The sequence below is a fragment of the Marinobacter algicola DG893 genome, assembly GCF_000170835.1.
Lineage (GTDB): Bacteria > Pseudomonadota > Gammaproteobacteria > Pseudomonadales > Oleiphilaceae > Marinobacter > Marinobacter algicola.
This window is the reverse complement of the sequence record NZ_ABCP01000001.1, coordinates 1-57,671: the sequence shown is the minus strand read 5'-3', so window position 1 is coordinate 57,671 and position 57,671 is coordinate 1. Positions and strand designations below refer to the sequence as shown.

Sequence of the window (57,671 nt, the reverse complement as noted above, 5' to 3'; positions counted from 1 at the left end):
ACTCTGTCGCGGTTAGCCTGAATTCTTTATGATCGGGAGTCGTCAGCGTTCTGTAGGTTGAATTTAGAAGAAACCCATCAACTGCTATTTTATCAGTTGTTCGCCCGTCTTTTCTTCTTATGATGGCGCTAAGTCGAGCTTTCAGTTCATCAAATTCGAACGGCTTGGGAAGATAATCGTCAGCGCCGGCATTCAGGCCTTCAACTCTCTCTGTCCAGTTGGACCTGGCAGTTAGAATCAGGATGGCTTCATCTTTGCCGTTGCTTCTCCATTTTTGCATCAAAGAAAGCCCGTTCTCGTCGGGCAGTCCTATATCCAGGATGATCGCCTGATAACTGCTTGTCTCTACGAAGAAATTTGCCTCTTTTCCGTTTTGGGCAACATCTACAGTAAAGTTTTCTTTCGCGAGCCAAACGGAAATTTTTTCTGCGAGTACCGCGTTATCTTCGACAATAAGAACTTTCATCTATAAGCGCCGTCTCTGGATGTTGGAAAATTGTGGCTGTCACCCTTCTCGAGAGCAAATCAAAAATAGCTCAGAAATCGGGCTTCAAGCGACCCGCTATCAAAACAGACGAAGCTGAATCTAGCTTGAAAAAGGCATTACTGTGAGGAAAGTTTTCTAAACAAACACTATCCACATGTGATCGCTTAACCGCATACTAAAAATCTCAGCCGAGCCCTCCCAGTACTGGGAACGTGGATAGCATCCAGGTAGCAAATCGGGTCATCTGGCCGGTTAATACCATTACGCCCATTACAATTAATACCAAACCAGCCAGCGCTCTCAACGGTCTGCTCCAGCGGCTTAGCCCGCGTACCCGCTTGCGAAAATGTTCAATGAATACTGCTGTTCCAAGGAATGGCAGCGCCAGCCCTAACGAATACAGGGCCAGATACAGCATCCCTGTTTCGGCACTGGCGTGCGTAGAGCTCAGGGCCAGAATGGCCCCAAGTATGGGGCCGATACAGGGCGTCCAGCCGACGGCAAAGGCCACGCCCAGCACAAAGGCTGCCGTCGGCCGTCCACCTTCGAGTGTCTGCCCCAGTCGCCAGTCGCGTTGCAGCGCGGGCATACTCCACCAACCCAGCATAAACAGCCCCATCAGCACAATCAGTGCGCCTGCCACCAGGTTGGCTTCCCGGCGATAGGCCATCAGCCATTGGCCCAGGAGGCTGGCGCTTGCGCCGAGCGCGACGAAAACCAGGCTAAACCCCAGTACAAAACAGAGGCTCAGCCAAAAAGCCTTCAGCCGGTTCGAGGTGTCACTCACCGCCCCGCCGGTAACCACGGACAAATAGCCGGGCACCAGGGGAAGAGTGCAGGGGGAAAAGAAAGACACAAGGCCGCCGATAAAAGCGGCCAGAGTGCCCCAGGTTGCGAGGTCCGGCATATCAGAACTCGTATCGTTTGACGCTTTGAGCCTTGCCGTCGGCGGTAAATGCCATCACGTCATAGTTGTCCTGTCTGCCTGTTTCCATGCCCGGAGAGCCATGGGGCATGCCAGGCACGGCGAGGCCGAGTGTCTTGTTGCCGAATGGGTGAGAATGTGACTCCAGGTAGGCCTTGATGTCATCGGCTGGAACATGACCCTCGATTACCACGCCGTCGATAATGCCGGTATGGCAGGATGCCATGTCTCGAGGGACCTGGTGCTGAATCTTGATTTCGTTAATGTTGCTTGTGTTCTCAATGTTCACTTCAAATCCATTGCGCTCAAGGTGTTCCGCCCAGTCGGCACAGCACGAGCAATTGGGGCTCTTATAAACCGTTATGGCATGAGCGGTTTTACCAGATGCGTCGTTTTCGGTGGTGGGCTCTGAGGCTTGAAGTTCAAATCCAATAGCAAACGCGCTCACAATAAGCGTGATTGAGCCAGCGGCGATAGAAGCTTTCATAATGTGTTCCTGTAAAAAATTGAGTAGGGCTGGTGCCTTATTATTAATTTGGCACCAGTCGTTTTAAACGTGAAGGTTCTCATCGTAATCTCCTGCGGGCAGGTCTGGGCCTCGTTAGGCATTGCCAGAACTGCGCCTGTATAGGAACGGATATTCGGGAGCCGAGCTTTGTTGCCTGACCATAACAACACAGCAAATCAGAAGAGAGTGTCTGGTGGGGGTGTTAGAACGTCGGCGATAGGACTTTGATACACCGCTATGGTTAGTGCGGTATGAGATAGTGCAGTGTGCTTGAAAGGCGGGACCGAGTTTACGGCTACGATTCCGTGCAGCGGCATGAAGGCGCACTGGGCTGCGATTCGCAAACAGCTCATGTTTTTAGGGCTGCTGCAGTTCATCGGTATTTTGGCGTCTCTGGTTTCTGCATCAATTGCAGAGGCATGATTCATTCCGTTGCAATGAATCATGCTGTTGGTCGTGTGCGTGGTGGAACCACTCGTCACGCCAGCATGTCCCTGTGACAGGGAGCCGAGCAAAAGCAAAATACTTAGCAATGCTGCGGTGACGTTGCGGAGGCGCATGGGTTGTTCCACTTCAAACTGTGACGCCAAAGTATAAAACCCCGGAGCAGCTCATACGTCAAGCATTGGGTTTGGTTTTAAGGTTGTAAGTGGAACTTTATGCCAGGGAACAGCGCAAGGGTCGTTATTGTTGAGAGAGTAACTGGTACCCCCGGCAGGACTCGAACCTGCTACCTTCCCCTTAGGAGGGGGACGCTCTATCCAGATGAGCTACGGGGGCTGATCGTCAGAAGGCGGGTATGATAGCGGGCTAAGTGATGTGTCTCAAGGGCTTGCGGGAATACTTCCAGAATAGAAGGAGATCGCTGTGACAGAAATTCGGCTGAAGCGTGCCTATGATGAGCCGGCTCGTTCTGACGGGCCAAGGCTGTTGGTTGATCGGGTATGGCTTAGGGGAGTCACGAGGGAAAAGGCCAATTTGACCGAGTGGCTGAAGGGCTTGGCGCCTTCCAATGAACTTCGGAAGTGGTTCGGTCACGATCCAGCCAAATGGGACAGTTTTCTGGAAAAGTATCGACAGGAACTGACATTGACCGATAATGCGGACCTTAGCACTCTGGCATCCTACGTTGATAACCACGAACGAATCACGCTGGTATTTGCAGCCAAGGATACAGATCATAATAATGCGGTAGCGTTGAAACAGTTTATTGAGGCGAGGCAGCTACCGCTTTGATCGGGCACAGGGGATATCAGACGCATTGAAGACAGCAGCACAGCACACTTCCAGGACACCGCCGCAGCCGTCGCGTTTAAGCGTGATCGTGCCTGTTTGGCAGGAAGCCGCCACCATTCGCGACACCCTGGATCATCTGCAGCCGCTCAGGTCGGCAGGCCATGAAGTCATTGTGGTGGACGGTGGCAGTGATGATGGAACAGCCAGGCTGGCGCAGGGGCAATGTGACCGTGTCATCCAGTGTGGCCGTGGAAGGGCGCCGCAAATGAACGCTGGCGCACAAGCAGCCCATGGCGATGTCCTTCTGTTCCTGCACGCTGATACCCGGTTACCGGATTCTACTCTGGCGGCACTGGAGCAATTTAATGCCAGCCGTAAGGCATGGGGGCGGTTTGATGTGCGTCTCAGCGGCAAGAGAGTGCTATACCGGGTGATCGCCTGGTTCATGAATCAACGCTCCTGGCTGACGGGCATCGCCACTGGCGACCAGGCTCTTTTCGTGCGTCGGCCGGTATTTGAGGCCTTGCGCGGCTTTGAAGAATTGCCATTGATGGAGGACGTGGAACTATCCTCCCGGCTGAGGTTGGTGTCACGACCTTTCCGTATTACCGATCCGGTGGTCACGGACAGCCGACGCTGGGAACAGCACGGTGCCTGGCGTACTATCCTGTTGATGTGGCGACTGCGCTGGCGCTATTGGCGCGGCGACTCGCCAGAAACCCTTGTTGCTCTCTACCAATCGGATGTCCGTAATGCCCGTCAATCCTGATGCTTCAGCACTGGTTATGCAGTTTTCCAAATGGCCGGAAGCGGGCAGGGTGAAAACCCGTCTGATGCCGGAACTGGGCGCAGAAGGGGCTATGGCGGCACACATCAGGCTCAGCCTGGCCGTGCTCGATAATCTGGTGGCCAGTGGTTATACCGTCCGTTTCCTGTGGGACCGGGAACTGAAGAGTACACCGGAAGGGGCTACTCCCGTCCTGGAAAGGCTTGAAGCCCACGGCGTTGCACAAGCCTTGCAGCAGGGCGACGTGCTGGGAGAGCGTATGGTGCAGGCGCTGGAAGCAGGGTTGGGTGGGTTTGGTAAGGCGATGATTGTGGGCAGCGATTGCCCCTCTGTCGATGCGGACTATGTGCGTACGGCGGTGGCAGCGCTGGACGAGGTGGATGTGGTGCTGGGCCCGTCGGAGGACGGCGGCTATGTTCTCATCGGTGCTCGCCGGGTCATCCCGGGTATGCTGGCCGACGTCGCCTGGGGAACGGACAAGGCTTTGTCGCAAACCTGCGACCGCCTTACGCAGGCGAATGTGTCGTTCAGGTTACTTCCGCAACGATGGGACGTGGATGAACCCGAAGACTGGCACCGGTTCACGGGCCAGTCTTCAGGCTGAGCGCTGATCAGGCATCGGGAACAGCACTGCGTTGCAGCAACTGTTCAATCACACTGTCGTTGTTTTTTACCTCGGCTGCGGTGAACACCCGCAATGCCTGTTTACGGTCAATGACCTGCTTCTGCAAAGTATTAACCAAGGCTTTCCGGCTCACGCGTTGTATCGCCTTGGCCAGCTTCTCCCTTGAGTTGAAGTCGGTCGCGCCCCGGTCGATTTCACGCCAGTAACGCTCCGAAATCTCGCCAAGTTGCCGATCCTGTTCCATCAGCTGGCTGATGACAGCCTGTTTCTCGCGCGCCAGATCCTGCTCCGAGAGGTTAGATAGCGTGTCCTTGAACGTTGTGGAAAATTCCCGCACCGCTTGGTTGATCTGGTCGCCACTGGCTTCCGGGGATTGCACCACGAAGCCCAGCGCCGGGGTCTCCAGCATTTCGAACGGGGTAGCGTAAACGATATAGCCAAGCTGGCGATTGGTACGGAGCTCTTCATAGAACGGGCTGCTGATAATCTGCCCCAGCAGGCGGAATACGGCGCGTTCTTTAAAGCCGGTGTTATCGCCCTGTACATAGAGGGTGTAGCCGGTGTCCGGATGATCTACCTCCAGCGGTAACACGGTTTCACCCTCCGGTAAGGCCCGAACGCGGCTGCGCTCGACCGTTGTCAGATCACTGTCGTCCAGCACCATGGCATGGATACGATTGGTGAGGTTAAGGGCGGACGCTTGTGTCATATTGCCGTGTGCCAGCATCACCGGATCAACCTGAGCCAGGAACGCCTCGGCGAAGGATTTGAGCTCATCCAGCGTGACTTCCCGGGCGGCCTTGAGCCTCTCTTCTGTACTCCAGGCGCCCTCGATCAGCAGGCTCTGAATGCGTTCAGAGGTCTGCTGCACAGGCCGTTCCTTGGCCTTGTTCAGTAGCCCATCGATCATGTTTCGCCGGGCTATGCGGAAGCGCTGGTCGGTGAGCGTGGGGTCCGCTACCTGGGTCAGGATGCGGGTCATCAGGGTATGGAGTTTGTCGCTGTAACCGCCGACGCGGACGGTGATGCCCCGAAGGTGGGGGTATATGCTGTAGTCGAGCCCCGCCAGTTGGGCGGGATAGGCCCAGGCGTTCACGTTGGTGTTGATGGCATCCACCAACAGCGACGACAACACATTGCTGCGAGCGGATGCCCGTGTCGCCGGGGTTCGCAGGCTGAGGTACACGTTGGCCTTGGGCGTTTCAAACCGGGTGTCCCGAGCGTACCAGACCTCCATACCACTGACCTTGCCCATTGAGACCGGTTGCTCCATGGTCGCGCCGTCGATCATGTCGAGTTCTTCGGGAATAAAGGGGTTGTCGAGCGGCAGGGCCAGCCTCGACACCATGGGGTTGTCGTCCCGTTGCCGAATGTCCCGGATGGCGAGGGGCTTCAATTTCCAGGCGGCGTCGTACCACTGGGTCAGGTTGGGGCCTTCAAGGTTCGGCTCTGTTTCCAGGACGGACACCAGCACGTTATCCGGGGTAAGACGATCAAGAATGCGCCGGTATTTATCAGGGACGTAGCTCTCCATCATCCACGGTGCCTGGAGCACGTCTTCCGGCGCCACGTGCCGCATTTGCCGAGACAGATGCATGACTTCCTGCACGGGCTGGCTTTTTTCCCGGAAGCGGAAGTCGATCTGCGCCAGTTGTTTCATTTCTTCGAAACGGGTCCGGGAAATGCCTTCCTCACGCACCTCGTCAATGTAGGCAAAGGTCAGTTCCAGAATGGTTTCCTGCTTTTCGAGGCCCTCCGGAGTCAGCGCCATGTTCAGTTCCAGGGTGGCTTCCTGGCCGGTATCCATGCCGCTACCTGCGGACAGGCTTTCCACCAGGCCAGCCTTTTTCAGCACGTCAAACAGGCTGCCCGGGCCTTCGTGGCCGAGCAGGCTGGCGACGTAGTTGGCCGGCTTGTCGCGGTAGTGGTCTTCCTGAGACGGGATGGGGAAGGTGAGCGTCAGGTTGCGGATATCCTTCAGCGCATCGGCGTGAACGCGGGCGGGCAGGGTGTCCGGACTGAACAGCGGCTCATCGTGAACCTTTGCGTTCAGGTTGCGGTTTTCGATGCGGTCGAAGCGGCTTCGTACCATGGCTTCCAGCTGATCCAGCGATTGCGGGCCGTAGACGGCAAGCGTCATCAGATTGGAGGAGTAGTGGGTCTTCCAGAAGTCGATCAGGTCCGGGCGCAGGGGGCGCTTGTCGGTGTTCTCCAGAGTGGTCAGGTTACCGACGGCAAACTGGTGGAACGCGTGGTCGGGATTGCTGACGGCCTTCTTGACGGAGTAGAAGCGGCGGCTATCGTCCTTTTGTTTGGCGCTGAACTCCGAATGTACGGCGCGGCGTTCGCGATCCACCAGTTCCGGAGTGAACAGGGGTGCTGAAAACTGCTCCGCGAAGCGATCGAGAGCATCGTCAAGGTGCTCCGCCTGTACGTCGAAGAAGTAGTTGGTGTCCTGGAAGGCGGTAAATGCGTTGTGGCTGCCGCCATGGCTTTTTATGAACTGCTGGTATTCGCCGGGGTCGGGGTATTTTTCCGTGCCCAGGAACAGCATATGTTCGAGGAAGTGAGAGAGGCCTTCTCGGTTGGCAGGGTCGTCGCCACTGCCGACGGCGACGTTCATGGATGCTGCGGCTTTATCGGAGCCCGGCGCGGAAATCAGTAGCACCCGAAGCTGGTTGTCCAACTGCACATAACGGTACAGGTTGTCGTCATTCGGGCTTTTGAGGGGCGACTGGCTCGCCAGGGTAACCGAACTGAAGGCCAATACCAGCGCCAGTAGAAATCCTTGCTTCAGGCCAAGGAAACCTTGGGCAAATCCATGGATGCCAGGGTGCATACAGTCTCTCTTTGCGTTGAAACGTTAATGAATCAGGGCGTTACGGGTACTTTCCGGTTGTTGGTCCAGGGTTTTCTTCGCCAGGCTGGCGGCTGCGTCCGCATCGAGTTGGCCGGAGGCAATGCGCTCAAGAACCGTCCCCATCACCGCAACGGACTGGCGATAATCCGCGAATTCGGCCTGGAAGGCGTGGTCAATGGCCTGATACACCGCCTGGATTTTCTGTTCCCGGGTGCCGGCGTCGGCGGCGGTGTCGTTGATGGCCTTCAGGCAGGCACGTGCAATGGCAATGTAGCGTTCAGCGTTGGGATCGTCTTTGTGCATGTTCCAGGTTCCGAAATGCGGGAAATGTAGAGAGTATAGAGACAGAAACTGCCGTTGAAGGTTCCGATTATGTCACTGCAACCGTCAGGTTTCATTTCCTTCCGGTAATGCAAGTTTGCCAGACGGGACACTAGGATTTGCGGGCAGCCGGCCCACCTTGTGCTAGTCTCAATTTCAGCATGTCGGTTAACCGAACAGGTTCCGGCGTGTATTGCATGCATGAGCTAGAGTAAATGCTCTAATTAAATCAGGGGCTTACAGAGTAAATGCTCTAAAAAAGTTCGATACATGAGTGTTGCATTTAAGTACAATGCCGGCGTGCATCGGCGGTATAAGACTTTGGTCTAATATTGTCGATGGTAACAAAGGAAAAAGACAACAACTGAGCAACAAGCAGGGTGGACTATCAATGAATTACTTTCTGACGGGTGGCACCGGATTTATCGGCCGTTTTCTCGTTGAAAAACTGCTGGCTCGCGGTGGCACAGTACATGTACTGGTGCGCGAGCAATCACAGGAAAAGCTGGACAAGTTGAGGGAGCGCTGGGGCGCGGATGAGTCCAGGGTGAAAGCAGTGATCGGCGACCTTACCAGCCCGAACCTGGGCATCGATGCCAAGACGATGAAATCGCTCAAGGGTAACATTGACCATTTCTTCCACCTTGCCGCTGTTTACGACATGGGGGCGGACGAAAAGTCCCAGCAGGCGACCAACATCGAGGGCACCCACAGTGCCGTCAATGCGGCAGCAGCCATGGAAGCCGGGTGCTTCCACCACGTGTCCTCCATTGCGGCGGCCGGCCTGTTCAAGGGCACCTTCCGCGAGGACATGTTCGAGGAGGCGGAAAAGCTCGACCATCCCTACCTGCTGACCAAGCACGAATCCGAAAAGGTGGTTCGCGAGAGCTGCAAGGTTCCGTTCCGGATCTACCGTCCGGGTATGGTGGTTGGCCATTCCAAGACGGGTGAAATGGACAAGGTCGACGGGCCTTATTACTTCTTCAAGATGATCCAGAAAATTCGCCACGCACTGCCACAGTGGGTGCCGACGATCGGCATTGAGGGCGGGCGACTGAACATTGTGCCGGTGGATTTCGTGGTGAATGCGATGGATCACATCGCGCACCTGAAAGGCGAGGACGGGAACTGCTTCCACCTGGTGGATTCCGACCCCTACAAAGTGGGTGAGATTCTCAATATTTTCTCCGAAGCCGGTCATGCTCCCCGTATGGCGATGCGTATCGACTCGCGCATGTTCGGGTTTGTGCCGCCGTTCATCCGCCAGAGCCTGAAGAATCTGCCGCCCGTTAAGCGTCTGACCACCGCATTGCTGGACGATATGGGCATTCCGCCTTCGGTGTTGTCGTTCATCAACTATCCCACACGGTTTGACGCCCGAGAGACAGAGCGAGTCCTTAAAGATACCGGTATCGTCGTGCCGCGCCTGGAAAGCTATGCAGCTGTTCTGTGGGACTTCTGGGAGCGTAACCTGGACCCTGACCTGTTCAAGGACCGCACCCTGCGAGGCACGGTGGAAGGAAAGGTCTGTGTGATCACCGGCGGTACTTCTGGTATTGGCCTGGCGACGGCGCAGAAACTGGCGGATGCTGGTGCCATTCTGGTGATTGGCGCGCGCAAGAAAGAACGCCTGATGGAAGTGGCTGCGGAACTGGAAGCTCGTGGAGGCAACGTTCATGCCTACCAGTGCGACTTTGCCGACATGGATGACTGCGATCGGTTCGTAAAAACGGTGCTGGACAATCACGGCCATGTGGACGTGTTGGTCAATAACGCTGGCCGTTCCATTCGTCGCTCATTGGCGCTGTCGTTCGACCGTTTCCACGATTTTGAGCGTACCATGCAGCTGAACTACTTCGGCTCTGTTCGCCTGATCATGGGTTTTGCACCGGCTATGTTGGAGCGTCGTCGCGGCCACGTGGTCAATATTTCGTCCATCGGTGTGTTGACCAACGCGCCCCGTTTCTCGGCGTACGTCGCGTCCAAGTCAGCGCTGGATACCTTTAGCCGTTGTGCGGCGGCGGAATGGTCGGATCGCAACGTGACCTTCACCACCATCAATATGCCGCTGGTGAAAACGCCGATGATCGCGCCCACCAAAATCTACGACTCGGTGCCCACACTGACTCCGGACGAAGCGGCGGAAATGGTGGCAGACGCCATCGTGTACCGTCCCAAGCGCATCGCCACGCGTCTGGGCATTTTTGCCCAGGTCATGCAGGCGCTGGCGCCGAAGATGGGCGAGATCGTGATGAACACCGGTTACCGCATGTTCCCGGACTCTCCGGCCGCTGCCGGCAGCCGTTCCGGTGCAAAGCCGAAGGTGTCCTCCGAGCAGGTGGCCTTTGCGGCGATCATGCGGGGTATTTACTGGTAGTATTGCCCCCTGGAGACCAGAAAACCCCGCTTCGTGCGGGGTTTTTTGTGGCTGTCTATCAAGGCGCCTCTTCTGTGTCGTCGGGTACCGGCGGCGGTGGAAAGCCACCGATTTCGCGCCAGCGATTGACGATGCCACAGAACAGGTCGGCCGTTTTCTCAGCGTCATAGGCGGCCGAGTGCGCGTCCTTGTTGCTGAACGGAATGCCCGCCAGCTTGCAGGCCTGGGCCAATACGGTATGGCCATAGGCCAGGCCGGCTAGCGTTGCCGTGTCGAATGTGGAGAACGGATGAAACGGGTTGCGGCGGATGTCTGAACGTAGGGCGGCGGCGAACACAAAGTTGTGATCGAAGGTGGCGTTGTGGCCAACGAGCACGGCCCGTTTGCAATCGTGGGCTTTGACCGCCTTGCGGATGGGCCCGAAAATCTCGCTCATACCTTCCCGCTCCGGAACCGCTTCCCGCTCCGGGTTCCACGGGTCGATACCGGTGAAGTCCAGCGCAGATTGCTCCAGGTTGGCGCCCTCGAACGGGTCGATCTGCTGCACGTGGGTTTCAGCCCGCTTCAACCAGCCGTCGTCGTCCATTGTCAGTATGACCGCAGCAATTTCCAGCAGGGCATCCTTCTCAGGATTGAAACCACCGGTTTCCACATCCACCACAACCGGCAGGAAACCACGGAAGCGGCGGGACATGGGATGCGGCTCTTTATGTTCTTCAGTCACTTAAACTCCTGGAGTCTCTGGCCAGGGTTGCAGGCCGGGTAAAGGAATGGTTGGTAAGGAACGACTAACCGGGAACGGTTGGTCTGGATGATGTTCAGACAATCTGCCATTTCAGGCTTTCGCCTGCCTTCAAAGGCACGATGGTACCCTCAGCCAGAGGCAGCTCGTCCGGCATGTCCCAGGTTTCTTTCACCAGCGTGATGGTATCGCTGTTTCTGGGCAGGCCATAGAAGTCGGCGCCATTGAAGCTGGCAAAGGCTTCCAGTTGGTCCAGGACGCCCAGGTCTTCGAAAATCTCCGCATACAGGGGCATGGCACTGAACGCCGAGTAGCAGCCAGCGCAGCCACAGGCGGTTTCCTTTTTGTCTTTCGAGTGCGGCGCAGAATCCGTTCCCAGGAAGAAACGACGGTCCCCGCTGACCACTGCATCCCGTAACGCCTGTTGGTGCCGATTGCGTTTGAGGATCGGCAGGCAGTACAGATGAGGACGAATGCCGCCGACCAGCATGTGGTTGCGGTTGTACATCAGGTGTTGCGGCGTGATGGTGGCACCCAGGTTGTCACCGTCATGGTCACGCACGAATTCGGCCGAATCGGCGGTGGTGATGTGCTCCAGAACCACCCGCAAATCCGGAAACGCCTCCATGGTCGGCGCCAGCACGCGCTTGAGGAAGATCTTCTCCCGGTCAAAGATGTCGATGTCTACGTCGGTGACTTCGCCGTGGACCAGCAACAGCATGCCGCAGTCACTCATGGCCTCCAGCACCGGATAGATGTTGCGGATGTCGGTCACACCGGACGCAGAGTTGGTGGTGGCGCCGGCCGGATACAGTTTGGCGGCAACCACGCCCGCAGCCTTGGCATCCCTGATTTGCGCAGGCGTAGTGGTTTCTGTGAGGTACAGCGTCATCAGCGGGTCGAACCCGGTTTCGCCGGCTGCGGCCAGTATCCTGCTACGGTAAGCCATGGCCTGTTCGGCTTCCGTCACCGGTGGCGCCAGGTTTGGCATGATGATGGCGCGGCCAAAGCAACGGGCGGTGGCGGGTACTACGTCCTTGAGAATGTCGCCGTCCCGCACGTGGAGGTGCCAGTCGTCAGGACGGGTGATGATCAGTTGTTCGGTCATTTACGGTTCCGGGATCTGCTGGGGCCCGTCAAACGTGAACCCCTGAAAGAAAAAATCTGGCGAAATTATATCAGAAGCCGACAGCGATTGTTTTGGCGGGCGCCCTAAAGAAAGACTGACTTCGGCCGTTACGAGGATAGTGAATCTTTTCTGACGGATGGATGGTATGGCCCGAATTTCCGCCTTCCTGCGTGGTGCAGTGGTTTCCAGTGCGATTGGTGCACTGACGGCAGGCTCTGTTGCGGTGCAGGCCGCCACCTTTGGCGCGGGTATCGAGAACAGCCAGTGGTACCTGTCGGAGTCCGTATTCGAGTGTACTTTAGTGCATCAGGTTCCGGGCTACGGCCGCGCCGTATTCCGCCACAAGGCGGGTGAGTCGCTGTCCTTCTTTCTGGAGTCGGAAACGCCGCTCATGCGTCCTGGTCAGGCTCAGTTGGTGATGGAAGCGCCGTCATGGCGCCCGGGAACCGCCCCCCGTCCCCTTGGCCGGGTTAACGTAGACGACAGTCGTCGGCCATTGATGCTTGAGTCACGCCTGGCCATGGTGCTTGTCCAGAGCCTGCTGGAGGGGATGGACCCAACGGTTACGCGTGAGTCCTGGTACGACGGCAGCCCGGTTCGTGTGAAAGTGTCCAATATCAACTTTGCGGGCCAGTTCTCCGGTTATCGTAGCTGTACCGCCGGCCTGTTGCCGGTCAACTACGATCAGATCAAGCGGTCCCGCATTTCCTTTGCGTCAGGCAGCACCAGTCTGTCCGACGCTGACCGGCGATTCCTCGACAATATTGTGATGTATATACAGGCGGATTCAACGGTGGAACGGGTGTTCGTGGATGGGCATACCGACAGCAGTGGTAGCCGTATCGACAATCGCGCGTTGTCTGAAGAGCGGGCCAATGCAGTGGCGGATTACCTGATCGGGCAGGGCATCGAGGCTGATCTGGTGACGACCAGGGCTCATGCGGACCAATACCCGGTCTCTCGTCGCCCGGCAGACAATCGGCGCACCACTATTCGCCTCCAGCGGGAAGGCGAACGGCCGGACCTGCAGCAAGCCAATGGCTACGAGACCGCAACGCCAAATACCTGACATTGCATTCGACCATCTCAATGGATGGCGTTGAGTACCTCGAGGTGAGCGTTAACACTCTCGGCCAGTGCCCTCAAGTGATAGCCACCCTCCAGGGTCGAGATGACACGGTCGTTGGCGTGGTCGCTGGCCACGCTGGTGATCATTTCCGTCAACCAGCGGTAATCTTCTACTTCCAGGTTCAACTCCGCCATCGGGTCCAGCCGGTGGCCGTCAAAGCCGGCGGAGACTAGCACCAGTTGCGGCCGGAAGTCCTGTAGACGTTTCAGCCACGCCGCTTCCACGATCTTTCGATACTCGGCCGCCGGTGTGCCTGCCTGAATGGGCGTATTGATGATGTTTTCCGCCTGGCGATGCACATGGGAATGCGGATAGAACGGATGCTGGAAACTGGAACACATCAGGATGCGTTCATCACCGCCCACAATGTCGACCGTGCCGTTGCCCTGGTGAACGTCGAAATCAATAATCGCTACCCGCTCCAACTGGTGAAAGTTCAGGGCCCGCATGGCCGCCAGCGCGATGTTGTTGTAGAAACAGAAACCCATGGATTTACTGCGTTCGGCATGGTGCCCGGGTGGCCTGGCGCAGACAAACGCGTTGGTAAGCTGGCTGCTGAGCACCATATCGACCGCTTCAATGTTGGCGCCGGCGGCAAGGCGGGCGGCTCTCAGGGTGTCCGGCATCATGGCAGTGTCGGGATCGGTATACACGCGTCCCCGGGTGGGCTGCATCAGATCAAGTTGGTTCAGGTAGCGTTCGGGGTGCACGGTCTGCAACTGGTCCCGAGTGGCTTCGTCGGGCCGCACCCAGTCGAGGTGTTGCCCCAGGCCGGTGTCGGCCAGGTAACTGGTGATGGCTGCCAGTCGCTCGGGGCACTCAGGGTGCTCCGCCCCCATATTGTGTTTCATGCAGTCGTCGTGAGAGAAGAATCCCGTTGTCATACTGGTCCCGAACGCTTTGGCTGTGCTTGTATTTTGTCCAATATTATCAGGGATAGAGCGGGCTTTCTGCGTTTCTTTGGTCTTATGGCGGCGATAGCCGTTTTACATCGACGGGCAAGCGCCTAAGATAAGGTGTAACTAAGCCCGGTAGATCTGAATCAAGGAGCGAAGCTTGAGCACCCGTTATCTGGAAAGCCTTTTCAACCCGTCTTCCATCGTGGTGATCGGCGCCTCGGAACGGGCAGATAACCTGGGTGGCATGGTGCTTCGGAACCTGCTTGGGGGTGGTTATCCCGGCCAGTTGATGGTGGTGAACCAGAACGATTACGACAACGTTCATGGTGTGCCCTGTGTCAAGAAGGTGTCTCGCATGGGGTTCAGCCCCGATCTGGCGATTATCTGTACGCCTCCGGATACCGTACCCAAGATGATCAAGCGACTGGGCGAGGCGGGTGTACGCACGGCTATTGTGATGACTGGCGGCATGTCCCGGAGCCACAGCAAAACCGGCCAGCCCCTGATGTATTCGGTTCGCGACGCCGCCCGGGAAACCGGCATTCGGGTGCTTGGCCCCAATACCATTGGTTTGATGGTGCCCGCTCGCAGCTTGAACGCCACCTATGCGCATATGGGGGCGATTCCCGGAAAGGTGGCGTTTGTGGGCCAATCCGGCACCATCGCCAGTTCGGTCATTGATTGGGCGTTCGCCCGGGGAGTGGGGTTTTCCTACTTCCTGACGCTGGGCGATGGGATGGATATTGATCATGACGACCTGATCGACTATCTGGCCCAGGATAGCCAGACCCGCGCAATATTGCTGCACATCGAGAATATCCCCAATCCCCGCCGCTTTATGTCCGCCGTACGTGTGGCCTCCCGCACCAAACCAGTCATTGCGGTGAAAAGCGGCCGTGTACCGGAATCCGAGTGGTTCCCCCACGAGCTGCCTGCAGGGCTGACCCAGAGCGACCCCATATACGATGCCATGCTCCAGCGTGCCGGTGTGTTGCGTGTGGATGGATTGGGGCAGATGTTCGATGCGTTGGAAACCCTGACGCGAATGAGACCCCTGAGGCGGGAAACCCTGGCCATTATGGCCAACGGTGTTGGCCCTGGCGTGCTGGCGGTAGACCGGTTGGCGTATCTGGGGGGCGAGCTGGCAAAGCTGTCGGGCAAGTCGATTGATTCGCTGGCGGAACTCCTGCCTCCGTACTGGACCCGAAAGAACCCTATCGACCTCGGTTACGCCGCCTCGCCGGAGCTCTACGCCAAGGCGATCAAAATTCTTGCCAAAGACCCGGAAGTGGCCAACGTTCTGGTGATGTATGCTCCCAGTCTGACTGAGGACAGCCTGCGTATCGCCGATGCCGTGGTGCACGCGGTCAAGGGTACGCGTCTCAATGTGTTCACCTGCTGGCTGGGGCAAAGTACGGTGCTGGATGCCCGCGATGAGTTTTATCGGGCGGGCGTACCCTCGTTCTTCAACCCCGAGAAGGCCGTTATGGCGTTCATGCAGCATGTGCGACACCAGCGTGTGCAGCGGCTGCTGACGGAAACACCGGAGTCTTTTACCGACCATCTGGCCGACCACACCCAAACACGGCGTATCGTAGTGAATGCCATTCGCTCCGGTCGGGCGCATCTGTCCAATCAGGAAGCCCGCGACGTGATCCGGAATTACGGCATTAACGCCGTAGAGACCATGTATTGCGACGATATGGAGGAAGTGCTTGAAGTCTTCGCCGTGGAACGTCGTCCGGTGGACATCACGCTGATCCATGAGCAGGCCTGTCATCCGCTCGTGGAGCTCAGTCCGGGACAGCGCCGTTACAAGGGCACGGTTCAGAAACTAAACAGCGAGGGGGCGATTATGGATTCCTGTCGCTTCCTGATGGACGAATACCAGAAACATTACCCTGACAGCGGCTTTCTGGGGTTTGCGGTGCAACGGTCCTACCAGCACGTTGGCGGCATCGAATTCAGTGTGGGGATCACCCGGGACAAGTTGTTTGGGCCGCTGGTGGTCTGCGGTGCCTCTGGCGCGCATATCAACGTAATGACGGATCGCCAGATTGCCTTGCCACCGTTGAATATGGTGCTGGCCCGGGAGCTATTGCGGCGCACCTACATGTACAAGTTGCTGAAAGAACACAGCCTGAAGCCCGAGGAGGACATACGCGCGGTTTCGGAAACCCTGGTGACACTGTCTCAGATTGTGATCGATATTCCGGAGATTCGCGGGCTGGAGATCTCACCGCTGTTGTTCAATGACCAGGGCACGGTTGCGGTGAACGTGGCGATTGACCTGGCTGATAAGCCGGGGCGGCCGATTATCCAACCGTACCCCAGGGAATTGGAGGAGTGGATCGTGCTGCCGAAGTCCGGGCGCCGTGTCATCATTCGCCCAGTGCTGGCGGAAGACGAACCGGCGCACCGTGCCTTCCATGAGCTTCAGTCCCCGGAGTCCATCCGCTACCGTTTTTTCCAGTACCGCAAGCACTTCTCCCGTGAAGACGTGGCCCAGATGGTGCAGATCGACTACGACCGGGAAATGGTCTTTATTGCCAACGCGCCAAGGGAAGACGGCGAGGGCGAGGAGACTCTGGGAACGGTGCGAACCTGGACCGATGCCGACAACCTGCGCTGTGAGTTCGCGGTGATGGTGCACGACAGGATGAAAGGCGAGGGTCTGGGCGTGGCCCTGATGCAGAAGATGATCGACTATTGCCGTGCCAAGGGCACGGTGGAGATGGTGGGTGATGTGTTACCGGACAATCGTCCCATGCTGCAACTGGCGGAGCATTTGGGCTTCGAGATCCACTACAACACGGAAGAGGAAGTGATGGATCTGACGCTGGTACTGAACGAGCCGGAAAAGGACTGGCAGCGGGAACGTCTGGAACAGACGTCCCACTGAACTTTTGGGTTCAGCCTTCTTCCACAATGGCGGACCGGTCCTCGCCGCCCAGGGCTTCCAACAGGCCAGGAATCAGCCTGGCCAATTCCAGGGTCATCAGTGAAAATGCGGCGTCGAAGCGTGCTGCTGCGTCATCCGCATCCACATCGTCCAGCTTTTCCTGCAGGGTGTCGCCGAATTTCAGGCGACGGATGCCCAGTTCTTCGTCCAGCACGAACGACAGGTTGTCGTCCCAGGTGACCGACAGCTTGGTCACCTGCATACCGGCGTCCAGATGACTGCGGATTTCATCGCCCTGAAGGTCCAGGCCTTTGCAACGCACCACACCACCGTCTTCGGACGTGTCTTTCAGTTCGCACTCAGTGCCCAGCTCGATGCTTGCGGGTAGATCGATGGACTCGTTCAGCCAGCCGGTGAAGGTGAAGGCTGGCGCCTGCTCCACGGCTGGCGGGCGAACGGGAAGTGAACCCAGACTCTTGCGAAGCGTGGAGGCCAGATCTTCCGCCTGTTTGGAGGAGCCTGCGTCAACAATCAGTACGCCGTCTGCCGGTGCCAGATACGCGTAGCAGCGACGGTTCTTGGAAAATGCCCGGGGCAGCATTTCCAGCGTCACTTCTTCTTTCAGTTCGTCCTTTTCCTTGCGCCGCACCTTTCGATGCTGTTCCGCTTCAATCATTTCTGCCTTCTCGTCCACCAGTTCCTTGATAACGGAGGCGGGCAGCAGCTTCTCTTCCTTGCGCAAGGCGATCAGGTGATAGCCGCCAGCGCTATGAACCAGCAGGTCACTGTGCTTACCCATGGGCGATACCCAGCCCTGGCGTGAGGTTTCCTGGGGACCACAGGGTTTGAAGGCGTCTTCCTGGAGTTTTTCTTCCAGGGCTTCGGCGGTTATTTCGAATGGCTTGGTAAAACGGAATACGCGGGCATTACGAAACCACATGGTCCGGGTCCTTGTTGGTTATTCAGTGATGGTGACAGTCTGAAAAGGGTGGGGATGATACGGCCACGGGTCCGTGGCCGTAAAGTGACAATGCTGAAAACCTCATTCTGGGCAGCTAGAGCTGCATAATCTCCACCATCACGGTCTTGATGATGAACCCCACCACGCCGGCACCGAGTATGGTGAATAAAATGATGGTGCCAAACCGGCCGGCCTGGGATTTCTTGGCCAGGTCCCACACGATGAATCCCATCCAGACGATCAGGCCAGTGAGAAACACCAGCATGGCGAGCTGGGAGAAAACGGCTTCACTCATTCATGTCTCCGGATTCAGTGAAAAGGTTACTGTTTATCCCGCAGGAACACCCAGTTGTCAGCCTCTGACTGCTCTTCGCTGAAGCGGTAGCCTTCCAGATCAAAGCCTTTCAGATCACTGGCCTGGGTAATGTTGTTCTGGATGGCGTAACGACACATCAGGCCCCGCGCCTTTTTGGCGTAAAAACTGATCATCTTGTACTGGCCGTTTTTCCAGTCCTTGAACTGAGGCGTAACCAGGCGGCCTTCGAGATCCTTTTTACGAACGCTCTTGAAGTATTCGTTGGAGGCCAGATTTACCAGCACACCATCATCAGCCTTCAGCAGGCGATTCAGCTCATCGGTTACCTTGCTGCCCCAGAAAGCGTACAGATCCTTGCCCCGGCGGTTCTCAAATTTAGTGCCCATCTCCAGACGATAGGGTTGCATAAGGTCCAGCGGCTTGAGTACGCCGTAGAGGCCGGACAGAATCCTCAATCGCTTCTGGGCAATCTCGAACTTTTTCTCGCTAAAGCTTTCCGCATCCAGGCCGGTGTAAACATCGCCTTTGAAGGCAAGCACTGCCTGGCGGGCGTTATCCGGTGTGAAGGGGGTGTGCCAGGTGCGAAAGCGTTCAGCGTTGAGCTGGCCGAGCTTGTCGCTGATCCCCATCAGGTTACTGATGTCGTGGGGCTCAAGGTCTTTAAGCTGGTCCACCAGTTCGCAGGCATCGTCCAGAAAGTCCGGCTGGGTTGTCTTTTGGGTCGCCAGCGGGCTTTCGTAGTCCAGTGTCTTGGCGGGGGATATCACCATCAACATGTCGGGCTGTCCTCATCGGAGAAAATTCATTAACTGGTCGCTGGTGAACGGCCAGTCCAGTTCCTCACCGGTATCGTTACGTCGCAACACCGGAATCCGGGTGCCATAGCGTTCAACCAGTTTTTCGGACTGGGCAATGTCCACAGCGTCCACGGGCACCGGTTCTGGCATGGGCGTTCTGACCAATAGGGCTTCTGCCAGTTCGCACAGGTGGCATTGGGACGTGGTGTAGAAAATCAGTTCCATTATTTCGGCTGTGCGTCTATCTGTTGGCCATTCACGTCGTGGCTGTCCCTTCCCATCAGGTACAGGTACACCGGCATCAGTTCCTCCGGTGCCGGATTCTGGTCCGGGTTTTCAGCCGGGTACGCGGTGGCTCTCATATTGGTACGGGTGGCGCCGGGATTAAGACTGTTCACGCGGACATTGTGGCGGTCGTCGTCCAGTTCCTCCGCCAGCATCTGGCTCAGGCCTTCAATGGCGAATTTGGAAACGGCGTAGGCGCCCCAGTAGGGTTTGGCCCGGCGACCGACGCCGGAGGCGGTGAAAATCACCGACGCATCGTCGGATTTGCGCAGTAACGGAATCATCGCCCGGCTTAGCAGGAAGGGCGCGGTGGCATTGACGTGCATGACCTTGTTCCAGATTTCCGGGTCGTACAGTTCGATCGGGCTGCGAGTGCCGAGAATGGCGGCGTTGTGGAGAAGGCCGTCGATCCGGTCGAAGTTGTCTTCAATGGTCATGGCCAGCTCTTCGTACTCCTTCACCGCGGCGCCTTCGAAATTCAGCGGTACGATGGCTGGTTTGGGATGACCTGCCGCTTCGATTTCATCGTAGACGGATTCCAGTTTGGAGACGGTGCGGCCGACAAGAATAACGGTAGCGCCATGAGCAGCATAGGCCTTTGCTGCAGCCCTTCCTATCCCGCTGCCGGCACCGGTCACCATGATGATGCGTTCTTTCAGTAGGTCGGCCGGTGCTTGATAGTCCTGCATTCTGAGTCTCCATTTGGGAAATACGAAAATGATGCTGCCATCGGCGCTATTGTAACAGTTTTGCCAGGTCGCTGACGGTGTCCGCAATAAGGTCGGCTTGCCACAGATCAACGGTTTCAGGCTGCTCGATATAACCGTAACGGACTGCAATGGTTGTCATCCCGGCGTTGCGCCCGGCTTCAATATCGCGCTCATGATCGCCCACGTAAACGCCCGTTGTCGGTTCGACGCCCACTTCCTTGCAGGCAAGAAACAGAGCTTCTGGATGCGGCTTGCGGTGGGTGACATGGTCGGGGCAGACCACCGCTGCACAGCGGTTTGCAAGTCCCAGGGCTTCCACCAACGGAGCGGCGAATCGAACCGGCTTGTTGGTGACAATGCCCCAGGGGATACCGCGAGCTTCGAGGCTTTTCAAAAGGTTGTCCATGCCCTCGAACAGAGTGGTTTCCACGGCGACGCCGGCCTCGTAAAGGTCGAGAAACGCGGTGTGCTTTTCCAGGTAGTCGGGATGGTCCGGCTCTAGCCCGAAGCCAACCTTGATCATGGCTCGGGCCCCGTTGGAGACAGAGCGCCGTATATGCGGTGCCGGCAGCGCTGGCAAGCCGTGAGAGAGCCGCAGTTCGTTCAGACAGCGAATAAAGTCCGGCGCTGTATCGATCAAGGTACCGTCCAGGTCGAACAGGACTGTCGAAGGGCGTGCTGGCACGGCAGGTTCTGGGGGGGTAACGTTCACGACGGCGTACTGTCCTCTCGCGTGTCCATGGCGTGCATCATATAGTTCACGTCCACATCCCGGCCCAGGCGGTAGGTTTTGGTAATCGGGTTGTAGGTCATGCCCGTCAGGTCGCGGATGTCCAGGCTGGCATGGCGGAGATGGTCGGACATCTCGGACGGCCGGATAAACTTGCGCCACTCATGGGTACCCTTGGGCAGCAGGCGGAGCATATATTCCGCACCCACGATCGCAAACAGGAACGACTTGGGGTTGCGGTTGATGGTGGACACGAACAGATGCCCGCCGGGTTTGAGCATGGTGGCGCAGGCGCTGATCACAGACGCCGGGTCGGGCACATGCTCAAGCATTTCCAGGCAGGTCACCACATCGTACTGGCCTGCGTGTTCCGGGTCTTGCGCCAGTTCTTCCACGGTGATCTGGCGGTAGTCCACTTCAATGCCGCTCTCCATACCATGGAGTCTTGCGACGGATAGCGGTGCTTCCCCCATATCAATGCCGGTGACATGTGCGCCTCGCAGTGCCATGCCCTCGGAGAGCAGACCGCCACCGCAACCGACATCCAGCGCTCGCTTTCCGGCCAGAGGCGCACGTTCATCGATGTAATTGAGTCGCAGGGGGTTGATGTCGTGCAGGGGCCGGAATTCGCTGGTGGGGTCCCACCAGCGGCTGGCCAGTGCCTCGAACTTGGCGATTTCGTTCTGGTCTACGTTGTGGTTACTCATGTGCCGTTCTGCCTGGTCGCTGAAAGTGTGAGCGTCAACTGGTTTGCTGTTCGCGAATACGGTCCGCCCAGCCCTGGACGCGTAGCATCAGGTCCGGGACGTCAATGCGGGTGAGTTTGCCTTCCTGTACCTGGGGTACGCCGTTGATCCAGCTATGGCTTACCTGGCGGCCATGGTTGCTGTATACCAGATGAGAGGCGGGATCATACACCGGCTGCAGGAATGGATCGCCGAGATCCACTGCGATGATGTCCGCCAGTTTGCCGGCGGCCAGCGATCCCAGTTCATGATCGCGCCCAAGCGCCTTTGCTCCCTGGATGGTGGCCATAGCCAGTGCCTCATGAGCGGACAGTGCCGAGGCGTCGTCTGCGACCACCTTGGCCAGCATCGCAGCGGTGTTGAGCTCCCCGAACAGGTCCAGGTCATTGTTGCTGGCCGCGCCATCCGTGCCAATGGCGACATTGACGCCGGCCTTGCGGAATGTTTGCACCGGGCTCAGGCCACTGGCCAGTTTCAGGTTGGATTCCGGGCAGTGGATGACGTGGGTACCGGTTGACTTGAGCAGCGCTACGTCTGATTCATCAATCTGCGTCATGTGCACGCACTGGGTGTTGGCGCCGAGTACCTTCAGCTCTGCCAGGCGCTCAGTAGGGCGCTTGCCGGATTTTTCCAGGGCATCCGCAACTTCGAAGGCCGTTTCATGCAGATGAATCTGAATGGGGGCACCCGTTGCCTGCGATAGCGCCACGGCTTTACTCAGTGGCTCGTCGGATACGGTGTAGGGCGCATGGGGGCCAATGGCTGGCATGATGAAGGCGTTGTTCTGCCACTGCTTTATGAACGCTTCGCCTTTGGACAGATATTCCTCCGGCCCGCTGCCCCAGGGAGTGGGGAAGTCCAGCAACGGAAAACAGACCTGTGCGCGCATGCCGGCGTCGTGTGCCAATTGGGCAACGATTTCCGGAAAGAAGTACATATCGGAAAACGTGGTGGTGCCGGTGCGTAGCATTTCAGCCATGGCAAGCTGAGTGCCATCGGCGATGAACGCTTCGCTGACAAACGCGCCTTCGGCAGGCCAGATATGATCATTAAGCCAGGTCATTAGAGGAAGATCATCAGCCATGCCACGGAACAACGACATGGCAGCGTGGCCGTGCATATTGATAAGGCCGGGCAGCACCACATGGCTTGGAAGGTCGATGACTTCCTTGGCACGAAAGCGGGCGTCTGCCTCGTCTTGCGATACGATGGCGGCAATCCTGTCACCCTGGACGAGAACCGCCTGATGCTCCAGCACCACATCGGCGGGTTCGATGGGAATCAGCCAGCGTGCGTTGATGCGAATGTCCGCTGCGGTGATGGTGTCTGCCGTCATTAACCCTACCTTTATACGTGCAGCCCGGAACGGGGCCACGCTGTCTTGAAATGTAGCCCGAAAGTATAGCGACCGGCCCGGTTGAGAACTACCCTGGGGGCTGAGTTTACCGTATTAACACAGGTATACTGCCGTTTTGTAATCCTCAGGAGTTAATGAATGAGTCGCGCCCCTGTTTCATCCGGTGATCGTGCTATCGGCACCGTAGCCATGCGCTGGCATGGTGGAAGCCTTGAATTGCTGGATCAGCGGCTGCTGCCGGATCAGGAACACTGGATTACGCTGGAGGGCTCCGCCGGGGTGGCTCAGAGTATCCGCGATATGGTGGTACGTGGAGCACCGGCGATCGGAATCAGCGCCGCGTACGGTGTTGCCCTCGCGGCCCGGCACGCGGGTGGCGGTGACTGGAAAACAGAGATCAAGCAGGCCATTCGCGAGCTGGCGGCCTCCCGGCCAACGGCGGTGAACCTGTTCTGGGCGCTGCAGAAAATGGAACAGGTGTTCTCTGAGTGTCATTCTCTGGAGGAGGCGGTAAAGCGCCTTTCCGAAACGGCGGTGCAAATCCATAAGGACGACTTGTCTGCTAATCTGGCAATGGCGGATTATGCACTGGCTCACATGGATGCCAGCAAGCCGTTTTCGGTGTTGACCCACTGCAACACCGGGGCGCTTGCCACCGGCGGCTACGGCACAGCGTTGGGAGTGATCCGGCGGCTGCATGAGAAAAAGCTGTTGAAGGATGTGTATGCCGATGAGACCCGGCCTTGGCTTCAGGGTAGCCGGTTGACCGCCTGGGAACTGGCAAGGGATGGGATTCCGGTGACGCTCAATGCGGATGGGGCGGCGGCCTCGATACTTGCGGCGGGCCATGTGCGTTGGGTGATTGTCGGCGCGGACCGAATTACGGCCAATGGTGATGTGGCCAACAAGATTGGTACCTATAGCCTGGCGGTCCTGGCCCGGCATCATAAAGTCGGTTTTATGGTTGTGGCACCGTCCAGTACGGTGGACATGGCCCTGGCGTCGGGCAAGGATATCCCGATTGAAGAACGCGAGGGGGAGGAACTCAGGCAGGTTCGGGGCGTTCAGATCGCCCCCGCCGGCGTGAAGGTGTTTAACCCGGTGTTCGATGTGACGCCGGCCAGTCTGATCGACGTCATCGTCACTGAGAAGGGCGTTGTCAGCACCCCGAACATGACCGGTATGGCGGGCTTGTTTAGCTGAGCCCCTTTACTGGCCTGACTTGCTGCTCAGCGTGCCCGCCTGGGCGGTAATCTGCTTGGGGGCCAGTATGGAGGCCATGCGCTGATCCAGCTCAAGCATATCCGCCATGATGTTACCGCCTTCGCGGATAATGAAATCCAGTTCGTCGTCTGCGCGGTCCGGTTCCGCCGCCTGCTCATCCTGCCAGTCGTCCAGTGCGTCCAGGCTCTCGAAGGCTTCTTCACCGTGTATGGCGCGGCGTGCATTGGCGATGGTCAACCGGGTGTTCTCGATCTGTGACTGATATGCCTTGCGCTTTTCAAGGTTCAGGCTGACGTATTCCTGTTCACGTTGTTGCTTCAGGAACTCGATTTCCTGCTGCAACAAGCTGAACTCCGGGTTTTCCTCAAACCGGGTGTCGTGGCGCTTCCGGAGTTCATCGATAATACCGCTGAAGTCGAAGTAGCGCGCATGTGGCACGGCTTCAATCTGGTCCCAGGGCAGGGCGTGATCCAGCGCATCCTCGCCGATGCGGGTCTTATCCACGCGCGACGGAATTTCAATGTCTGGAATCACGCCTTTGTGCTGGGTCGAGCCGCCGGATACCCGGTAGAACTTGCTCTGGGTGATTTTCAACTGGCCGTGATTCAGCGGGCGAACGGCCTGTACCGTGCCTTTTCCGAAGGTCTGGGAGCCAACCACAAGGCCCCGTCCATAATCCTGGATAGCGCCGGCAAAGATCTCCGAGGCGGAGGCGCTCATTCGGTTGACCAGCACCACCAGCGGCCCGTCATAGGCAACGGACGGGTCTTCGTCGTTGAGTACCTGTACGTCGTTGTTGGAGTTGCGAATCTGTACCGTGGGGCCTTCCTCGATGAACAGTCCGACCAGGTCATTGGCTTCATGAAGTGCGCCGCCGCCGTTGTTGCGGAGGTCCATCACCACGCCGTCGACGCCATCTGCCTTCAACTCGTCGATCAGTTTGCGAACATCCCGGGTGGTGCTCTTGTAGTTGGGATCGCCATCCTGCATCGCCTTGAAGTCGGCGTAGAAGGTGGGAATGTTAATGACGCCGATGCTGTAAGTGGTACCGCCGCGTTCGAACTCGATGACTTCCTTGCTGGCGCTTTGTTCCTCAAGCTTCACTTTGTCCCGCTCAATGGCGATGGTTTCAGTGACGGTTTCATCCGGGGCGTCGGCGGGGATAACTTCCAGGGTCACCGTGGATTCGCGGGGGCCACGAATCAGATCCACAACCTCGTCGAGGCGCCAGCCGATCACGTTGACGGGCTTTTCCTCGTCGTCCTGTTTGACCGACACGATACGATCCGCCGGCTCAAGCTGGCCTTGTTTTGAGGCCGGCCCACCCGGAACCAGGCGAACCACCTTGGTGTATTCGTTGTCTGATTGCAGCACTGCGCCGATGCCCTCGAGGGACAGGCTCATGTTGATATTGAAGTTCTCGGACGTGCGCGGTGAAAAGTAGGAGGTATGTGGGTCCCACATGCCTGCGAAGGCGTTCATGTAAGCCTGGAAAGCGTCTTCGCTGCGAGCCTGGTAGGCGCGCTTCAACTGGCCTTCATAGCGCCGGTGCAGAGCTTCCTTGATGGATTCGTCATCGGAATCGTTGAGGCGCTGGGCCAGGACCGCATTCTTGATTCTTTTAACCCACAGGTCGTCCAGGGCTTCCCTGTCGGCGGCCCAGTCGGCGTCGGACCGGTCCAGCAGGATGCGTTCGTCGGCACTGAAGTCGAGCTTGTCGATGCCGTTGTCGATCAGGTCGAGAGCGAACTCAAGGCGCTCTATGATCCGTTGCTGAACCAGGTTGTAGATATCAAAACCCGGTTGCAGTTGACCGGTTTTGAGCGCCGAGCCGAGCCCCAATCGAATCGCACTGAATTTGTCGATATCCTTCTGCGTCAGATAGACGCGCTGGCCATCCAGGTAGTCGAGATAGGCATCAAACACGTCGCCAGACAGCGAGTCGTTAATGCTCAAATCGCGGAAATGGGTGAACTGCAGCTGACGGGCAATCAATATGTTGGCGCGGGCTTGCTCTACCGTTGGAGACACCGGCTGGTAGACCTTGTCGGTATCCAGCTTGGCCGATACAGGTACAGCGAGTGCGAGCGTGAGAGCCAGGGCAAAGGTTTTTTTGCCGGGCATGACTCCACCCATGGTCGTGCTGTAACGGGTGACAAATCGTTCCGCGATGCTCATAAGCTTTGTTACCTGACGGTGTGGACGATACCGGGCACTGCGGAGAGGGGCCCCATGATGAGCGGCCACTGGCAGTTGGTTAAGCGCTTTCCGGGTATCGCTGGATTGGCTCATGGTTTTATTGTAGGCAAGCACAGAACCGGTTGCCATAGCGGGGAAGTTTCGGTACGTGACAATCTGTCCATGAAGTCGTCAGGTTTGTGAGCGTGGAAACCGGCGTGAAACCTGTCGTGAACCCCTGCCGGAGCGCGCTGATGAAGCTCCAGCAGGGGGCGGGTTGGTTACTCGAAGACGGCGTTGCGTTCTGCCTTGTCCAGCAACAGACGGGGTGGGTTGAATCGTTCACCAAAGCGCTCGGCCAGGATGTTTGCCCGTTCCGCAAAGGCCCTGACACCGTATTGGTTGATGAACTGAATGGCACCGCCGGTCCAGGGGGCAAAGCCAATACCAAAAATGCTGCCAATGTTGGCGTCTTCAACGGTTCGGAGTACACCTTCTTCCAGGCAGCGTACGGTTTCGATGGCCTGGATGAACAGGATACGGTCTTTCAGCTCCTGAAGGTCGGTGTTCCGGGCTTTTTCCTGGTTCACAAACAACGTGTCCAGTTCCGGCCAAAGGTGTTTTTTCCCGGATTGCGGATACTCGTAGAATCCAGCACCGGTGGCCTTGCCCTTGCGGCCGTGGCTGCCGACCATCTGATCGATAACCGCTTCCGCCGGGTGCGCGTTCCAGGTTCGACCGGCGGCTTCCGTGTCCTTTCTGCTCTGGTCGCGGATATGTTGCATAAGGATCATGCTGACTTCATCAGAAATCGCCAGCGGGCCCACTGGCATGCCGGCCAATACGCCTGCGTTTTCGATGCTGGACGGATGAATGCCTTCACCCAGCATGGCGATGCCCTCATTGACGAAGGTGCCAAACACCCGTGAGGTGAAGAACCCGCGGCTGTCGTTGACCACAATGGGGATCTTGCCGATCTGCTGGACGTAATCAAAGGCGCGGGCGAGGGTGTCGTCAGATGTTTTCTCACCCACGATGATTTCCACCAGTTGCATCTTGTCCACCGGCGAAAAGAAGTGCAGCCCGATGAATTTTTCGGGCCGAGCCGAGGCCTTGGCCAACTGGGTAATGGGAATGGTGGAGGTGTTAGAGGCAAAGAGGCCGTTCTCGGCGAGTTTTGTTTCCGCTTCCTGGGTTACTTTTGCTTTCAGGTCGCTGTCTTCAAAAACGGCCTCGATGACCAGATCACATCCTTCCAGATCGTCCGCGGAACCGGTGGCCTTAATGCGGTTCAATATCCCGGTTTTCTGTTCTTCCGTCATGCGCCCACGGCTGACCTTTTTCGCGAGCAGTTTCTCGGAATAGGCCTTGCCTTTTTCAGCGTTTTCCGTGGAAACGTCCTTGAGGACCACATCAAGGCCTCGGGTTGCGGTGGAGTAGGCGATACCCGCGCCCATCATGCCGGCGCCAAGGACGCCCACTTTGCGGAAGGTTTCCTTCTCAACACCCTGCGGGCGGCTTTCGCCGGCGTTGACCGCGTTAAGCTGAAACCAGAAAGTGCCGGTCATGTTCTTGGCGACCTGACCAATAACCAGTTCCGCGAAATAGCGGGTTTCGATCAGGCTGCCATTGTCGAAGTCCACTTGGGCACCTTCCACGGCGGCGGACAGGATACGCTCCGGGGCGGGGTAGCAGCCTTTGGTTTTCTGCTTGAGCATTGCCGGCGCAATAGCCAGTTTCTGGGCCATGGCGGGGTGGTGAGGCGCGCCGCCAGGAAACTTGAAGCCTTTCTGGTCCCAAGGCTGCTGGCTCTTTGGATTGGCGTCGATAAAGGCCCGGGCCTTGGTCATCATGTCGTCGATGGACGAGGCCAGTTCGTCAACAATACCGGCCTTGAGTGCCGCTTTCGGGTTTACCTTTTTGCCTTCCATCAGGAAAGGGAAGGCCGCTTCCAGGCCGATCATACGCGGCAGGCGTTGAGTGCCGCCTCCACCGGGCAGCAATCCCAGGGTGACTTCCGGAAGGCCCAACTGAATCTTGTCTTCGTCCAGAACGATCCGGTGATGGCATGCCAGGCAGATTTCCAGACCACCACCGAGGGCAGAGCCATTGATGGCCGCCACAATGGGTTTGCCGCTGGTTTCTAGAACGCGCATCTCGGCTTTCATGCCGTTGACCATGTCTTCAAAGGCGCCGGCGTCCTCCCGGGTTACCTTGTGTAGCTCTTTCAGGTCGCCGCCCGCAAAGAAGGTTTTTTTGGCGGAGGTGACAATAATGCCGCGGATATTGTCGAGATCGCTTTTAACCTTGCCCACTGTCTCCGTCAGTGCCGCTCGAAAATCGGCGTTCATGGTGTTGGCGGACTGGCCGGGCATGTCGATGGTCAGGGTCAGGATCTGGTCTGAACCCAGGTCGTAGTGAATGGCGCTCATAGTTGGTTCTCCTCTCAGAATCAGTCGTCGGCTCAGACGCGCTCAATGATGGTGGCAATACCCATTCCGCCACCCACACACAGGGTGGCCAGGCCGTAGCGCAGTTCTCTCCGCTCCAGTTCGTCGAGCAGGGTACCCAGGATCATGGCGCCGGTGGCGCCCAGTGGGTGGCCCATGGCGATGGCGCCGCCGTTCACGTTCACTTTTTCGTCCGGAACCGACAACTCCTTCTGGAAGCGCATCACCACGGAGGCAAACGCTTCGTTCACTTCGAACAAATCGATCTGGTCCGCTGTCATACCGGCTTTTTCCAGTGCCTTGCGCGCCGCCGGGGCAGGGCCGGTCAGCATGATGGTGGGGTCAGTGCTGGTGACTGCCGTGGCCAGGATGCGTGCTCGGGGGCCGAGCCCCATGGCCTTGCCCTTGGCTTCGCTGCCAATAAGGAGCGCCGTGGCGCCATCCACAATACCGGAGGAGTTACCGGCATGATGTACGTGATTGATTTTCTCCACGTAGTGGTATTTTTCCCGGGCGACGCCGTCGAAGCCCATTTCACCCATCATTTGGAACGAGGGCTTGAGACTGGACAGGGATTCCACCGTGGTATTTCCTCGTACATGCTCGTCACGATCCAGGATCATCACGCCATTCTGGTCAGTCACCGGAACGATGGATTTTGCAAAATAGCCTTTTTCCCAGGCGTTGGCGGCCTTTTGCTGGGATTTTACGGCAAATCCGTCCACGTCCTCGCGGCTGAAGCCTTCCAGTGTCGCAATCAGGTCCGCGCCGATGCCCTGTGGCATGAAGCCGGTGTGCAGGTTGGTGGCCGGGTCCGTGGCCCAGGCACCGCCATCGGAACCCATGGGCACGCGGGACATGCCTTCAACACCGCCGGCAACCACCAGGTCTTCCCATCCGGAACGGACCTTCATCGCCGCCAGGTTGACGGCCTCAAGGCCAGACGCACAGAAGCGGTTCAGGGTGACACCGGCCACGACTTCGTCCCAGTCCGCCGCCAGGGCAGCGGTTTTGGCAATATCCGCACCCTGGTCGCCAACCGCGGTCACGCAGCCCATAACAATGTCGTCCACCTGGGCGGTGTCCAGGTTGTTCCTTTCCTGCAGCGCCTTGAGAACGGTGGTCAGCAGCGTAATGGGTTTAACGCTGTGCAGGGCGCCGTCTTTCTTGCCGCGCCCCCGGGGTGTGCGAACCGCATCGAAGATATAGGCTTCGGTGGTCATTTCCTGTCCTCTGTTGGTCGTTGACACAGTAATAGCATTGCAAAGGGTAACCATAGCGGGTCGTGACGGGTGAGCGTAATGACGAGCACTGCCAATCGAATTGGCGAAACTGCTCAATCCGGTCATGACAATTCCTGGGGAGGGTTCTATGGTGTAGACAGGTACCCATCACAAGCAGGAGCAAGGCGATGTCCCTGAGAGACGCCATCGATAACTTTTACGAGCCGCTGGTTGCGGAGGCCATTGATGAAACGAAGGGGGATGGTGACAGCCCGGACTACCTGACCGACGTGATGTGTGTGGCCCTGAATCGGCTACCAGCCAAATACTACCGACACAGCATCGATATGATGTTCTATCTCGCCGACGGCGAACTCGATACCATGAAAAAACAGGCCCTGACCGCCGTTCGGGAGGCCAGGGAGTTTGTGAAGAGCCATCAGCGTGAATAGAGAGCCATCAGCGCGAATAAAGAGCCATCAGCGGGACGATTAGCTCTCGCGCAGTACAGCCTCCAACGCCTTGCCAAGCCGTTCAGCCAGGGGCTCACTGACAACATCCACTGGTTGAACCACGCACCAGTTGGCAACCAGCATTTCCAGTTGCCTTGATTTGTCGCTGTCCGAAGAAGCATTGCCCATGCCCTCGGCAAGTCGTTGTACCTGAATTTCCATGCGACGGCCCTGGTCTTCCGCCGGTGACGGCACTTCCGCCAGTATCTCCGCCCGAATCACCAGTTCTACCGGGTCTGGCTGGCCCACATCGGCAGCCAGACCGGCCCAATGCTGTGGCAGTGCCTCGCTGTCCAGGGTGCTTGAACTCTGGGCGTTGATCCAAGTTTTCCAGGTATCTATCTGATCCTGTAGCTGGCGGGTCGAAACCAGCCCTGATAGGCGACTGCGTTCCTGGCTGAGCCGCTCTTTGCTGCCCGCAGACAATGGCTCGTTTCTGAGTGAGTCAAGTTCCGACAGTGCCTCTTTAAGCCTGTCAAGGCTGCTGTCGGCGCCCGCCGATTGGCAGGCATCAAGCACCGGCCCCGCCTTTTCATCCGCCTCGCGGGCTAGTTGTTCCTGCTCATTCTTGCGGGCATCCCTGCGTGCGAAGATCTGGTCGCAGGCTTTGCGGAACGCCTGCCACAGTTTTCGGTCTTCGCGGTGTCGGGTAATGCCAATGCTCGTCCACTCTGATTGCAGGGCTTTCGCCTGACTCATGGCATCGCCCAGGGGCTCGTGTTCAATCAGGGCTTCCGCTCGCTCAACAATGCTTTGTTTAAAGGCTTCGTTTTTCTTACGCTCGGTATCCAACGGCGCCTCAAGCTGTTTCAGCAGGTCGTCGAACCGTTTCTGAACCGGGCGGTTGTCACGAAACTCCACGGGCCAGGCCGCTTTCCACTCTTCACGTGCGGTCTGGTGTATGCGTTCGGCCGCTTTCCAGTCAATGTTGTTCCAGTCGGCGTTGTCTAGGAATGTGCCCAACTGATCGCAAATCGTCTTGCGGGTTTCCAGGTTTGCCTGTTTCAGCCCGGACTTGGCAGAGAAATAGGTCTTGCAGGGTTCATAGGCCTGATCCGATGCCTGCTTGAACCGTGACCACAAGTCGCGATCAGAAGAGCCTCCTAAACCCCGCCACTCGTTCTGCAGTTCCTTGATGCGCTCAGCCTTGGCTTCCGGTTCCATGGGCTGGTTTGCCAGGTACTCCATCTGTTCGCACAGCGACTCTTGTTTCGGGCGCGTTGCAAAGCCCTGCCAGTCTGTCAGTTCGCGAAGCTGGCCGCCGAGCAGGTGCATTCGTGGTTGCAGTGATTTGCCGTGGCGATGATCAAGGCCTTTTACGAGTTGTTGTGCGACCTTGAAGTGCTGGCGGGACTCCTTCAACTGCTTGGCTTCGAGAGCTTCCTCCAACTTATCCAGCACCTGCCGAAGCGAATCAGCCAAGGCCTTCTGTTCTTCCGAGTCTGGCTTGTTGGTTTTTGCAGGGCGGGGTTTTCCCGCTAGGCGATTCAGAGCGTCCAGCACGGTGGGGCGCCTGAAATCGCGAGGCCAGTCGACGGTTTCCAGTATCACGCTGGCTTGATCGGTCTGCTTGCTATCATCGGTGTCACTGCTTTCGGTGGACTGCAGTGCCATGATCTCGTCGCGGTGCTGGCCGAGGCGCTTGACTGCGGATATATAACTCCGCAGCAACTGCATCAGGTTCTCGTAGATTTTCTGTTCCTGTTTCTCCACCTGGGTGTCCCGGGTGGCTTCCAGCCAGCGGTTCTCCTGGGTTTTCTGCAAGGCATCCAGGGAGGCCAGGGAGGGTTCCAGGTCCGGATCCTGATGTTTCAGTTCTTCAAGGGTGTCTTCCAACAAGGACAGCGTTTCCGCCCGTTGGCTCTTTTGCTCTTGCTGATGCTTGAGCTGATCCTTTTCGGCCTGCATCTCGCGCAGTCGTTCGCGGCATTGGTGAACAGCCTGCAGGAACTCCGTGGTTTGTTCCTGTGAAGCCTGGGTTTCCACATCGGCCCATTTCTGAAGGAGGGCGTCCAGACGCGCCTCAAATAACTTCGTGTCGTCGCTACGTGCCTGCTCAACCGCATGACGCACGATGGTTTGAATGGTTTCGGCCAGTTTTCGTTGTCGATCTTCGTCGTCGCGAATCCGTTGTAGTTTCTGGCGAACGATTTGATAGACCCTTTTGTCCTTGCCTTTGGCAAGCTTCTGGACGCGCTGCAGGGTGGTTTTTTCTGTAAGTGCTTCCGCGGCCTCGCTGCGTATACCTGCTGTCAGGCCGCCAATGGCCAGCTCCTCGAGTTCGCTTTCGGTCGGGTTGGCTTTCAGTGCTTTTGCCTGTAGCTCTCGCTGGTCATCCTGCCTGCTTGTTCTGTCGGCCTCTTCTTTCGTGGCTTCCTTACGAGCGGTAACGGCAGTCGCGGTTGCCTTGCGATTTCCAAACAGTTTCTGGATGAATGCGGCCATGGGGTTGTCCTTTGATATTGAAACCAGTTCCCGGTGCCGGCAAAGTAAGCAGGCACCAGCCATCGGCGTTGTCCGGAGCTCCGGATGCCGGGTACGTCAGCTGATCGATCCATGGAATTGAACGATCAGCTGTATTAGGTGGGGGCTAGTCTAGCGTTTTGTCGGCATTTGCGGGAAGAGTCTGAATGGGAAAAGCATCAAATCCGGACGATCAGGACCACAAGGCGCGTTCCGCCGCGTTACGACTGCTGGCCAGGCGGGAACATAGCCGCCTGGAACTTGCTCTGAAGCTTAGGCAGAGGAAGATCGAAGCGGATATCATCGAGCGGGTTCTGGACGACTATGAAGCCGAAGGTTGGTTGAGTGATGAGCGATTCGCGGAAGTCTACGCCCGGCAGCGGATGGATCTGGGCTATGGACCGCTGAGAATCCAGGCTGAACTTCAGCAAAGGGGCGTCCAGGAGACGCCGCCCTGCGTTCGGGAGATGAAGGACACGGACTGGTCCGATCGGGCGACGCTGCTTCGGGAGAAGCGGTTCGGGCTCAGCGATATCCGCGATGACTGGGATGAAAAAGCTCGCCAGGCTCGCTTTCTTGCCCGTCGGGGGTTTTCCTCCGAGCACGTGGAAAATGCGCTTGAGCAACGGCTATAGCGTTGGTGGAATGAAGCCGAATTCCTCTGGCAACGACGCCCTGATGTCGCTGTTGCTTTCCTTGCCATCGACAGGCCCGACGATCTTTTCCATACCCTCCAGCTCTTTGAACCAGGGCGTTTCGTCAGTTTCCGCTACCTTCGCGGGCTCCGTGAGCCAGGCCAGGAAATCGTAGTAGCGGCGTATATTCTGAACGTAGATTACCGGCTCGTGCCCCCTGGCATAGCCAAACCGCGTCTTGGAATACCATTCCTTCTGGGCCAGCAGTGGCAGGAATTCCTTGACGTCCATCCAGCGGTCAGGGTTTTTGCCGGCACCCTCGGTCAGCCTGCGGGCATCTTCCACATGGCCCCAGCCAACGTTGTAGGAGGCGAGGGCAAACCAGGTCCGGTCCGGTTCGGGAATGCGATCAGGGACCCGGCTGTGCACGATGGTGAAATATTTTGCGCCACCCTGGATGCTTTCCTCGGCATCGAGACGATTATTGATGCCGATATGGCTCGCTGTGTTGCGCGTTAACATCATCAGGCCGCGAACACCGGTAGGCGAGACAGCATTGGGCCGCCAGTGGGATTCCTGGTAGCCCATGGCGGCCAGCAGTCGCCAGTCCAGTTCGTAGGTCTTGGCGTAATCGCGAAACAGGCTTTCGTATTTGGGCAGGCGGTTTTCTACGTGATGAACAAAGGTCCGCGCGCCAACATAGTCCAGGCGGTCGAGGTGACCATAGAACCGCTCGGAAATATGCGCCAGGGTGCCATCTTCCCGCAGCTCCTGAATAAACTGTTCGGCGGCATTTGCCAGGCTCTGGTCCTGCTCGCTGGGAAAGAGCCACAGTAATGGTTCGGGCTCGCCGAGACTGAATGCGCTCTTGACCATCGGGAAGAATACCTGGTTCAGCTCGAGCTCGTTGGAGGATACGATGGCCAGCGGGAACTCGCCGGATTCCACCCGCGAGAGGATGCCAGCCGCGTCCAGGCCGGCGTGCATGGTCCACTTCAGGCCGCTGTTGTTGGCGCTGAACTGTTCCAGTTGGTGTTCGTGATTGCTGTCCGCCACCAGATGGATAGTCTGCCCCTCAAGATCCTCCAGGGATTCCGGGCGGTCAACTTCGCGGTTATAAACCACCACGGATTCGGCTTCGATGCCGTTGGCAACCTTCTGGTAGCGCTGCTGGAAATCGGGGCGCGAGGACAGCCCTGCCAGACCGATGTGGGCGTAGTCCTGATCGAGTATCGACAGCACGCTGGTGTTGTCCTTCGCAACGCGTACCTTAAGCTCAACGCCCAGGTCCTCTGCGAACAGGCGCGCTAGTTCGTAGTCATAACCAGTGGGGCCATCACGGCCTTCAAAATAAACCGATGGCGCATTCCGGGTGATAACGTGGAGCACACCCTCGGAACGAATTTCCTGGAGAGTGCTTGGCCTTGAGCATCCTGCAACTGTCAGGATTATTGACAGTAGGCAGGTGTATTTCGCGATGGCCATGTACGGCTGACGACGGTTTTTAGGCAAATTCCTGAACTCCCTTGATGCAGGACGCTGAGTGTTACGGTATATCCCCTGGTGTCCGATCACTCCCTGCTACCTCGCTGGCACGTCTTGCGTTACTAAAAAGCAGCAAGTGGCATGCCAGCACAGCTTTGGAGAGTTTAACCGATGTTCACTCAATACGGAGCCTCCCTGGCTCATCTGTAATGATCCCCGGTCATACCGGGGTGGTCAATGAATCTGCTCAGTTAATGTGCAAAACAATGTAAATTATAGCGGTCGGTTTATAACCTTTTGACGCTGTATCCCGGTGCGTGTTTCAAGTATCATTGCGGCCTTTCAGATGGCCGGCCTTTTCCTGTTTACCTTGTACTCCGTCGATACGGAACACAGGATGCTGCACCGGCTCCCAGTCTCGCGCGTACAGGTTTTGATCATGCTTGAACTTCGCGGCGCTCCCGCGCTCTCGCCCTTTCGTTCCCGCAAGCTGTATACCCGCATCCAGGACGTCGTGCCTGCGGTGGAACATGTGTATGCCGAGTTCATGCACTTCACGGATCTTGAGTTCCCGCTGTCCGAATCCGATCAGGCAGTACTTGATCGCCTGTTGACATACGGTCCCAGCGTTCCCGCCGAGGAACCTGATGGCGTCCTTTTCCTGGTGGTTCCGCGCCCCGGTACGCTTTCACCCTGGTCAAGCAAGGCGACGGACATCGCCCGCAACTGTGGCCTGCGGCAGATTCGTCGGATTGAGCGGGGTATCGCCTATTACGTGAAAGCCAACCGCAAGCTGGGCCTCGAGCAGCGGGAGAAGATTGCGGCGTTGCTCCACGATCGCATGACCCAGAAAGTCTTCCACGAGATGGGCGGTGCGGAATTGTTGTTCCATACCGACGAGCCGCGCACCCTTAACCGGGTTCCGGTGCTCTCTGGCGGGCGGCAGGCACTGGTAGATGCCAATCGTTCACTGGGCCTGGCGCTGGCGGAAGACGAGATCGATTACCTGGTAAAGTCTTTCTCGGACCTGGAGCGTGATCCCACCGACGTTGAGTTGATGATGTTCGCGCAGGCCAACTCGGAACATTGCCGCCACAAGATATTCAACGCCTCCTGGGATATTGACGGCGAAGGGCAGGAAAAATCCCTGTTTGCGATGATTCGCAATACCTTCGAGATGAACAGCGAGGGCGTGCTTTCCGCTTATAAGGACAATGCGTCGGTCATTGCCGGCAGCCGTGGGGGGCGTTTCTTCCCTGAGCCGGAAACCGGTGTTTATCGCTATCATGAGGAAGATATCCATATCCTGATGAAAGTGGAAACCCACAACCATCCGACCGCGATAGCGCCGGCGGCCGGTGCTGCAACCGGTTCTGGTGGTGAGATCCGTGATGAAGGGGCAACCGGGCGTGGCTCCAAGCCAAAGGCGGGCCTTAGCGGGTTCACCGTGTCCAACCTTAATCTTCCCGATGACCCGCAGCCCTGGGAGATCGGTTACGGTAAGCCGGAACGGATTGCCTCTCCCCTGGACATCATGATTGAAGGTCCGATTGGTGGCGCTGCCTTCAACAATGAATTCGGCCGTCCCAATCTCGCCGGCTATTTCCGGACCTTCGAGGAAGCGGTGCCGGGTGCCGGTGGCGAAGAGGTGCGTGGCTATCACAAACCCATCATGATCGCTGGCGGCCTGGGTAATATCCGGGCGAGCCATGTGGAGAAAGGCAATATTCCGGTTGGTGCCAAGTTGATCGTCCTGGGTGGACCGTCCATGTTGATTGGTCTGGGTGGCGGTGCTGCATCGTCCATGGATTCCGGTTCCAGCAACGAGAACCTGGATTTTGCGTCAGTGCAGCGGGATAACCCGGAAATGGAACGTCGCTGCCAGGAGGTGATTGACCGGTGCTGGCAAATGGGCGACGACAATCCCATATGCTTTATTCATGACGTTGGGGCAGGCGGCCTTTCCAACGCCATGCCGGAGCTGGTCAAGGACGGTGGCCGCGGCGGCCGTTTCGAACTGCGTGACATTCCCAGTGACGAGCCTGGCATGTCGCCCCTGGAAATCTGGTGCAACGAGTCCCAGGAACGTTACGTGATGGCCGTGGCGCCGGAAAACCTGGAACAGTTTGATGCTCTGTGCCGCCGTGAGCGCTGCCCTTATGCGGTGATTGGTGAAGCGACCGAGGCCCACCATCTCGAACTCGGGGATTCCTATTTCGACGACCGCCCTGTTGATTTGCCGATGGACGTGCTGTTCGGCAAGCCGCCCCGCATGCACCGCAGCGTGTCACGCTCCTCATTCACCAAGCCTATTTTTGATTCCACAAAGATTGATCTGAACGATGCGGTAAGCCGTGTTCTGAGGCTGCCGTCGGTGGGTTCCAAGAGTTTTCTGATCACCATTGGTGACCGGACCATCACGGGGCTTGTCGCGCGTGACCAAATGGCGGGCCCATGGCAGGTGCCTGTCAGTGATGTGGCGGTTACCTCGTCGTCTTTTGATGTGAAGACTGGCGAAGCCATGGCTATGGGGGAGCGCACGCCGGTTGCGGTTATCGATGCGCCTGCATCCGGACGCATGGCAGTGGGTGAGGTGATTACCAACCTGGCGGCCGCCCCCGTCGCCAAACTGTCGGATATTCGGCTGTCCGCCAACTGGATGGCTGCGGCAGGGCATCCAGGTGAAGACGAGAACCTCTACGAAACCGTTCGCGCGGTTGGTATGGAACTTTGTCCTGCACTGGGTATCACCATTCCGGTGGGCAAGGATTCCATGTCCATGAAGACGGTCTGGGAAGAGGATGGCGGCGAACAAAAGAGTGTTACGGCACCCTTGTCGCTCATCATCAGCGGTTTCGCACCGGTGACGGATGTGGATAGGACATTGACCCCTCAGTTGGCCACCGATACCGGGGAGACGGACCTGATTCTGGTCGATCTTGCGGCAGGACAGAACCGCCTGGGTGGTTCCGCACTGGCGCAGGTCTACCGGCAGGTGGGTGCGGTCGCGCCGGATCTGGATGACCCGGAAGACATCAAGGCATTTTTCGCGGTTATCCAGGGCCTGAACGCAGACAACAAGCTGTTGGCGTACCATGACCGTTCGGATGGTGGCCTGTTCGTAACCCTGGCTGAGATGAGTTTTGCCGGGCACACCGGTGTCGACATCAAACTGGATGGCCTTGCGGAAGATGCATCCCAGTTCGCTCGTGAGCTCTTTAATGAGGAGCTTGGCGCCGTGATCCAGGTTCGTCGAGAGGATACCGGGTTTGTACTGCAGCAGTTTTCGGCCGCGGGTCTTGGTGACCACACTTCGGTGATCGGTACCGTCAACCAGGACGACCACATCCGCTATACCTTTGAAGGGCAGTCGGTTATATCCCGGCCGCGAGCGGATCTACAGCGTCTTTGGGCGGAAACCAGCTATCGCGTGCAATCGCTCCGTGACAACGCTGATTGCGCTCAGGAGGAGTTCGACAATCTGCTGGACAGCAGTGACCCGGGGCTTCACGCGGAACTGACGTTTGACATCAACGACGATATTTCCGCGCCGTACATCAACAAAGGGGCCAAGCCCCGAGTGGCGGTGTTGCGGGAGCAGGGTGTTAATGGACAGGTTGAAATGGCCGCCGCCTTTGACCGTGCCGGCTTCGAGTCCGTGGATGTTCACATGAGTGACCTGCTCTCCGGCCGGGTTTCCCTGGAAGGGTTCAACAGCCTGGTAGCCTGTGGTGGCTTCTCTTATGGGGATGTTCTGGGTGCAGGTGAGGGCTGGGCCAAGTCCATCCTGTTCAATGATCGGGTTCGTGATCAGTTTGCCGCATTCTTCAACCGTCAGGACACCTTGGCGCTGGGCGTTTGTAATGGTTGTCAGATGTTGTCCAACCTGCACGAACTGATTCCCGGTAGCGAAGGCTGGCCGCGCTTCGTACGAAATCAGTCGGAGCAGTTCGAAGCCCGGTTGGTGATGGCGGAGGTGCCCCCTTCTCCGTCGGCTTTCATGGAGGGCATGGCCGGCTCCAGAATGCCGATAGCGGTTGCCCATGGTGAGGGCAGGGCTGAGTTCCCGGCTGGAACGTCTGCAGACCAATTGAGTGATAGCGAACTGATTGCGCTACGCTACGTGGATAACCGCGGTGAGGTCACCACACGTTACCCATGGAACCCCAACGGGTCTGAGGCGGGCATAACCGGTGTTACCACACGGGATGGACGGGTCACTATCCTGATGCCCCATCCCGAGCGGGTATTCAGAACCTCCCAGCTTTCGTGGCACCCTGCCGATTGGGGTGAAGATGCGCCATGGATTCGGATGTTCCGTAATGCGAGGCGTTGGTTCAGCTAGGCCATAGCCTGAGCTAAAGAGGCCGGCCCGGGACGCACCATAAAGGTGACTCATCCCGGGCCGGCTTTTTTGTTTTTGGTGACGGGAGTTTCCAAGGATTTTCAAGGGAAATTTTTGTTTATAAGTGCGAAAATCCCCTTGACTCAAACGGTTTATGCACATTCCTGGTGCCAGGCTGTGTGCAATGTGTACAAAGCACTGGGTTTAGGTTCATTTTTTGTTCGACAACTATAACTAGTTGAAATATAAAGAAATAATTAAGTAGGTGAATTTGTCGCCAATTTAACGAAAGTGCAGTAATTCCGGGGGATGGGGGCACGTTCCCAAAAACTTTCCCCAGAGTTATCCACAGATTCTGTGGGTAAGTGGCTAAATGCTTAATCTGTACAAAATTTATCCGTTGGAAGGGTGTCGGAATGGTCTGATTCTATTCTGAACCAACGGTGTTAAAGGGAGGATCTGACGAATGTACAAGATGTGTTATTTCGTTCCTGAGAGTCATCTTGAAACGACCAAAAGCGCTCTTTTTGAAGTGGGTGCCGGGCGTATCGGTGATTACGATTGCTGCGCCTGGCAATGCAAAGGTCAGGGACAGTTTCGTCCGCTTGCTGGCAGTAAGCCTTTTCTGGGTCAGACCGGGGAAATTGAGCGGGTAGACGAGTTCCGCGTTGAGTTGGTGTGTAAGGACGACCTTATTCAGGCGGCACTTCAAGCGTTGAAGCAGGCGCACCCATACGAAGAGCCCGCCTACGAGGTGTTTCGTATGGAAGCACTGTAGCGGCGACCAGGCGCGGATATTCAGGCACGAGGCCCCATCCGGTACCGAATGTCGTCCACATGCACTGGGAAGTGCTCATTGCGCACGTCCTCCACATAAAGCTCAAGGGTGCGACGGACAGTGGGGAACGACAGTTCATCCCAGGGAATGTCTTCCAGCGCAAACAGCTGGGTTTCCAGCGACTCTTCGCCGGCCCCGAAGTCTTCGCTGGTTAGGGTGGCGCGATAGAACATGTGCACCTGATCAATGTGTGGCACATGAATGATGGTGTAGAGGTTGTCCACCGTCACTTCTGCAAGCGCCTCTTCCCGGGTTTCCCTGGTGGCCGCTTCGAGGGTGGTTTCCGAGTTTTCCATGAAGCCTGCAGGCAGCGTCCAGTAACCATACCGGGGCTCGATAGCCCGGCGGCATAGCAGAACCCGCCCTTTCCAGACGGGAACCGTACCGGCGACGATGCGGGGATTCTGGTAATGTATGGTTTCACAACTGATGCACACGTAGCGGTGGCGATTATCGCCTTGGGGGATGCGCTGTTCGACAGGATGGCCGCATGTGCTGCAGTATTTCATCTGTTTCACCATATACTGGACAAATGTGTGTTGGTAGCAAGTGTAACTATCTGCGCTGCCGGTGTCTCATTCAACAGTCAGAAGTCTTAACGGAGCCGTGTTTTGCGCGATCTTCTCACCAAACGCCTGTCAGGCTATGTACCCCGTTTGTTGACATTGGATTACCCCGAAGCCGCCGTACTCGTCCCGGTCACCAATGACCATGGAAACCCTGAAATCGTGTTTACCCTGAGGTCAGAAAACCTGAGTACTCACAGGGGGCAGGTGTCTTTTCCCGGCGGGCGGCGGGACCCGGAAGACCATTCCCTGGCCGACACCGCGCTGCGCGAGACTCACGAGGAAATCGGACTGCCACCCGATCAGGTGGAACTGATTGCGCCGCTGAGCCAGGTCATGTCGCTGCATCAGATTCTGGTAACGCCTTACGTTGGGGTGATACCCGGCGATCACCCCCTGCAAGCCAACCCGGCGGAAATCGATAGTATCTTCCGGGTGCCCGTTGAATTTTTCCTGGACGACAATCGAGAGCGCACAGACCCGCTCAACTTCCTCAATAATACCTTTTATGTGCCCTGTTATCGTTGGGAACGCTATCAGATATGGGGCCTGTCTGCGGTCGTTCTGGTGGATTTCCTCAATGCGGTCTACGACGCCGGTATCGATTTGCTGGAGCCGCCCCCTAAGCGCTGATTAGCGTCCCCCGAACACTCCGTCCCAGTTCTCATCCTCTCTCTTTTGCTTTTGTCAGTTGGCCTATTGCTTGGGGCCACTGACGTTCCGTGCGCCTATGAATGCTCAAATATTAGACAAAGGTCTAATATGTTTATAGAGCGATCAGGTATTACATGTTGAATACTGTATGCAAACGACAAAAAGGAGTTAGGTCGTGAGGTGTAATCAATGAAAAAAATTCAAACCGAGAAGAACCTGCCGGAGCTGATTTACGACTCTGTGGTCAATGCCATTGTCGAAGGTTTGCTTAAGCCGGGTGAGCGGGTCACACAGGAGACGCTGGCCGAAAGACTGGATGTCTCGCGGTTGCCGGTAAGCCAGGCTATGCAACGCCTGCGCGATGATGGATTTCTGTCAGCGGTAGGGCGTCGGGGCCTGATGGTGTCGGTGCTTGATGAGAGCTTTGTGGCGCAGTTATACGAATTCCGGTGTGGGATCGACCTCATCAGTGCCGGGCTTGCCGCCCAGCGTGTGGATGCCGGGGCGCGAAAGCGAGGTGAGGACATCATTGCCGAAGGTTTCGCAGCAGGGAAAGCGCATGATCTCCCCGCGCTGATCGACGCTGACATGCGCTTTCATGGCTTCATCTACGAGCTGGCGGGCAACACCTTCATCCTTGACTCAATGGAGGCGCACTGGAACCACGTAAGGCGCGTCATGAGTGACATTCTCATTGTTGAAAAAAACCAGAAACAGATCTGGGAAGAGCACGAGGCAATACTGAACGCGGTATTGGCCGGAGATGCACGGACTGCCGAAACACTTGCCAGAGAGCATGTGGAAACCGCATCAAAATGGCTTCAGAAAGAAATTCAAGTTTGCCGTGAACCCCTGAAAAGAAGTGGGAGCACGATTATTTAATCCAAGGAGAATGCGATGCAAAACAATGACAAAAACGCAGCAGTGATTCGGGTGATGTTGGCAAAAATTGGACTGGACGGTCACGATCGCGGCATTAAAGTGGTCGCCCGTGCACTACGTGATGCCGGCATGGACGTGGTCTACACCGGACTGCATCGCACACCGGAGGAGGTCGTGGACGCTGCCATTCAGGAAGACGTGGATATCCTCGGCATCAGCCTGCTGTCCGGTGCGCACATGCACATTTTCCCCAAGGTATTGGAGCTTCTGAAAGACAAGGAAGCCGAAGACATGATCGTTGCCGGTGGCGGTGTCATCCCCGATGACGATGTCAAAGAACTCTACCAGATGGGAGTCCACAAGATTCTTCTTCAGGACACTCCGCCACAAGAAATCATCGATTCGTTCCGGCAAATGGTCGCAGATCGAGGTGCCCGATAGTCAGGGCCGTGGCCCGCAGATTTCCTCAGACGACAACCAATAACAAAATCAGGAGTCTCCGATGGAAGAGTGGAATTTTCCCCCCAGTTATCGCAACGACTATTTTCCGGACGCGAACAGTCCCTACTGGTTCCGGGACCGGGAGACGATGGACCCGGAAAAACGCGATGAGTTGATTGTTGCACGCATCCGCGAGGTGATGGCCTATGCCTACGACCACTCGCCGTTCTACCAGCGCAAATGGGACGAGGCCGGTATAAAGGCCAATGACATTCGTACCCTCGCAGACTTTGAGGAAGTGCCCGTCGTCACCAAGCAGGAGCTGCGCGATTCCCAGGCGAAAAACCCACCTTTCGGCGATTACCTCTGCTGCCCCGAAAGCGACATCCACCATATTCACGGTACTTCCGGTACCACCGGCCGACCCACCGCTTTTGGTATTTCCAGGCGTGACTGGGAAACCATCGCCAACAACCATGCCCGGATCATGTGGGGTATGGGGTTACGCCCTGGTGATACGGTGTTTGTGGCGGCGATTCTTAGCCTTTACATGGGGTCATGGGGGGCGTTGATCGGGGCTGAAAGACTGGGTTGTAAAGCCTTCCCCTTCGGCGCTGGTGCACCGGGGATGACTGCGCGAGCGGTAACCTGGCTCGGAATGATGAAGCCAGCCGGGCTGTATTCAACACCGTCTTACGCGTTAAGGCTGGCGGAAGTGGCCCGCGAGGAAGGGGTAGACCCGAGAGAGTTCGGCATCAAAGTGCTGTTCTTCTCCGGCGAACCGGGCGGCTCGATTCCGTCCATCCGCGACAAGATTCAGCAGATCTACGGTGCCAAGGTAGTTGACTGCGGAACAATGGCGGAGTTGACCCCCTGGATGCATGCCTCTGGCAGTGCAGACACCGAGGGCATGCTGCTTTGGCAGGACGTTGTCTACACCGAAGTGGCAGACCCAAAAACCAATCGCCGGGTGCCATACGGCGAACAGGGAACGCCTATCTACACGCACCTCGAGAGAACGTCCCAGCCGATGATCCGGATGGTGTCCGGTGATCTGACCCATTGGGTGATGGAAGACAATCCCTGTGGTCGCACCTATCCCAGGCTGCCAAAAGGCATTTACGGTCGGATCGATGACATGTTCCAGATCCGCGGTGAAAACGTGTATCCCAGCGCCATTGCGGAAGTTCTGGAAGGCCTTTCCGGTTATGGCGGCGAGCACCGGATCATTATTTCACGGGGCGGCTCTATGGATGAGCTGGCTGTAAAAGCGGAGTTTGATCAGGAGGTCGCAGGCAGAGGCCCGGATGCGGTGAGATCTCTCGGTGAGAAGGCAGAGGCTGAACTGAGCCGGGTACTGGGTGTGCGGGCACGGGTTGTCATGGTCGAGCCTGATACTTTTCCACGTACCGACTTCAAAGCCCAGCGTGTCGTTGATGACCGGGACCTTTACCAGAGCCTCAACCAGAAGCGAGGAGGTTAAATGATTAACCGCATACCCTCGATGAAGCTTGCGGAGCGCGTGCGGGAAGGACATCTTCGCGCCATCGCCAGGCTTATTACCCGCGTTGAAAGCGGCGGTGATGCTGAGGTGCGCGAAGCCCTGGCCGAGCTTTACAAAGCGACCGGCAACGCCCATGTGGTGGGCATTACCGGTGTGCCAGGAGCAGGGAAGTCTACCCTTGTCACGCAACTGGTCCATGAGTACCGGGCCAGCGGCCGCAAGGTTGGTGTGGTTGCTATTGATCCTTCCAGCCCGTATTCCGGCGGTGCGATCCTCGGTGACCGTATTCGCATGGGCGACCTGGTGTCCGACCCCGGTGTTTTCATTCGCAGCATGGCCACCCGGGGAACCCTGGGCGGTCTTGCCAGGCCGGCCCTGGATGCGGTGGACCTTCTGGATGCCGGCGGCTTTGACGTGGTCCTGATCGAGACGGTCGGGGTGGGGCAGGACGAGGTCGATATTGTCCGCGCCGCACACACCACCGTGGTCGTCAACGCGCCCGGGCTGGGCGACGACATTCAGGCCATCAAGGCTGGTGTTCTGGAAATCGCCGATGTCCATGTGGTGAGCAAGGCCGACCGGCCGGACGCCAACAAAACCATTCAGGAACTCAAGGCCATGCTGATGATGAGCCTGGAGCCGGGCGAGGGAATCTGGCGGGTGCCCGTGGTGCCGACCAGTTCCGAAAAGCATAGCGGCTTTAAAGAGTTGATGGCCGCCATTGATCGCCACGCGGAACACCTGGAAAAAAGTGGCGAGATCACCCAACGGCGGCACCAGATTGCGTTAACGCGGGTGGTGAAGGTGGCCGAAGAGATTGTCCGGGATAATTTTGCACGTGACAGCAGGTCGCAGACCGAAGAGCTGCTCAAGAAGGTTACCCAGCGCGAACTGGACCCCCATGGAGCCGCGGTGACCCTGTTAAAAGCCATGAAGGAGACCATTCATGAAGCGCACTGACCAGTATGACCCAGCTGCACTGAAGCACATTGAGAAAGAGTTTGATCAGTGGGAACGGAACGAAGTGTCGTCCTTTATCAAGCGGGCGCCGGAGAGCAAACCGGAGTACGTCACCGCGTCCGGAATGCCGACGAAACGCACCTACACACCATTGGATGTCAAAAACACCCCCTTCGAGGACATTGGTTTTCCCGGGCAGTATCCCTTTACCCGGGGGCCATACCCCACCATGTATCGGGGCAGGAACTGGACCATGCGCCAGATTGCCGGCTTCGGTACGGCAAGGGAAACCAACGGTCGCTTCAAGTACCTGATCGCCCAGGGCCAGACCGGTCTGTCGATCGACTTCGATATGCCGACGCTGATGGGTTACGACTCCAGCCATGCCATGAGCCAGGGTGAGGTGGGCCGCGAAGGCGTTGCCATTGACACCCTCGCTGACATGGAGGAGTTGTTTGACGATATTGATCTGACCAAGATCTCGGTATCCATGACCATCAATCCGTCCGCATGGATTCTCTACGCCATGTACATCGCCCTGGCGCAGAAACGGGGATACGATCTCAATGACCTGTCGGGCACCATCCAGAACGACATTCTCAAGGAATACATCGCCCAGAAAGAGTGGATATTCCCGGTGCGGCCGTCGGTTCGCCTGGTGCGGGACTGCATCCAGTACGGCTCCGAAAACATGAATCGGTACAACCCCATCAACATCTCTGGCTATCACATTTCTGAAGCCGGTTCGACAGCGGTCCAGGAAGTGGCGTATACCATGGCGACCACCATGGAGTATGTCAGGACCGCCATCGACGCGGGCGTGGATGTGAACGACTTCGGGCCGCGGCTGTCCTTTTTCTTCGTCAGCCAGGCAGATTTCTTCGAGGAGATTGCCAAGTTCCGCGCAGCCCGTCGCGTGTACGCCAAGATCATGCGTGAAAAGTTTGGCGCCACGAAACCGGAAGCCAGCCGGCTTCGTTTTCACGCCCAGACTGCGGCGGCAACCCTGACCAAGCCGCAGTACACCATCAACCCGATCCGTACGGCGCTTCAGGCACTTTCTGCGGTACTGGGTGGTGCCCAATCCCTGCACACCAACGGCATGGATGAAGCATTCGCCATTCCAACGGAAGAGGCGATGCGTATTGCCCTGCGAACCCAGCAGATCATCGCCTACGAGACCAACATCACCCAGGTGGTGGATCCGTTGGGCGGTTCCTACTATGTCGAGAATCTTACCGATGAGATCGAGAAGGAAGTCTGGAAGATTCTTGATGAAGTTGAGGAACTCGGTGGTACGCTCCAGTGCATCGACGACGGCTACTTCCAGAGAGGCATCTCCGATTCCGCCTACGATTTTGCACTGCGTAAGGCCAGTGGAGAGCGGCCGGTTATCGGCGTCAACATGTTCGTGCAGGACGAAGAGGATGTTGAAATCGAAACCCATCCCCACGATCCGGAAACCGAGCGCCGGCAGATTGAACGCCTGAACCGGGTCAAGGACAATCGCGACGAGGAGAAAGTCCAGGGTATGCTCAAGCAACTGAAAGAGCAGGCCGAGGACGAATCGGCCAATCTCATGCCGATCACCATCGAACTGGTGAAAGAGGGCGCCTCGATGGGCGATATTGTTGAAACCCTGAAAGGGATATGGGGAACCTATCGCGAAAAACCTGTAATCTGACCGGCTTCGAATACTGACAGGACCGGTTCACGGGAGACATGAATGGTCAGGCTCACCAAGATCTATACGAAAACCGGAGACAAGGGCGATACCGGCCTTGGCGATGGCAGCCGCGTCGCCAAGCATGACCTGCGCGTGGAAGCCTACGGCACGGTGGATGAGGCCAATGCAGTGATTGGTCTCGCGCGGCGGCATGTGGATGGCGAACTGGACATTATACTGGCGCGTATCCAGAACGATCTGTTCGATGTCGGGGCAGATCTGTGTACCCCGATCGTGGAAAACCCGAAATACCCGCCACTGAGGCTTGCCGAGGGCAAGACCATTGAGCTAGAGCAGGAGATCGACCGGTTCAACGCGGATATTCCGTCGCTTCGCTCCTTTATACTGCCTGCGGGAAACGCTGCGGCTGCACATCTTCACCATGCCCGCACCGTAACGCGGCGCGCTGAGCGTATCATTGCTCAGCTGCAGGAAGAGCAGGACATCAGCCGGTTGGTTCTGGAATACATGAATCGGCTGTCTGATTTGCTGTTCGTCCTTGCCAGGCACGCGAACAACCAGGGTAAGGACGATGTGCTTTGGGTGCCGGGTAAATAATGCTAGCCCGAGACCAAGGTATTGATGCGTGAATTTGTTGCCGCTGGAACATGGCGGCCGGCTACGGGCCGCCGCGAAGACGTGGGGCATCCCGATGAATCAATGGCTGGACTTGTCCACCGGTATCAATCCAACGGGGTGGCCTGTTCCGGCGATCCCGGAAGAGATCTGGCGTCGCCTGCCGGAGCCAGACGATGGCCTGGAGCCACTCATCAGACAATGGGTGGGTGCACCGGATGGCGCCGCATGTATGGCCCTGGCTGGTAGCCAGGCGGCAATCATGCACTTGCCCCGTTTACGAAAGCCGTGCCGGGTAGGTGTGCCCTCTCCGGGGTACCAGGAGCATGGTCATAACTGGGCTGCTGCCGGCCATCGGGTGATAGAGATTGGCAATGATCAGCTAGCGGATGATGACGAAAGCTGGCTGGACGAGCTGGACGTGCTGGTGTGGATCAATCCGAATAATCCCACTGGCCAGGTTGTTGATCCGGACCGGTTGCTGAGCTGGCATCAGCAGCTTCAGAGTCGTGGCGGGTGGCTGATTGTAGACGAGGCGTTCGTCGATGCTACACCAGAGCTCAGTGTCGGGCATGCGACCGACAGACCCGGTCTTATCGTCATGAGATCCCTGGGCAAGTTTTTCGGCCTGGCGGGCCTGCGGGCCGGAGCCGTGGTGGGGGACCCGGATATTATTCGCCGATTGGGTGCCATGATCGGGCCCTGGTCAATCAGTGGCCCCGCTCGATTTATCATGGATCAGGCGCTGGCCGACACCCAGTGGCAGGCTGCGACGATGGAGCGGCTGCACAATGAAAGCCAGCGGTTGGCGGACTGCCTGTCGAGGCATGGCCTTGAAGGCGCTACGGGAACGGCGCTTTTTAGATACGTTCGGCATGACCGGGCGGCGGATATTGCAGGCGAGCTCGCACGGCGGGGAATTCTCGTTCGGGAGTTTGAGAATCCTGCTGCACTGCGGTTTGGATTGCCTGGTTCGGAACCAGAATGGGCCCGGTTAGACCAGGCACTGTATTTAAGTTATCTGTATTGATTTAGCACATAAGGGCTGCTAGTTTGGCGCCCGATTCGATGAACACCGTGTTCAGGTAACGCGTTTGTGCGGTATCCCCGCCGAAACGCGTAAAACGGGAAGTCGGTTAAAGTCCGACGCTGCCCCCGCAACGGTAAGCGAGCTAAAGGCAATCGAAAAAAGCCACTGTGCGCCATGCATGGGAAGGTGATTGCCCCGGACCGGCCCAACAGGCCGATCCACTCGCAAGCCCGGAGACCGGCCTGAATACACACCGGAAGTTGCGGAGGGCGACGGCGGTGGGAGAGTTGCGTCGGTCTCACACCCGTACTCTGACTCGTATCCTGCCTCCCCAATCTCATACTCGTACTCCGCAACACAATAACCATCACGCGGGTGCGCGTGGTTTGCCAGCGAGTGTTGATTATGAGTTGTCCGAAGTCTTTGCCGGTCGTGTTTGCCGGCCTCCCCCTTGTGTTCCTGTCCGTTTCCGATGCGTTGGCCGACAATGAAAGTGTTGTGGCGGCGCTCGATCCCATTGTTGTTACCGCCACGCTTGGGCCGAAGACCCGGGGCGAAAGTGACTCGTCGGTCACGGTGATCGATGAACAGGCGATCGAACGCTTGCAGCCGCAAACGTTCGACGAGCTGCTGATGGGCCAACCCGGCATCGACATCACCAGCAACGGCTCTTTCGGTAAGAACACCAGTGTGTACACCCGGGGCACCGGTAGTGAATCCACGGTTTTCCTGGTGGACGGCATTCGTTTGCGCTCGGCCACCAGTGGTAGTGCTGCCTGGCAGTATTTCCCGCCGCAAATGGTAGAGAGGGTGGAAATTGTGCGTGGCTCTCGCAGCAACCTTTACGGTGCTGATGCCGTCGGTGGTGTCATTCAGGCCTTCACTCACAGTGCCGAAACCGGTCATGAGGGTTGGGTTCAGGCCGGCGGAGGCAACTTTAACACCCAGGAGTATGTGGCTGGTGCGGCCGGCACTGAAGGCCGGATGAAGTACAGTCTAAGCGCGAGTCATTTGGAGACCGATGGCACGGCCATCGTTGAAGGGGGCGAAGATAAAGGCTTTCGTAATACGTCCGCCCTGGCGTCCGTAGCCCATCAGTTTGACTCCGGCGGGGAAGCTGGCGTCGTTCTCATGCGTGCCCAGGGCAATACCGAATTTGAGGGAGGTGACACTGATTTTGCCATCCAGACTCTCGGTTTCAAACTGGACACCCCCATCAGCGACTATTGGCGGAGCCGCATCCTGTTGGCGGAATCCATTGACGAACAGGATACACGGGACGAATTTGGTAACAGCACCTTCGACACCAAAACCCGCAGTGCCCGCTGGGAGAATCAGATCAGTGTTGGCCGCCATGAGTACATCCTGGGCGGTGAACTCCTGGTGGATGAAGTAGACAGCACCACCGACTTTGACGAAACCAGCCGCACTAACGCCGCTGTTTTTGGTCAGGCCCTGCTGAATTTCGGTCCGACGGACTTTCAACTGAGTTTGCGCGCTGACGACAACGAGGCTTTTGGTCGTGAGGAAACCGGTGCGATCGCCATGGGTGTCGATATGGATCGCAACCACAGGGTAAGGGTGAGCTACAGCACATCATTCCGGGCGCCGACGTTCAATGACCTCTACTTCCCGAACTTCGGCAATGCGGATCTTCAACCGGAAACCGCAGGTAGCGTGGAGTTCGGTATTGGCGGGAATTACGCCCGTTGGTTCTGGGATGCCGCGATCTATCAGACCGACGCTGATGATCTGATTGTATTTGTCTTCAGGGACGGTCGGTTCGCGCCATTCAATGTTAACGAAGCACGCATCAGGGGGATTGAGCTGAGTGCTGGCCTGGAATTGGACGAATGGACCGTACAGGCTGGGGCCTCGGTAACCGACCCCCGCGACCGTGAGACCGACAATCGAATTCGTCGCCGTAGCGCGAAGCAGTTCCGGGTGGATCTGGATCGGGATTTTGGCCAAGTATCGTTGGGAACCACGGTGAAGGGTCAGGGCTATCGCTACGACGATGCTGAAAACGAAGAGCGCCTCGCCGGCTTTGTTACCTGGGACTTGCGGGCAAAGTGGGAAATTGACAGCCATTGGACCACAAATCTGACGGTCGACAACGTGCTCGACAGAGAATACGCCACAGCACAGCGATTTGACGGCACCGCGTATATAGCCGCCGGTCGTACTGCGATGCTGACGATTCGATACGACCTATGAACAACCATGGAGAGGTTAGTGCATGATTGAACGCCTGTATCGGATTCTGAGTCGCCCGTTGTTACGCTGGTTTTCGGGGCTTCTGCTGATGCTGTCCCAATCAGTGTTCGGCGCCACGGTATTCGGGGTGGTGTCCGAGCGTTCCGCTGCGGAGATGGCCGCTGGTGCAGAACGCTTTCTGGCAGCGCAGCCAGATCACCGCATTATTCTGCGGACTCCAGAGCAGTTGGCAAACCTGGACAACAGCGCCCTCGATGATCTGGTGAAGCAGGCCGATGCCTTATTGATGGCAGCGGTTTTCGGAGAGCAGATGGGCCGAATTGAGCGTGCAGTGAGTGCGCAGTCGACCGTTCGCGAGTTTCCGATTCTGGGGGTGAATGGCGACAGAGCGTTGACTGTATTGTCACGGTTGCAGGGACGAAAGCCCCTGGAAGGGCTGGATGCCACCACTCTGAACAACCTGATGAAAGCGCCGGACCCCGGCACGGACTTGAAAGCCCATCTGGCAGAGCTTAAGGCCCGTTTCCCCGAACAGAAACCCTGGCTTGAAGGCCGGGCCCTATACCAGGGACGCACCCCGCAACACCTGGATGCCTTATTGCGTTGGTTGCTTGTTCAGGCGGGCGAAGAGCTTGACGTGCCGGATCTGCCGCCCCGGTCGCTGATCCGCTATTACCGTAATGGTGAAGCCACAGATAACGCGGCAAACCTTAACCTGCAATCCGGCCCTGTGGTCGCGCTTCTGGACCTGGATAGCGGTGATCGCCCCGGCGATCGGGCGCTGCTGGACGCAACCTGTGCAGCCCTGGAATCCAGAGGAATGCAATGCTTTGCGATTCTGTCCCGATGGGGTGGTGCCAGCCTGGAGGCCGTCCGTGCCCTGAATGAAACGGTAGGCCCGGCGACCCTGTCCGGTATTGTCAGTCTTCAGGACTTTATTGTCGGCGGCGGTGAAGGTCGGCGTCAGGTCACGGAGGCGCTGGTCCAGCTGAATGTGCCGGTGATTAAAGGCTTGCGACTGGCCTCCCGCACCGCCAATCAGTGGCAATTGTCGATCGATGGTGTTCCGTCTGACAAGGTTCACTACAAACTGGCGATGCCCGAGCTCCAGGGCGTCAGTCAGCCCATGGTGCTGGCTACCGCGGAGCCGGAAATGATTGACGAAAACACCGGTGTGGCCCTGACGCTGACCCAGCCGGTGCCGGAGCGAGTGGGCGCCGTCGCCGACCGCCTGAAACGCTGGCAGGCGCTGCAAGCCAAGGACAACGCCGACAAGCGCGTGGCCATCATCTACTACAACCACCCACCGGGCCGGCAGAATATTGGGGCGGACAATCTCGATGTGCCAGCTTCGCTATATGAAATGCTGCACTGGCTTAAAGCCGAGGGCTACGAGACTGGTCCACTACCGGAGAGCCCGGAAGCCCTCACCGACCTGCTCCAGCAACGAGGCGTGAGTCTGCCGGATGATCCTCGCGCGTTGAGGGAAATGGCCGGTGATGTCGCCTCAATGATGGGCAGTACCTATCGCGAGTATCTCGAAACCTTGCCCGACGTTGTCCAGCAGGAAATTGTCCATGGCCCGCTGGGTTATTTGCACGAGCGACTGGAGCAGGCATATGGATTGGGCGAGAAAGAATTGGCGACCGGCCTGTTGAATCGGGGTATTCGTGACTTGCGGCATCTGATTGAACACCTCCAGCACCCGAGCCGAAAGGCTGCGCTAAGCCAACTGGACGAGTACGAAACGCTCTGGCAAGCGCGTCTCGATGAAGGTGGTCACAGTGCGGAACTGGATGACAGTCGGGTTGCCTTGGCCGATACGGGCATTCCCGGACTAAAGGGGTGGGGGGAAGCGCCGGGTCAGTCCATGGTGGTTGATGACAGGCTGATTTTCCCTGGCCTACGTTTCGGAAACATCTACGTCGGTCCGCAACCGCCCCGGGGCTGGGAAGTGGACGAAGAATTGTTGCACGCCAACACTACCTTCCCTCCGACCCATCAATACGTGGGCTTCTACCACTGGTTACGGGATCACTACCAGGCTGATGCACTGGTTTACGTTGGTCGCCACTCGACCAGGGAATTCCTGCCACGCCGCCGCGCTGGTTTGACGGAAGATGACTACCCGGATTTGCTGGGGGGCGACCTGCCATTGATTTACCCTTACATCGTCGACGGTGTTGGCGAGGGCATCCAGGCCAAGCGCCGGGCGCTGGGAGTCATGATCAGTCATTTGACGCCGCCGCTGGCCGCGACGGAGCTTTATGACGAACTGCTGGAGCTCCGACAACTCGTGGAAACCTGGGAGTCTGCCAATGAGCCCGACAGCCCCACCAGGGAACGGGCGCTGAAGATGCTGCGGGAAAAAATTCAGGTGCTGGATATCTCCGACGATCTCGAACAGGAAATCGCTGGCGAGATGGGGTTGTCGGTGGAAGAGGTTTCCCTCGATGAACTCTCACCCGATCTGCTGGTGCACGAAGCCGGTCACTATGTCACCGATATGCAGGAACACTTTATGCCGCTGGGGCTGCACGTGTTTGGCAGGGACTGGAGCGCAGACATGGTGGACACCATGCTCGACTCCATGGCGGGTAAGGCCGGCACGCCAGAGCTAGCGTGGCGCACCGACCTTGAGGCGTCTCCTGCTTCCGAGCGCACCAGCTTTCTCAACGCGTTGAATGGCCGGTTTGTTGCTCCGGGGCAGGGCAACGATCCGTTGCGAACACCAGCGGTATTGCCAACGGGACGTAATTTTCACGCCTTGTCGGATGATCTGATTCCAACCCGTGTGGCCTGGTCGCTGGCTGAAGAACTGGTCGAGGAGGCCAGGGCCACCAAAGACAGCCATTCAGAGCAAAGCGATGCACTGGTGCTCTGGGCCTCGGATACGGTGCGGGACGAAGGGGTCATGATTGCGTTTGGTATGAAGCTGTTGGGTGTGCGCCCGGTGTGGAACAGTCGGGGCATCGTGAAAAGTTTGGAGCGTTTGCCCGCCGGCCCGGGAACCGATACACCCAGTCGTCGCAACGTCGTTTTCACCACGTCCGGCTTGTTTCGGGATCTTTATGAAAGCCAACTGGAATGGCTGGATATGGCATCGCGGTACGCCTTGGCGGGCGCAGCCGGATCCATCAGGGCCAAGTACCCGGAGCTGGAAGAGGCACTGGACCAGGCGTTATCGGTTCTGCCGGTCGACATGCGTAAGCCGGGCGAGGAATCCCTGTCCACCAACGGTGTTGCTGCCCACTGGGTCGCTGATACACGGGTATTGCTGGCCGCAGGTGCGTCAGCTCGGGATGCGGGTGCAAAGGCTGCTTACCGGGTCTTCGGTACGGCTCCGGGCGCATACGGTGCGGGGGTTAACCGGCTTGCCACCCGGACGGGCGCCTGGCAGGACCGGGAACAACTGGGTGATGCTTATCGCCGGCGTATGGGGCACGTCTATGGCAAGGGCAGCCAGGGTGAACCGGCTCACGACGCTTTCGACCGCCAATTGCAGACGGTAAACCATACCTACCTTGGGCGGGCCAGCCATCTCTATGGTCTGCTGGACAACGATGACGGTTTTGATTTCCAGGGCGGGCTGTCCAACGCCGTGGAACACCTGCGAGGCGAGCCCCCGCAGAACCGGGTGCTCCAATACGCAGATCCGCGAAATCCCCGGGTGGATTCGCTCCAGCGGGCGCTGCAGGTAGAACTGAGAGCCCGTAACCTGAACCCGCAATGGTTAGCGCCGCTGATGGAGCACGGCTACGCCGGTGCCCGCACCATGGGCAGTGATTTTCTCGACAACCTCTGGGGCTGGCAAATCACAAGTCCCCAGGTGCTTCGTTCCAGTGTCTGGAACGAGGTCAATGAAGTGTACTTTCAGGATCGCCACGGCCTTGGCCTGGACGACTTCCTGGCAGAGGGGCACAACGTGCATGTCAAAACCCACATGCAGGCGATTGCGCTCCTGGCCGCGAAACGGGGATTCTGGGAGGCGGACGTTTTCACCCGCCAGGCCCTGGCACGTGACTTCGCGGGAAATATCATCGACCATGGCCTGCCCGGCAGTGGCCACACCCGTCCGGATCATCCCCTGATGGATTGGGTCGCGGACCAGTTGGAACCCAATCAGCGGGAAGCCTTCGAATCCGCGCGAAAAGGTGGGTCGGCTGATTACCCCGCGATGCCCGCTGCCAACGATGATTGTCAAAACTCCGGAAACCAGAGGGCGTCATGTTGAAATCGTTACGGCATACCGCTGCGTTGATGTCGTTAGCTCTGGCTATGTCACCGGGGGCGGCGGCTGGCACTGACCGGTGTGCAACAGACGATACCGGCCAGGAAGTCTGCCTTGAACAACCGGCCAGCCGGATCGCGGCCTTGTCTCCCGGAGCGACCGAACTTGTCTGGGCCGCAGGCGCTGGTGATCAGGTGATTGCGGTGGTTTCGTACAGTGATTACCCCGAGCAGGCGAAGCAGGTCACCTCTGTGGGTAGCCACACCCGCATGGACCTTGAGCGCCTGATGGCGCTGAAACCCGATCTGGTCATTGGTTGGGTGACGGGCAACCCGCCGGAGCAGATTGCGGCCCTGAGGGACCTGGGGTTGCCGGTATTCTCCATTGAGCCCCGAAGTTTTGAGGGCGTTTCACGCACCATCGAACGGCTTTCGACTCTGGCGGGTACTGAAGATGAGGGCTTTGCCGAAGCAGATCGTTTCCGCAAGGGAATGGCGGCACTGGAAAAACAATATCAGGGTGCGGAGCCGGTCTCGGTGTTCTATCAGGTGTGGGATGAGCCCCTGATGACCGTGAACGATGAGCACCTGATTGGTAAGGTGATAACGCTTTGCGGGGGCGTGAACGTGTTTGGTGATCTTGATCGCCTGGTGCCGAGGATCAGTGCCGAGTCTGTTATCGGTGCCAATCCTGAGGCCATTCTGGCTGGTGGCATGGGTGAAGAGAACCGGCACTGGCTGACCCGCTGGGAGGCTTTCCCGAGTATCGATGCCACTGCGAAGGAGAACCTGTATTTCGTTCCACCGTCGCTGATCCAGCGCCCGACGCCGCGTATTCTGAAAGGTTCACAACTGTTTTGCGAGAAACTGGATGATGCCCGTGCCAAACGTTAGTGGGAGACAGACCCTTTGAGCAGGCCTCTGACCATGCCACTTGTGTTGTTGGCTCTGGCCAGCTTGGCCGCCATGATGTTGTCGGTGGGTGTTGGCAGTGTCAGCGTGGCACCGGGAGATGTTGTCGCCGTCATTCTGGGTGAGGGCAGCAACCTGCAGCAAACCCTGGTGCTGGAATTGCGCCTGCCACGAACATTGTCCGCTTTCGCAACTGGCGGTTTGCTGGCCGTGGCTGGGGCTCTGATGCAGGTGCTGTTACGCAATCCGTTGGCGGACCCCTACGTTCTGGGGTTGTCTGGCGGTGCGGCCGTCGGCGCCTTGTTTGCGATGCTGGCGGGCCTGGGCGGTTTGATGATCTCCGGATCGGCTTTTGCCGGTGCGTTGTTGGCCACTTTGATGGTGTTCGGTCTGGCCCATGGGACTGGAAGCTGGACGCCGTCGCGTTTGTTGCTCACCGGTGTGGTGGTCGCCGCTGGCTGGGGCGCCGTGATAACCCTGATGTTGGCCATCAGCCCTGCCCAGCGTCTGCCGGGAATGCTGTACTGGTTGATGGGTGATGTGTCCTACGCAAGAACGCCCTGGCCTGCACTGGTGTTCCTGGTGCTGGTGTGCCTTTTGGTGGCTCCCCTGGGGCGGAGTCTTAACGTACTGGCTCGCGGCCCCATGCAGGCGGCAGCCCTCGGCGTATCGGTGCGCCCGCTGGAATGGACGATCTATATCCTTGCCAGCCTGCTCACCGCAACTGCGGTCACCATGGCTGGCAGTATTGGTTTTGTTGGCTTGGTGGTGCCCCACATGCTGCGGCTGGTCCTTGGTAATGACCAGCGCTTGATCCTCCCTGCATGCGCATTGGCTGGAGGCACGCTGCTGGTGCTGGCGGATACCCTGGCACGGGTAGTGATTGCGCCCGAGCAGTTGCCGGTGGGTGTGATTACCGCGCTGCTGGGTGTACCCACCTTCCTTTACCTACTGTATCGGAGCCGCTGATGAATCCGTTGCAGGCTCGAAAGTTGGTTATCGACATTCCCGGGCGGGGCGATGGGGAAGCGTTGAACTTTGCCGTGGAACAAGGACAGATCTGGGGCGTTTTGGGGCCAAATGGTGCCGGCAAGACGACGCTCTTGCACACACTGGCGGGGTTGCGATCACCACGTCGCGGATCGGTTTGCCTGGGAAAACATCCTTTGGCAGACCTGAAGCGCAGGACAATATCGCAACAACTGGGGATGGTTTTCCAGGAACGGCAGGACGGTTTTCCCGCGACGGTACTGGAAACAGCACTGATTGGGCGCCACCCGTGGTTGTCGCCCTGGCAGATGGAGTCCGGAGCCGACGAACGTCTTGCGAGACGCGCTCTGGATCAACTGGATGTGGGCCATCTCAGTGATCGGTTGGTGAACACACTCTCTGGCGGTGAACGCCAGAGAGTAGCCATTGCCACCGTGCTGACCCAGGCACCTGATACCTGGCTTTTAGATGAACCCACCAACCACCTTGATCTGCACCATCAAGTGTCGGTACTCCAGTTACTGACCGAACAGGCGCGTAGTGGGCGTTCCGTCTTCATGTGTCTGCACGATCTGAATCTCGCGGCACGATGGTGTGACCACCTGCTGTTGCTGTACCCCAACGGCGAAGCGTGCTGGGGGCCAGCAGAACGAATGCTCGTGCCGGCCGCGCTTGAACGACTCTATGACCAGGAACTGCTAACAGTCGAGGTGGATGGTGCGCCACTATTTGTACCAAAGAAGGCCGTATAAAAGGCTCGGAGCAGTGGTGGGGCCATCCCGTCCGGGACCGTCAAAAACA

General features: G+C 57.7%; 46 protein-coding genes, 1 tRNA gene and 1 riboswitch (1 of these 48 running past the window's edge). Of the genes, 24 read left to right on the top strand and 23 right to left on the bottom strand.

All coding sequences use genetic code 11. The annotated features are described in order from the left end of the window. The 4 genes from MDG893_RS00235 to MDG893_RS00220 all read right to left on the bottom strand — a co-directional run. Window positions 1-466 carry the 5' portion of a response regulator transcription factor gene (locus tag MDG893_RS00235; RefSeq protein WP_007151685.1) on the bottom strand. It extends 203 nt beyond the left edge of the window, so only the first 466 of its 669 coding nucleotides appear in the window; it begins with the start codon at window positions 464-466; its stop codon lies off the left edge, out of view. Window positions 467-671: 205 nt separating this feature from the next. Next, window positions 672-1,394 (bottom strand): cytochrome c biogenesis CcdA family protein, encoded by a 723-nt coding sequence (locus tag MDG893_RS00230; protein ID WP_007151684.1) that lies wholly within the window; start codon window positions 1,392-1,394, stop codon window positions 672-674. Window position 1,395: 1 nt separating this feature from the next. Beyond that, on the bottom strand, window positions 1,396-1,899 hold the full coding sequence (locus tag MDG893_RS00225; protein WP_007151683.1) for a DUF411 domain-containing protein: 504 nt from the start codon (window positions 1,897-1,899) through the stop codon (window positions 1,396-1,398). A gap of 724 nt (window positions 1,900-2,623) precedes the next feature. After that, window positions 2,624-2,700: transfer RNA gene (locus MDG893_RS00220), tRNA-Arg, on the bottom strand. A gap of 87 nt (window positions 2,701-2,787) precedes the next feature. Between MDG893_RS00220 and MDG893_RS00215 the strand changes: the two genes are divergently transcribed. From MDG893_RS00215 to MDG893_RS00205, 3 genes are read left to right on the top strand one after another with little or no spacing between them, the layout of a single operon-like run. Beyond that, window positions 2,788-3,156, top strand: a complete 369-nt coding sequence (locus MDG893_RS00215; RefSeq protein WP_007151682.1) for a DUF488 domain-containing protein — start codon at window positions 2,788-2,790, stop codon at window positions 3,154-3,156. Window positions 3,157-3,181: 25 nt separating this feature from the next. Continuing rightward, a complete protein-coding gene (locus tag MDG893_RS00210; protein ID WP_157132713.1) occupies window positions 3,182-3,925 on the top strand; it encodes a TIGR04283 family arsenosugar biosynthesis glycosyltransferase in 744 nt (247 codons plus the stop codon). Continuing rightward, a complete protein-coding gene (locus tag MDG893_RS00205; RefSeq protein ID WP_007151680.1) occupies window positions 3,909-4,547 on the top strand; it encodes a TIGR04282 family arsenosugar biosynthesis glycosyltransferase in 639 nt (212 codons plus the stop codon). The genes MDG893_RS00210 and MDG893_RS00205 overlap by 17 nt, the downstream gene beginning before the upstream one ends. Window positions 4,548-4,554: 7 nt before the next feature. Here MDG893_RS00205 and MDG893_RS00200 read toward each other — a convergent pair whose 3' ends face one another. Beyond that, window positions 4,555-7,407 (bottom strand): insulinase family protein, encoded by a 2,853-nt coding sequence (locus tag MDG893_RS00200; protein WP_007151679.1) that lies wholly within the window; start codon window positions 7,405-7,407, stop codon window positions 4,555-4,557. Window positions 7,408-7,431: 24 nt separating this feature from the next. Next, a complete protein-coding gene (locus MDG893_RS00195; protein ID WP_007151678.1) occupies window positions 7,432-7,731 on the bottom strand; it encodes a hypothetical protein in 300 nt (99 codons plus the stop codon). A 409-nt stretch (window positions 7,732-8,140) separates the two neighbouring features. On the opposite strand from MDG893_RS00195, the gene MDG893_RS00190 reads away from it, so the two are divergent. Continuing rightward, entirely contained in the window at window positions 8,141-10,126 is a 1,986-nt protein-coding gene (locus tag MDG893_RS00190) for an SDR family oxidoreductase (RefSeq protein WP_007151677.1), read from the top strand. 58 nt (window positions 10,127-10,184) lie between these two features. Here MDG893_RS00190 and rnt read toward each other — a convergent pair whose 3' ends face one another. Next, entirely contained in the window at window positions 10,185-10,820 is a 636-nt protein-coding gene (gene rnt, locus MDG893_RS00185; protein WP_007151676.1) for a ribonuclease T, read from the bottom strand. Window positions 10,821-10,944: 124 nt separating this feature from the next. Continuing rightward, window positions 10,945-11,976: a dihydroorotase gene (pyrC, locus tag MDG893_RS00180; protein ID WP_007151675.1), complete on the bottom strand. Its 1,032-nt coding sequence runs from the start codon at window positions 11,974-11,976 to the stop codon at window positions 10,945-10,947. Between the two features lie 157 nt (window positions 11,977-12,133). Here pyrC and MDG893_RS00175 point away from each other — a divergent pair, with 157 nt between their 5' ends. Then, entirely contained in the window at window positions 12,134-13,066 is a 933-nt protein-coding gene (locus tag MDG893_RS00175; protein WP_007151674.1) for a flagellar protein MotY, read from the top strand. Window positions 13,067-13,083: 17 nt separating this feature from the next. On the opposite strand, the gene MDG893_RS00170 is transcribed toward MDG893_RS00175, so the two are convergent. Next, window positions 13,084-14,010 (bottom strand): histone deacetylase family protein, encoded by a 927-nt coding sequence (locus MDG893_RS00170; RefSeq protein WP_040474133.1) that lies wholly within the window; start codon window positions 14,008-14,010, stop codon window positions 13,084-13,086. A 172-nt stretch (window positions 14,011-14,182) separates the two neighbouring features. Here MDG893_RS00170 and MDG893_RS00165 point away from each other — a divergent pair, with 172 nt between their 5' ends. Continuing rightward, window positions 14,183-16,927 (top strand): bifunctional acetate--CoA ligase family protein/GNAT family N-acetyltransferase, encoded by a 2,745-nt coding sequence (locus tag MDG893_RS00165; RefSeq protein ID WP_007151672.1) that lies wholly within the window; start codon window positions 14,183-14,185, stop codon window positions 16,925-16,927. Between the two features lie 10 nt (window positions 16,928-16,937). Here MDG893_RS00165 and rdgC read toward each other — a convergent pair whose 3' ends face one another. From rdgC to MDG893_RS00125, 8 genes are all read right to left on the bottom strand, one after another. Next, window positions 16,938-17,867 (bottom strand): recombination-associated protein RdgC, encoded by a 930-nt coding sequence (gene rdgC / locus MDG893_RS00160; RefSeq protein ID WP_007151671.1) that lies wholly within the window; start codon window positions 17,865-17,867, stop codon window positions 16,938-16,940. Window positions 17,868-17,982: 115 nt separating this feature from the next. Then, window positions 17,983-18,183 carry a DUF2788 domain-containing protein gene (locus MDG893_RS00155; RefSeq protein WP_007151670.1) on the bottom strand — a complete coding sequence of 67 codons (201 nt, stop codon included), beginning with the start codon at window positions 18,181-18,183 and terminating at the stop codon, window positions 17,983-17,985. Between the two features lie 26 nt (window positions 18,184-18,209). Continuing rightward, window positions 18,210-18,980 carry a peroxide stress protein YaaA gene (yaaA, locus tag MDG893_RS00150; protein WP_007151669.1) on the bottom strand — a complete coding sequence of 257 codons (771 nt, stop codon included), beginning with the start codon at window positions 18,978-18,980 and terminating at the stop codon, window positions 18,210-18,212. A gap of 12 nt (window positions 18,981-18,992) precedes the next feature. Next, entirely contained in the window at window positions 18,993-19,226 is a 234-nt protein-coding gene (locus MDG893_RS00145; protein ID WP_007151668.1) for a glutaredoxin family protein, read from the bottom strand. After that, complete coding sequence (locus tag MDG893_RS00140; RefSeq protein WP_007151667.1) at window positions 19,226-19,975, bottom strand: YciK family oxidoreductase; 750 nt, start codon at window positions 19,973-19,975, stop codon at window positions 19,226-19,228. The genes MDG893_RS00145 and MDG893_RS00140 overlap by 1 nt, the downstream gene beginning before the upstream one ends. A gap of 46 nt (window positions 19,976-20,021) precedes the next feature. Then, entirely contained in the window at window positions 20,022-20,708 is a 687-nt protein-coding gene (locus MDG893_RS00135) for an HAD family hydrolase (RefSeq protein WP_007151666.1), read from the bottom strand. Then, the gene (gene ubiG / locus MDG893_RS00130) at window positions 20,705-21,433 is read right to left on the bottom strand and encodes a bifunctional 2-polyprenyl-6-hydroxyphenol methylase/3-demethylubiquinol 3-O-methyltransferase UbiG (protein ID WP_007151665.1); all 729 of its coding nucleotides are present in this window, start codon (window positions 21,431-21,433) and stop codon (window positions 20,705-20,707) included. Before ubiG ends, MDG893_RS00135 begins: the two co-directional genes overlap by 4 nt. 34 nt (window positions 21,434-21,467) lie before the next feature. Beyond that, window positions 21,468-22,808 carry a TRZ/ATZ family hydrolase gene (locus MDG893_RS00125; RefSeq protein WP_007151664.1) on the bottom strand — a complete coding sequence of 447 codons (1,341 nt, stop codon included), beginning with the start codon at window positions 22,806-22,808 and terminating at the stop codon, window positions 21,468-21,470. 159 nt (window positions 22,809-22,967) lie between these two features. Here MDG893_RS00125 and mtnA point away from each other — a divergent pair, with 159 nt between their 5' ends. Beyond that, on the top strand, window positions 22,968-24,032 hold the full coding sequence (gene mtnA, locus MDG893_RS00120; protein WP_007151663.1) for an S-methyl-5-thioribose-1-phosphate isomerase: 1,065 nt from the start codon (window positions 22,968-22,970) through the stop codon (window positions 24,030-24,032). Window positions 24,033-24,038: 6 nt separating this feature from the next. Here mtnA and MDG893_RS00115 read toward each other — a convergent pair whose 3' ends face one another. The 3 genes from MDG893_RS00115 to MDG893_RS00105 all read right to left on the bottom strand — a co-directional run bounded on the left by MDG893_RS00115 (window position 24,039) and on the right by MDG893_RS00105 (window position 29,904). Further along, complete coding sequence (locus tag MDG893_RS00115) at window positions 24,039-26,231, bottom strand: carboxy terminal-processing peptidase (protein WP_040474132.1); 2,193 nt, start codon at window positions 26,229-26,231, stop codon at window positions 24,039-24,041. Window positions 26,232-26,512: 281 nt separating this feature from the next. Then, on the bottom strand, window positions 26,513-28,663 hold the full coding sequence (locus tag MDG893_RS00110; RefSeq protein WP_007151661.1) for a 3-hydroxyacyl-CoA dehydrogenase NAD-binding domain-containing protein: 2,151 nt from the start codon (window positions 28,661-28,663) through the stop codon (window positions 26,513-26,515). A gap of 32 nt (window positions 28,664-28,695) precedes the next feature. After that, window positions 28,696-29,904 (bottom strand): acetyl-CoA C-acetyltransferase, encoded by a 1,209-nt coding sequence (locus MDG893_RS00105; protein ID WP_007151660.1) that lies wholly within the window; start codon window positions 29,902-29,904, stop codon window positions 28,696-28,698. Between the two features lie 188 nt (window positions 29,905-30,092). On the opposite strand from MDG893_RS00105, the gene MDG893_RS00100 reads away from it, so the two are divergent. Next, window positions 30,093-30,356: a late competence development ComFB family protein gene (locus MDG893_RS00100; protein ID WP_007151659.1), complete on the top strand. Its 264-nt coding sequence runs from the start codon at window positions 30,093-30,095 to the stop codon at window positions 30,354-30,356. A gap of 39 nt (window positions 30,357-30,395) precedes the next feature. Here the strand turns inward: MDG893_RS00100 and MDG893_RS00095 are convergent, their stop codons facing one another. After that, window positions 30,396-32,861: a DUF349 domain-containing protein gene (locus tag MDG893_RS00095; RefSeq protein ID WP_007151658.1), complete on the bottom strand. Its 2,466-nt coding sequence runs from the start codon at window positions 32,859-32,861 to the stop codon at window positions 30,396-30,398. Window positions 32,862-33,046: 185 nt separating this feature from the next. On the opposite strand from MDG893_RS00095, the gene MDG893_RS00090 reads away from it, so the two are divergent. Further along, complete coding sequence (locus tag MDG893_RS00090; RefSeq protein WP_007151657.1) at window positions 33,047-33,514, top strand: regulatory protein RecX; 468 nt, start codon at window positions 33,047-33,049, stop codon at window positions 33,512-33,514. Here MDG893_RS00090 and mltF read toward each other — a convergent pair. Further along, window positions 33,509-34,903 (bottom strand): membrane-bound lytic murein transglycosylase MltF, encoded by a 1,395-nt coding sequence (mltF, locus tag MDG893_RS00085; RefSeq protein WP_007151656.1) that lies wholly within the window; start codon window positions 34,901-34,903, stop codon window positions 33,509-33,511. The genes MDG893_RS00090 and mltF overlap by 6 nt on opposite strands. Before the next feature lie 535 nt (window positions 34,904-35,438). On the opposite strand from mltF, the gene purL reads away from it, so the two are divergent. Both purL and MDG893_RS00075 read left to right on the top strand, forming a co-directional pair. Further along, the gene (gene purL / locus MDG893_RS00080) at window positions 35,439-39,344 is read left to right on the top strand and encodes a phosphoribosylformylglycinamidine synthase (protein ID WP_007151655.1); all 3,906 of its coding nucleotides are present in this window, start codon (window positions 35,439-35,441) and stop codon (window positions 39,342-39,344) included. A 466-nt stretch (window positions 39,345-39,810) separates the two neighbouring features. Beyond that, window positions 39,811-40,122: a YqfO family protein gene (locus tag MDG893_RS00075; protein WP_007151654.1), complete on the top strand. Its 312-nt coding sequence runs from the start codon at window positions 39,811-39,813 to the stop codon at window positions 40,120-40,122. Between the two features lie 20 nt (window positions 40,123-40,142). Here the strand turns inward: MDG893_RS00075 and MDG893_RS00070 are convergent, their stop codons facing one another. Next, window positions 40,143-40,691, bottom strand: coding sequence for an NUDIX hydrolase (locus tag MDG893_RS00070; protein WP_036206490.1), 549 nt, complete (start codon window positions 40,689-40,691; stop codon window positions 40,143-40,145). Between the two features lie 102 nt (window positions 40,692-40,793). Between MDG893_RS00070 and MDG893_RS00065 the strand changes: the two genes are divergently transcribed. The 13 genes from MDG893_RS00065 (at window position 40,794) to MDG893_RS00005 (ending at window position 57,622) form a co-directional block, all read left to right on the top strand. Further along, entirely contained in the window at window positions 40,794-41,381 is a 588-nt protein-coding gene (locus tag MDG893_RS00065) for an NUDIX hydrolase (RefSeq protein ID WP_007151652.1), read from the top strand. Between the two features lie 210 nt (window positions 41,382-41,591). After that, window positions 41,592-42,284, top strand: coding sequence for a GntR family transcriptional regulator (locus MDG893_RS00060; protein ID WP_007151651.1), 693 nt, complete (start codon window positions 41,592-41,594; stop codon window positions 42,282-42,284). A gap of 15 nt (window positions 42,285-42,299) precedes the next feature. After that, on the top strand, window positions 42,300-42,725 hold the full coding sequence (locus MDG893_RS00055; protein WP_007151650.1) for a cobalamin B12-binding domain-containing protein: 426 nt from the start codon (window positions 42,300-42,302) through the stop codon (window positions 42,723-42,725). A gap of 61 nt (window positions 42,726-42,786) precedes the next feature. Then, complete coding sequence (locus tag MDG893_RS00050) at window positions 42,787-44,208, top strand: phenylacetate--CoA ligase family protein (RefSeq protein WP_007151649.1); 1,422 nt, start codon at window positions 42,787-42,789, stop codon at window positions 44,206-44,208. After that, on the top strand, window positions 44,209-45,189 hold the full coding sequence (gene meaB / locus MDG893_RS00045) for a methylmalonyl Co-A mutase-associated GTPase MeaB (protein ID WP_007151648.1): 981 nt from the start codon (window positions 44,209-44,211) through the stop codon (window positions 45,187-45,189). Beyond that, on the top strand, window positions 45,176-46,873 hold the full coding sequence (locus MDG893_RS00040) for a methylmalonyl-CoA mutase family protein (protein ID WP_007151647.1): 1,698 nt from the start codon (window positions 45,176-45,178) through the stop codon (window positions 46,871-46,873). The genes meaB and MDG893_RS00040 overlap by 14 nt, the downstream gene beginning before the upstream one ends. 42 nt (window positions 46,874-46,915) lie before the next feature. Next, on the top strand, window positions 46,916-47,473 hold the full coding sequence (locus MDG893_RS00035) for a cob(I)yrinic acid a,c-diamide adenosyltransferase (RefSeq protein ID WP_007151646.1): 558 nt from the start codon (window positions 46,916-46,918) through the stop codon (window positions 47,471-47,473). A gap of 28 nt (window positions 47,474-47,501) precedes the next feature. Further along, window positions 47,502-48,521, top strand: a complete 1,020-nt coding sequence (gene cobD / locus MDG893_RS00030) for a threonine-phosphate decarboxylase CobD (protein ID WP_007151645.1) — start codon at window positions 47,502-47,504, stop codon at window positions 48,519-48,521. 47 nt (window positions 48,522-48,568) lie between these two features. Beyond that, window positions 48,569-48,771, top strand: a riboswitch (cobalamin riboswitch). 155 nt (window positions 48,772-48,926) lie between these two features. Beyond that, window positions 48,927-50,738, top strand: coding sequence for a TonB-dependent receptor plug domain-containing protein (locus tag MDG893_RS00025; protein WP_007151644.1), 1,812 nt, complete (start codon window positions 48,927-48,929; stop codon window positions 50,736-50,738). A 22-nt stretch (window positions 50,739-50,760) separates the two neighbouring features. Further along, the gene (locus MDG893_RS00020) at window positions 50,761-54,972 is read left to right on the top strand and encodes a cobaltochelatase subunit CobN (RefSeq protein ID WP_007151643.1); all 4,212 of its coding nucleotides are present in this window, start codon (window positions 50,761-50,763) and stop codon (window positions 54,970-54,972) included. Next, window positions 54,966-55,862 (top strand): cobalamin-binding protein, encoded by an 897-nt coding sequence (locus MDG893_RS00015; RefSeq protein WP_007151642.1) that lies wholly within the window; start codon window positions 54,966-54,968, stop codon window positions 55,860-55,862. The genes MDG893_RS00020 and MDG893_RS00015 overlap by 7 nt, the downstream gene beginning before the upstream one ends. 33 nt (window positions 55,863-55,895) lie before the next feature. Then, window positions 55,896-56,849 carry a FecCD family ABC transporter permease gene (locus MDG893_RS00010; RefSeq protein WP_007151641.1) on the top strand — a complete coding sequence of 318 codons (954 nt, stop codon included), beginning with the start codon at window positions 55,896-55,898 and terminating at the stop codon, window positions 56,847-56,849. Beyond that, a complete protein-coding gene (locus MDG893_RS00005; protein WP_007151640.1) occupies window positions 56,849-57,622 on the top strand; it encodes an ABC transporter ATP-binding protein in 774 nt (257 codons plus the stop codon). Before MDG893_RS00010 ends, MDG893_RS00005 begins: the two co-directional genes overlap by 1 nt. Window positions 57,623-57,671: the final 49 nt, after the last annotated feature.

What these genes read in the sequence shown, in the direction of transcription:
- MDG893_RS00105 (WP_007151660.1), bottom strand. Translation starts at nt 29,904, where the DNA reads ATGACCACCGAAGCCTATATCTTCGATGCGGTTCGCACACCCCGGGGG.
- MDG893_RS00230 (WP_007151684.1), bottom strand. Translation starts at nt 1,394, where the DNA reads ATGCCGGACCTCGCAACCTGGGGCACTCTGGCCGCTTTTATCGGCGGC.
- MDG893_RS00195 (WP_007151678.1), bottom strand. Translation starts at nt 7,731, where the DNA reads ATGCACAAAGACGATCCCAACGCTGAACGCTACATTGCCATTGCACGT.
- MDG893_RS00040 (WP_007151647.1), top strand. Translation starts at nt 45,176, where the DNA reads ATGAAGCGCACTGACCAGTATGACCCAGCTGCACTGAAGCACATTGAG.
- MDG893_RS00020 (WP_007151643.1), top strand. Translation starts at nt 50,761, where the DNA reads ATGATTGAACGCCTGTATCGGATTCTGAGTCGCCCGTTGTTACGCTGG.
- MDG893_RS00190 (WP_007151677.1), top strand. Translation starts at nt 8,141, where the DNA reads ATGAATTACTTTCTGACGGGTGGCACCGGATTTATCGGCCGTTTTCTC.
- MDG893_RS00055 (WP_007151650.1), top strand. Translation starts at nt 42,300, where the DNA reads ATGCAAAACAATGACAAAAACGCAGCAGTGATTCGGGTGATGTTGGCA.
- ubiG (WP_007151665.1), bottom strand. Translation starts at nt 21,433, where the DNA reads ATGAGTAACCACAACGTAGACCAGAACGAAATCGCCAAGTTCGAGGCA.
- purL (WP_007151655.1), top strand. Translation starts at nt 35,439, where the DNA reads ATGCTTGAACTTCGCGGCGCTCCCGCGCTCTCGCCCTTTCGTTCCCGC.
- MDG893_RS00110 (WP_007151661.1), bottom strand. Translation starts at nt 28,663, where the DNA reads ATGAGCGCCATTCACTACGACCTGGGTTCAGACCAGATCCTGACCCTG.
- MDG893_RS00010 (WP_007151641.1), top strand. Translation starts at nt 55,896, where the DNA reads ATGCCACTTGTGTTGTTGGCTCTGGCCAGCTTGGCCGCCATGATGTTG.
- rdgC (WP_007151671.1), bottom strand. Translation starts at nt 17,867, where the DNA reads ATGTGGTTTCGTAATGCCCGCGTATTCCGTTTTACCAAGCCATTCGAA.
- mtnA (WP_007151663.1), top strand. Translation starts at nt 22,968, where the DNA reads ATGAGTCGCGCCCCTGTTTCATCCGGTGATCGTGCTATCGGCACCGTA.
- MDG893_RS00100 (WP_007151659.1), top strand. Translation starts at nt 30,093, where the DNA reads ATGTCCCTGAGAGACGCCATCGATAACTTTTACGAGCCGCTGGTTGCG.
- meaB (WP_007151648.1), top strand. Translation starts at nt 44,209, where the DNA reads ATGATTAACCGCATACCCTCGATGAAGCTTGCGGAGCGCGTGCGGGAA.
- MDG893_RS00225 (WP_007151683.1), bottom strand. Translation starts at nt 1,899, where the DNA reads ATGAAAGCTTCTATCGCCGCTGGCTCAATCACGCTTATTGTGAGCGCG.
- MDG893_RS00075 (WP_007151654.1), top strand. Translation starts at nt 39,811, where the DNA reads ATGTACAAGATGTGTTATTTCGTTCCTGAGAGTCATCTTGAAACGACC.
- MDG893_RS00050 (WP_007151649.1), top strand. Translation starts at nt 42,787, where the DNA reads ATGGAAGAGTGGAATTTTCCCCCCAGTTATCGCAACGACTATTTTCCG.
- MDG893_RS00015 (WP_007151642.1), top strand. Translation starts at nt 54,966, where the DNA reads ATGTTGAAATCGTTACGGCATACCGCTGCGTTGATGTCGTTAGCTCTG.
- MDG893_RS00175 (WP_007151674.1), top strand. Translation starts at nt 12,134, where the DNA reads ATGGATGGTATGGCCCGAATTTCCGCCTTCCTGCGTGGTGCAGTGGTT.
- MDG893_RS00115 (WP_040474132.1), bottom strand. Translation starts at nt 26,231, where the DNA reads ATGAGCATCGCGGAACGATTTGTCACCCGTTACAGCACGACCATGGGT.
- MDG893_RS00060 (WP_007151651.1), top strand. Translation starts at nt 41,592, where the DNA reads ATGAAAAAAATTCAAACCGAGAAGAACCTGCCGGAGCTGATTTACGAC.
- MDG893_RS00005 (WP_007151640.1), top strand. Translation starts at nt 56,849, where the DNA reads ATGAATCCGTTGCAGGCTCGAAAGTTGGTTATCGACATTCCCGGGCGG.
- MDG893_RS00070 (WP_036206490.1), bottom strand. Translation starts at nt 40,691, where the DNA reads ATGAAATACTGCAGCACATGCGGCCATCCTGTCGAACAGCGCATCCCC.
- MDG893_RS00145 (WP_007151668.1), bottom strand. Translation starts at nt 19,226, where the DNA reads ATGGAACTGATTTTCTACACCACGTCCCAATGCCACCTGTGCGAACTG.
- MDG893_RS00095 (WP_007151658.1), bottom strand. Translation starts at nt 32,861, where the DNA reads ATGGCCGCATTCATCCAGAAACTGTTTGGAAATCGCAAGGCAACCGCG.
- MDG893_RS00200 (WP_007151679.1), bottom strand. Translation starts at nt 7,407, where the DNA reads ATGCACCCTGGCATCCATGGATTTGCCCAAGGTTTCCTTGGCCTGAAG.
- rnt (WP_007151676.1), bottom strand. Translation starts at nt 10,820, where the DNA reads ATGTCCCGCCGCTTCCGTGGTTTCCTGCCGGTTGTGGTGGATGTGGAA.
- pyrC (WP_007151675.1), bottom strand. Translation starts at nt 11,976, where the DNA reads ATGACCGAACAACTGATCATCACCCGTCCTGACGACTGGCACCTCCAC.
- MDG893_RS00125 (WP_007151664.1), bottom strand. Translation starts at nt 22,808, where the DNA reads ATGACGGCAGACACCATCACCGCAGCGGACATTCGCATCAACGCACGC.
- MDG893_RS00205 (WP_007151680.1), top strand. Translation starts at nt 3,909, where the DNA reads ATGCCCGTCAATCCTGATGCTTCAGCACTGGTTATGCAGTTTTCCAAA.
- yaaA (WP_007151669.1), bottom strand. Translation starts at nt 18,980, where the DNA reads ATGTTGATGGTGATATCCCCCGCCAAGACACTGGACTACGAAAGCCCG.
- MDG893_RS00025 (WP_007151644.1), top strand. Translation starts at nt 48,927, where the DNA reads ATGAGTTGTCCGAAGTCTTTGCCGGTCGTGTTTGCCGGCCTCCCCCTT.
- MDG893_RS00035 (WP_007151646.1), top strand. Translation starts at nt 46,916, where the DNA reads ATGGTCAGGCTCACCAAGATCTATACGAAAACCGGAGACAAGGGCGAT.
- MDG893_RS00155 (WP_007151670.1), bottom strand. Translation starts at nt 18,183, where the DNA reads ATGAGTGAAGCCGTTTTCTCCCAGCTCGCCATGCTGGTGTTTCTCACT.
- MDG893_RS00090 (WP_007151657.1), top strand. Translation starts at nt 33,047, where the DNA reads ATGGGAAAAGCATCAAATCCGGACGATCAGGACCACAAGGCGCGTTCC.
- MDG893_RS00170 (WP_040474133.1), bottom strand. Translation starts at nt 14,010, where the DNA reads ATGACAACGGGATTCTTCTCTCACGACGACTGCATGAAACACAATATG.
- MDG893_RS00140 (WP_007151667.1), bottom strand. Translation starts at nt 19,975, where the DNA reads ATGCAGGACTATCAAGCACCGGCCGACCTACTGAAAGAACGCATCATC.